The organism is Geodermatophilus sp. SYSU D00663, from assembly GCF_054050655.1.
Map to the genome: position 1 here is coordinate 57,672 of NZ_JBJGZT010000009.1, position 56,585 is coordinate 114,256.

Annotated in this window: 57 protein-coding genes (2 of these 57 cut by a window edge); 50 read left to right on the plus strand and 7 right to left on the minus strand. The window is 75.1% G+C overall.

From position 1 onward, the window contains the following. On the plus strand, positions 1-1,617 hold the 3' portion of the coding sequence (locus ACI79Z_RS08975; protein WP_456902398.1) for an ATP-binding protein. 1,422 nt of this gene lie to the left of the window's left edge; 1,617 of the gene's 3,039 nt are visible here — the last part of the coding sequence; its start codon lies beyond the left edge, outside the window; it ends in the stop codon at positions 1,615-1,617. Positions 1,618-2,126: 509 nt separating this feature from the next. Here ACI79Z_RS08975 and ACI79Z_RS08980 read toward each other — a convergent pair. Then, positions 2,127-3,836 carry an IlvD/Edd family dehydratase gene (locus ACI79Z_RS08980; RefSeq protein ID WP_456902399.1) on the minus strand — a complete coding sequence of 570 codons (1,710 nt, stop codon included), beginning with the start codon at positions 3,834-3,836 and terminating at the stop codon, positions 2,127-2,129. A gap of 231 nt (positions 3,837-4,067) precedes the next feature. Between ACI79Z_RS08980 and ACI79Z_RS08985 the strand changes: the two genes are divergently transcribed. The 3 genes from ACI79Z_RS08985 to ACI79Z_RS08995 are packed head-to-tail and all read left to right on the plus strand — an operon-like array spanning position 4,068 to position 6,689. After that, on the plus strand, positions 4,068-4,919 hold the full coding sequence (locus ACI79Z_RS08985; RefSeq protein ID WP_456902469.1) for a fumarylacetoacetate hydrolase family protein: 852 nt from the start codon (positions 4,068-4,070) through the stop codon (positions 4,917-4,919). Then, positions 4,916-5,947 carry a zinc-dependent alcohol dehydrogenase gene (locus ACI79Z_RS08990; RefSeq protein WP_456902400.1) on the plus strand — a complete coding sequence of 344 codons (1,032 nt, stop codon included), beginning with the start codon at positions 4,916-4,918 and terminating at the stop codon, positions 5,945-5,947. Before ACI79Z_RS08985 ends, ACI79Z_RS08990 begins: the two co-directional genes overlap by 4 nt. Before the next feature lies 1 nt (position 5,948). Continuing rightward, on the plus strand, positions 5,949-6,689 hold the full coding sequence (locus tag ACI79Z_RS08995) for an SDR family NAD(P)-dependent oxidoreductase (protein WP_456902401.1): 741 nt from the start codon (positions 5,949-5,951) through the stop codon (positions 6,687-6,689). A 447-nt stretch (positions 6,690-7,136) separates the two neighbouring features. Here ACI79Z_RS08995 and ACI79Z_RS09000 read toward each other — a convergent pair whose 3' ends face one another. Then, positions 7,137-7,865 carry an enoyl-CoA hydratase/isomerase family protein gene (locus tag ACI79Z_RS09000; RefSeq protein ID WP_456902402.1) on the minus strand — a complete coding sequence of 243 codons (729 nt, stop codon included), beginning with the start codon at positions 7,863-7,865 and terminating at the stop codon, positions 7,137-7,139. Positions 7,866-8,033: 168 nt separating this feature from the next. Here ACI79Z_RS09000 and ACI79Z_RS09005 point away from each other — a divergent pair, with 168 nt between their 5' ends. Then, positions 8,034-8,561: a hypothetical protein gene (locus ACI79Z_RS09005; RefSeq protein ID WP_456902403.1), complete on the plus strand. Its 528-nt coding sequence runs from the start codon at positions 8,034-8,036 to the stop codon at positions 8,559-8,561. Between the two features lie 32 nt (positions 8,562-8,593). After that, on the plus strand, positions 8,594-9,562 hold the full coding sequence (locus tag ACI79Z_RS09010) for an SDR family oxidoreductase (RefSeq protein WP_456902404.1): 969 nt from the start codon (positions 8,594-8,596) through the stop codon (positions 9,560-9,562). A gap of 20 nt (positions 9,563-9,582) precedes the next feature. Here the strand turns inward: ACI79Z_RS09010 and ACI79Z_RS09015 are convergent, their stop codons facing one another. Continuing rightward, positions 9,583-10,443, minus strand: a complete 861-nt coding sequence (locus ACI79Z_RS09015; protein ID WP_456902405.1) for a helix-turn-helix transcriptional regulator — start codon at positions 10,441-10,443, stop codon at positions 9,583-9,585. Positions 10,444-10,677: 234 nt separating this feature from the next. Between ACI79Z_RS09015 and ACI79Z_RS09020 the strand changes: the two genes are divergently transcribed. The 31 genes from ACI79Z_RS09020 (at position 10,678) to ACI79Z_RS09170 (ending at position 43,762) form a co-directional block, all read left to right on the plus strand. Continuing rightward, entirely contained in the window at positions 10,678-11,715 is a 1,038-nt protein-coding gene (locus ACI79Z_RS09020; protein ID WP_456902406.1) for a zinc-binding dehydrogenase, read from the plus strand. A 383-nt stretch (positions 11,716-12,098) separates the two neighbouring features. Then, entirely contained in the window at positions 12,099-13,940 is a 1,842-nt protein-coding gene (locus tag ACI79Z_RS09025; RefSeq protein ID WP_456902407.1) for a GMC family oxidoreductase, read from the plus strand. A gap of 114 nt (positions 13,941-14,054) precedes the next feature. Next, entirely contained in the window at positions 14,055-14,462 is a 408-nt protein-coding gene (locus ACI79Z_RS09030) for a YciI family protein (RefSeq protein ID WP_387988089.1), read from the plus strand. Continuing rightward, positions 14,459-15,616, plus strand: a complete 1,158-nt coding sequence (locus ACI79Z_RS09035) for an RNA polymerase sigma factor (RefSeq protein WP_456902408.1) — start codon at positions 14,459-14,461, stop codon at positions 15,614-15,616. Before ACI79Z_RS09030 ends, ACI79Z_RS09035 begins: the two co-directional genes overlap by 4 nt. 116 nt (positions 15,617-15,732) lie before the next feature. Continuing rightward, entirely contained in the window at positions 15,733-16,998 is a 1,266-nt protein-coding gene (locus ACI79Z_RS09040) for an ROK family transcriptional regulator (RefSeq protein ID WP_456902409.1), read from the plus strand. 109 nt (positions 16,999-17,107) lie between these two features. Continuing rightward, positions 17,108-18,376, plus strand: coding sequence for an ROK family transcriptional regulator (locus tag ACI79Z_RS09045; RefSeq protein WP_456902410.1), 1,269 nt, complete (start codon positions 17,108-17,110; stop codon positions 18,374-18,376). 266 nt (positions 18,377-18,642) lie between these two features. After that, the gene (locus ACI79Z_RS09050) at positions 18,643-19,884 is read left to right on the plus strand and encodes an ABC transporter substrate-binding protein (RefSeq protein ID WP_387988093.1); all 1,242 of its coding nucleotides are present in this window, start codon (positions 18,643-18,645) and stop codon (positions 19,882-19,884) included. 76 nt (positions 19,885-19,960) lie between these two features. Beyond that, positions 19,961-20,902: a carbohydrate ABC transporter permease gene (locus ACI79Z_RS09055; RefSeq protein WP_456902411.1), complete on the plus strand. Its 942-nt coding sequence runs from the start codon at positions 19,961-19,963 to the stop codon at positions 20,900-20,902. Between the two features lie 13 nt (positions 20,903-20,915). Further along, positions 20,916-21,749 carry a carbohydrate ABC transporter permease gene (locus ACI79Z_RS09060; RefSeq protein ID WP_387988095.1) on the plus strand — a complete coding sequence of 278 codons (834 nt, stop codon included), beginning with the start codon at positions 20,916-20,918 and terminating at the stop codon, positions 21,747-21,749. Positions 21,750-21,926: 177 nt separating this feature from the next. Next, positions 21,927-23,006: a Gfo/Idh/MocA family protein gene (locus ACI79Z_RS09065; RefSeq protein ID WP_456902412.1), complete on the plus strand. Its 1,080-nt coding sequence runs from the start codon at positions 21,927-21,929 to the stop codon at positions 23,004-23,006. Then, complete coding sequence (locus tag ACI79Z_RS09070) at positions 23,003-23,902, plus strand: thioredoxin family protein (RefSeq protein ID WP_456902413.1); 900 nt, start codon at positions 23,003-23,005, stop codon at positions 23,900-23,902. Before ACI79Z_RS09065 ends, ACI79Z_RS09070 begins: the two co-directional genes overlap by 4 nt. Before the next feature lie 28 nt (positions 23,903-23,930). Continuing rightward, the gene (locus ACI79Z_RS09075) at positions 23,931-25,157 is read left to right on the plus strand and encodes an ABC transporter ATP-binding protein (protein ID WP_387988098.1); all 1,227 of its coding nucleotides are present in this window, start codon (positions 23,931-23,933) and stop codon (positions 25,155-25,157) included. Between the two features lie 15 nt (positions 25,158-25,172). After that, positions 25,173-26,180, plus strand: coding sequence for a sugar phosphate isomerase/epimerase family protein (locus ACI79Z_RS09080; protein WP_456902414.1), 1,008 nt, complete (start codon positions 25,173-25,175; stop codon positions 26,178-26,180). Continuing rightward, the gene (locus tag ACI79Z_RS09085) at positions 26,180-26,566 is read left to right on the plus strand and encodes a C-glycoside deglycosidase beta subunit domain-containing protein (protein WP_387988100.1); all 387 of its coding nucleotides are present in this window, start codon (positions 26,180-26,182) and stop codon (positions 26,564-26,566) included. The genes ACI79Z_RS09080 and ACI79Z_RS09085 overlap by 1 nt, the downstream gene beginning before the upstream one ends. 11 nt (positions 26,567-26,577) lie before the next feature. Then, positions 26,578-26,988 carry a C-glycoside deglycosidase beta subunit domain-containing protein gene (locus ACI79Z_RS09090; protein WP_387988101.1) on the plus strand — a complete coding sequence of 137 codons (411 nt, stop codon included), beginning with the start codon at positions 26,578-26,580 and terminating at the stop codon, positions 26,986-26,988. Next, positions 26,985-28,016 (plus strand): sugar phosphate isomerase/epimerase family protein, encoded by a 1,032-nt coding sequence (locus ACI79Z_RS09095; RefSeq protein WP_387988102.1) that lies wholly within the window; start codon positions 26,985-26,987, stop codon positions 28,014-28,016. Before ACI79Z_RS09090 ends, ACI79Z_RS09095 begins: the two co-directional genes overlap by 4 nt. Then, positions 28,013-29,566 carry a GMC oxidoreductase gene (locus tag ACI79Z_RS09100; protein ID WP_456902415.1) on the plus strand — a complete coding sequence of 518 codons (1,554 nt, stop codon included), beginning with the start codon at positions 28,013-28,015 and terminating at the stop codon, positions 29,564-29,566. Before ACI79Z_RS09095 ends, ACI79Z_RS09100 begins: the two co-directional genes overlap by 4 nt. Beyond that, positions 29,563-31,089, plus strand: coding sequence for a GMC oxidoreductase (locus tag ACI79Z_RS09105; protein ID WP_456902416.1), 1,527 nt, complete (start codon positions 29,563-29,565; stop codon positions 31,087-31,089). The genes ACI79Z_RS09100 and ACI79Z_RS09105 overlap by 4 nt, the downstream gene beginning before the upstream one ends. Before the next feature lie 45 nt (positions 31,090-31,134). Next, the gene (locus ACI79Z_RS09110; RefSeq protein WP_387988105.1) at positions 31,135-31,917 is read left to right on the plus strand and encodes a nuclear transport factor 2 family protein; all 783 of its coding nucleotides are present in this window, start codon (positions 31,135-31,137) and stop codon (positions 31,915-31,917) included. Next, positions 31,917-33,386: an MFS transporter gene (locus ACI79Z_RS09115; RefSeq protein WP_456902417.1), complete on the plus strand. Its 1,470-nt coding sequence runs from the start codon at positions 31,917-31,919 to the stop codon at positions 33,384-33,386. The genes ACI79Z_RS09110 and ACI79Z_RS09115 overlap by 1 nt, the downstream gene beginning before the upstream one ends. A 108-nt stretch (positions 33,387-33,494) precedes the next feature. Next, positions 33,495-34,463 (plus strand): sugar phosphate isomerase/epimerase family protein, encoded by a 969-nt coding sequence (locus tag ACI79Z_RS09120; RefSeq protein ID WP_387988107.1) that lies wholly within the window; start codon positions 33,495-33,497, stop codon positions 34,461-34,463. Then, on the plus strand, positions 34,460-35,434 hold the full coding sequence (locus tag ACI79Z_RS09125; protein ID WP_456902418.1) for a sugar phosphate isomerase/epimerase family protein: 975 nt from the start codon (positions 34,460-34,462) through the stop codon (positions 35,432-35,434). Before ACI79Z_RS09120 ends, ACI79Z_RS09125 begins: the two co-directional genes overlap by 4 nt. Next, positions 35,431-36,396, plus strand: a complete 966-nt coding sequence (locus tag ACI79Z_RS09130; protein WP_387988109.1) for a sugar phosphate isomerase/epimerase family protein — start codon at positions 35,431-35,433, stop codon at positions 36,394-36,396. Before ACI79Z_RS09125 ends, ACI79Z_RS09130 begins: the two co-directional genes overlap by 4 nt. Beyond that, entirely contained in the window at positions 36,393-37,385 is a 993-nt protein-coding gene (locus ACI79Z_RS09135) for a sugar phosphate isomerase/epimerase family protein (protein ID WP_456902419.1), read from the plus strand. The genes ACI79Z_RS09130 and ACI79Z_RS09135 overlap by 4 nt, the downstream gene beginning before the upstream one ends. Then, positions 37,385-37,795, plus strand: coding sequence for a C-glycoside deglycosidase beta subunit domain-containing protein (locus ACI79Z_RS09140; protein ID WP_456902420.1), 411 nt, complete (start codon positions 37,385-37,387; stop codon positions 37,793-37,795). Before ACI79Z_RS09135 ends, ACI79Z_RS09140 begins: the two co-directional genes overlap by 1 nt. After that, on the plus strand, positions 37,792-38,850 hold the full coding sequence (locus ACI79Z_RS09145; protein ID WP_456902421.1) for a sugar phosphate isomerase/epimerase family protein: 1,059 nt from the start codon (positions 37,792-37,794) through the stop codon (positions 38,848-38,850). The genes ACI79Z_RS09140 and ACI79Z_RS09145 overlap by 4 nt, the downstream gene beginning before the upstream one ends. A 1-nt stretch (position 38,851) precedes the next feature. Continuing rightward, the gene (locus ACI79Z_RS09150) at positions 38,852-39,628 is read left to right on the plus strand and encodes a TIM barrel protein (RefSeq protein WP_387988113.1); all 777 of its coding nucleotides are present in this window, start codon (positions 38,852-38,854) and stop codon (positions 39,626-39,628) included. Then, a complete protein-coding gene (locus tag ACI79Z_RS09155) occupies positions 39,625-40,542 on the plus strand; it encodes a ThuA domain-containing protein (RefSeq protein WP_387988114.1) in 918 nt (305 codons plus the stop codon). Before ACI79Z_RS09150 ends, ACI79Z_RS09155 begins: the two co-directional genes overlap by 4 nt. Before the next feature lie 26 nt (positions 40,543-40,568). Further along, positions 40,569-41,834, plus strand: coding sequence for an ROK family protein (locus ACI79Z_RS09160; protein WP_456902422.1), 1,266 nt, complete (start codon positions 40,569-40,571; stop codon positions 41,832-41,834). Beyond that, on the plus strand, positions 41,831-42,940 hold the full coding sequence (locus ACI79Z_RS09165) for an FAD-dependent monooxygenase (protein ID WP_387988116.1): 1,110 nt from the start codon (positions 41,831-41,833) through the stop codon (positions 42,938-42,940). Before ACI79Z_RS09160 ends, ACI79Z_RS09165 begins: the two co-directional genes overlap by 4 nt. Before the next feature lie 444 nt (positions 42,941-43,384). Next, positions 43,385-43,762, plus strand: a complete 378-nt coding sequence (locus tag ACI79Z_RS09170) for an amphi-Trp domain-containing protein (RefSeq protein ID WP_456902423.1) — start codon at positions 43,385-43,387, stop codon at positions 43,760-43,762. Positions 43,763-43,796: 34 nt separating this feature from the next. Here the strand turns inward: ACI79Z_RS09170 and ACI79Z_RS09175 are convergent, their stop codons facing one another. Then, positions 43,797-44,105 (minus strand): hypothetical protein, encoded by a 309-nt coding sequence (locus tag ACI79Z_RS09175; protein ID WP_456902424.1) that lies wholly within the window; start codon positions 44,103-44,105, stop codon positions 43,797-43,799. Positions 44,106-44,302: 197 nt separating this feature from the next. On the opposite strand from ACI79Z_RS09175, the gene ACI79Z_RS09180 reads away from it, so the two are divergent. Beyond that, positions 44,303-44,788: a universal stress protein gene (locus ACI79Z_RS09180; RefSeq protein ID WP_387988119.1), complete on the plus strand. Its 486-nt coding sequence runs from the start codon at positions 44,303-44,305 to the stop codon at positions 44,786-44,788. A gap of 25 nt (positions 44,789-44,813) precedes the next feature. Here ACI79Z_RS09180 and ACI79Z_RS09185 read toward each other — a convergent pair whose 3' ends face one another. After that, a complete protein-coding gene (locus ACI79Z_RS09185) occupies positions 44,814-45,311 on the minus strand; it encodes an Lrp/AsnC family transcriptional regulator (RefSeq protein WP_387988120.1) in 498 nt (165 codons plus the stop codon). A 155-nt stretch (positions 45,312-45,466) separates the two neighbouring features. On the opposite strand from ACI79Z_RS09185, the gene hppD reads away from it, so the two are divergent. Then, positions 45,467-46,672, plus strand: a complete 1,206-nt coding sequence (hppD, locus tag ACI79Z_RS09190) for a 4-hydroxyphenylpyruvate dioxygenase (protein WP_387988121.1) — start codon at positions 45,467-45,469, stop codon at positions 46,670-46,672. Positions 46,673-46,759: 87 nt separating this feature from the next. Next, complete coding sequence (locus ACI79Z_RS09195) at positions 46,760-47,965, plus strand: cupin domain-containing protein (protein WP_456902425.1); 1,206 nt, start codon at positions 46,760-46,762, stop codon at positions 47,963-47,965. Here ACI79Z_RS09195 and ACI79Z_RS09200 read toward each other — a convergent pair. Both ACI79Z_RS09200 and ACI79Z_RS09205 read right to left on the minus strand, forming a co-directional pair. After that, complete coding sequence (locus tag ACI79Z_RS09200) at positions 47,926-48,546, minus strand: hypothetical protein (protein WP_456902426.1); 621 nt, start codon at positions 48,544-48,546, stop codon at positions 47,926-47,928. The genes ACI79Z_RS09195 and ACI79Z_RS09200 overlap by 40 nt on opposite strands. 171 nt (positions 48,547-48,717) lie before the next feature. Continuing rightward, positions 48,718-49,290, minus strand: a complete 573-nt coding sequence (locus ACI79Z_RS09205; protein WP_456902427.1) for an N-acetyltransferase family protein — start codon at positions 49,288-49,290, stop codon at positions 48,718-48,720. A 93-nt stretch (positions 49,291-49,383) separates the two neighbouring features. Here ACI79Z_RS09205 and ACI79Z_RS09210 point away from each other — a divergent pair, with 93 nt between their 5' ends. The 10 genes from ACI79Z_RS09210 to ACI79Z_RS09255 form a co-directional block, all read left to right on the plus strand. Then, complete coding sequence (locus tag ACI79Z_RS09210; RefSeq protein WP_387988125.1) at positions 49,384-49,635, plus strand: hypothetical protein; 252 nt, start codon at positions 49,384-49,386, stop codon at positions 49,633-49,635. A 92-nt stretch (positions 49,636-49,727) separates the two neighbouring features. Next, positions 49,728-50,231 carry a copper chaperone PCu(A)C gene (locus ACI79Z_RS09215; RefSeq protein WP_387988126.1) on the plus strand — a complete coding sequence of 168 codons (504 nt, stop codon included), beginning with the start codon at positions 49,728-49,730 and terminating at the stop codon, positions 50,229-50,231. Between the two features lie 90 nt (positions 50,232-50,321). After that, a complete protein-coding gene (locus ACI79Z_RS09220; RefSeq protein ID WP_456902428.1) occupies positions 50,322-51,290 on the plus strand; it encodes an NADPH:quinone oxidoreductase family protein in 969 nt (322 codons plus the stop codon). Between the two features lie 108 nt (positions 51,291-51,398). Beyond that, positions 51,399-51,854: an RDD family protein gene (locus ACI79Z_RS09225; protein WP_387988128.1), complete on the plus strand. Its 456-nt coding sequence runs from the start codon at positions 51,399-51,401 to the stop codon at positions 51,852-51,854. 194 nt (positions 51,855-52,048) lie between these two features. Next, a complete protein-coding gene (locus tag ACI79Z_RS09230; protein WP_456902429.1) occupies positions 52,049-52,300 on the plus strand; it encodes a hypothetical protein in 252 nt (83 codons plus the stop codon). Positions 52,301-52,307: 7 nt separating this feature from the next. Then, on the plus strand, positions 52,308-52,733 hold the full coding sequence (locus ACI79Z_RS09235) for an ester cyclase (RefSeq protein ID WP_387988130.1): 426 nt from the start codon (positions 52,308-52,310) through the stop codon (positions 52,731-52,733). A gap of 79 nt (positions 52,734-52,812) precedes the next feature. Then, positions 52,813-53,679, plus strand: coding sequence for an MEDS domain-containing protein (locus tag ACI79Z_RS09240; protein ID WP_456902430.1), 867 nt, complete (start codon positions 52,813-52,815; stop codon positions 53,677-53,679). Further along, positions 53,676-54,611 (plus strand): anti-sigma factor RsbA family regulatory protein, encoded by a 936-nt coding sequence (locus tag ACI79Z_RS09245; RefSeq protein WP_456902431.1) that lies wholly within the window; start codon positions 53,676-53,678, stop codon positions 54,609-54,611. The genes ACI79Z_RS09240 and ACI79Z_RS09245 overlap by 4 nt, the downstream gene beginning before the upstream one ends. A 94-nt stretch (positions 54,612-54,705) precedes the next feature. Further along, complete coding sequence (locus ACI79Z_RS09250; protein WP_456902432.1) at positions 54,706-55,923, plus strand: Gfo/Idh/MocA family protein; 1,218 nt, start codon at positions 54,706-54,708, stop codon at positions 55,921-55,923. Positions 55,924-56,056: 133 nt separating this feature from the next. Then, on the plus strand, positions 56,057-56,585 hold the 5' portion of the coding sequence (locus ACI79Z_RS09255; RefSeq protein ID WP_456902433.1) for a substrate-binding domain-containing protein. 446 nt of this gene lie beyond the right edge of the window; only the first 529 of its 975 coding nucleotides appear in the window; its start codon is at positions 56,057-56,059; the stop codon falls past the right edge of the window.

The following is a 56,585-nucleotide window of genomic DNA, read 5'->3' on the forward strand; positions in this document are numbered from 1 at the left end:
GTCATCGGGCGTGTGCCGAGCCTCGGCGGGCTCGACGTCGTCGAGAGCCTGGGCTCGCTGGTGGACAAGAACCTCGTGCGCAGCACCCAGGCAGGCGATGGTCGGCCCCGTCTGTCCATGCTCAACACCATCCGCAACTACGCGGCCGAGCAGCTCGCGTCCTGGCCGGACGTCGCGGCGGCCGCACGTCGCGCTCACGCTGAGCACTACACGGAGCAGGCGCGCGCGTGGGGGAGCCCGTCCGGTCACGCCGATCGAGCCGAGGTGCTGGCCGCGCTGTCCCTGGAGCTCGGCAACTTCCGGGCGGCCTGGTCCTACTGGGTCCGCGAGGGCGCCGTCGCGCGGCTCAACGACCTGCTGGAACCGCTGTGGGGTTACTACGACGCGCGTGGCAACTACCGAGGGGCGGTGGAGCTGGGGAGCGACCTCCTCGCTGTGCTGTCCGTCCAGCCGGAGACGCCGGAGCGGATCCGGGATGAGATCGCCGTGGAGACGAGCCTGGCTCGGTCGATGATCGCCGTCAGCGGCTACACGGCCGAGGTCGAGCGGCGCATCCGAGCCGCCCTCGATCGGTCGGATGCTGCGGGTGGTGTGCCTCAACGCTTCTCGGTGCTCCGGACCGTGGCGACGCTGCACCTGCTCCGGGCCGACTTCGAGCGCGGTGCTGCCGTGGGGCGTGAGCTGTTGGCTCTGGCCGAGCAGAACCGGGAGCCCGCCCTGCTGGCCGATGCGCACCTCGTCGTCGGTGCCGTCGCGACGGAGGACCTCACCGGGAGCCTGCGACACCTCGACGAATCCATCGAGCACTTCCTCGAGCAGCGGACGTCCCGGGTGCAGTTCCGCGTCGGTCCGAACCCCGGGGTGGTCGCCTACGTCATCTCCGGGTTGCTGCTCTGGGAAGCGGGCTTCCCGGACCGTGCCGAGGTGCGCATCGAGCGGGGGATCGAGCTCGCGGGGCAGATCGGACATCCCTACTCGCTGGCCTACGCCTACTTCCACGCGTCGTTCGCGGCGCTCGGCCAGCAGGACCTCGCGCGCGTGGCCGAGTACGCCGGGGAGCTGCTGCGGATCGCCGAGGCGCAGGACTACCCGATCTGGCGGGCACTGGCCTTCGTCATGCGCGGAACCGCACGAATAGGGTTCGGAGAGCGGGACGAAGGACTCGCCGACGTCGAGCGCGGCTTCGGCCTCTACGAGGGACTGTCGACCCCGCCGGTCTTCTGGAGCAGCCTGCTCATGGTCCGAGCGGCTGGGTGCCTGATGGCCGGTCAGCCGGAGCGTGGCGCGGCCTTCGTGGAGGAGGCGGTGTCCACGGTGTGGAGCCAGGGCCTCCAGGACCCGCAGCTCGACATCCTGTGGGGAGACCTGCTCCTCGCGTCCCCGGTCGCCGACGTCTCCGCCGCCGAAGAGCTGTTCGAGCGCGCCGCGGCATCCGCGGAAGCGTACGGCGCGCGGATGATCCATCTCGTCGCGGCGACGCGACTCGCGACCCTACGACGTTCGACCCCTCGTCGCGACGAGGCACTCGCCGACCTTCGCGCCGCGTACGACGGTTTCACGGAGGGTTTCGACACCCCACAACTCGTCGCCGCACGCGCCCTCCTCGACGGAGCTTGACGGCCCTGGCGCACGCGCTCTCGGACGACGAGCGGCCCCTTCGTCGTGGCGCGGGCGTCCATCGGGAGGCGCACACCCCAGCGACAGGGACGCGGGACCTGCGGGTGACGGAGACCGCGCGAGGCGGCTCCCACCCCGTCGACCCCGCGTGCTCATCCCCGCAGCCCCGGCCGCGCCGCGTCAGCGGGTCGCCGGCCACCGTCGTCACGGCTCCCGCACCGACCTCAGCCGAGCTGTCGGCGGTCGCTGAGTCCTCGATCTCCGCTCCCGCCCGGATCCGCACGGCGACACGCGCGACCGCCGGGCGACCCGTCGCAACGGGTGCAGCAACAGCCTCGGACGAGGGCGGATGAGCGGGAGGTGGGACGTACGTGCCCCGTCGACGATCCACGCGGACGACTCGAGGCGAACGAGCGTGGACCCCACGCAGGTGGCCGGGGGCGAGGGGTCGCAGGTTCGCATCCTGTCGGCCCACAGTGCGGAGCAGGGCCGTTCGAGAGGTGCGGCGGTCAGTGCGACTCGCGGCTGACCCGAGAGCCGCTGGAGCCGACGAGGAAGTCCAGGTCGGCACCGGTGTCGGCCTGCAGCACGTGGTCGACGTAGAGCCGCTCCCAGCCGCGCCGGGGGTTCGCGAAGCCGTCCACGGTGGCCTGGTCCGGCGTGCGGGCCGCCAGCTCGTCGTCGGGGACCTCGACGTCGATGCGCCGGGCCCCGACGTCGAGGCTGATGACGTCGCCGGTGCGGACCAGCGCCAGCGGCCCGCCGGCGGCGGCCTCCGGGGCGACGTGCAGGACGACGGTGCCGTAGGCGGTGCCCGACATCCGGCCGTCGCAGACGCGGACCATGTCGCGCACGCCCTGCTCCAGCAGCTTCCTCGGGATGGGCGTGTTGGCCACCTCCGGCATGCCGGGGTAGCCCCTGGGCCCGCAGCCGCGCAGCACGAGGACGGAGTCGGCGTCGACATCGAGGTCGGGGTCGTCGAGCCGGGCGTGCAGGTCCTCGATCGAGTCGAACACCACCGCCCGGCCGCGGTGCCTGAGCAGGTGGGGGGAGGCGGCCGCCGGCTTGATCACCGCACCGGAGGGTGCGAGGTTGCCCCGCAGCACGGCGATGCCGCCGTGCTCGACCAGCGGCTCGCGGCGCGGCCGGATGACCTCCGGGTCCCAGATCGGTGCGTCGTCGAGGTGCTCGACCAGCGGCTTGCCGGTGACGGTGAGCGCGGTCGGGTCCAGCAGGTCGCGGACCTCGCCGAGGACGGCGAGCAGCCCGCCGGCGCGGTGGAGGTCCTCCATCAGGAACCGGCCGGCCGGCAGCAGGTCGACCAGCACCGGGACGCCGGAGCCGATCCGGTCGAAGTCCTCCAGCGTCAGGTCGACGCCGAGCCGCCCGGCGATCGCGAGCAGGTGGACGACGGCGTTGGTGGACCCGCCGATCGCGGCCAGCGCCACGATCGCGTTCGCGAACGACGCCTTCGTCAGGAACGTGGACGGACGGCGGTCGGCGGCGACCATCTCCACCGCCAGCCGGCCGGTGCCGTGCGCGGCCTCCAGCAGCCGGCTGTCGGCGGCCGGGGTGCCGGCGAGGCCGGGGACGACGGTGCCCAGCGCCTCGGCGACCAGCGCCATCGTCGAGGCGGTGCCCATCGTGTTGCAGTGACCGCGGCTGCGGATCATCGACGACTCCGAGCGCGTGAACGCCTCCTGGGACAGCGTCCCGGCCCGGACCTCCTCCGACAGCCGCCACACGTCGGTGCCGCAGCCCAGCGGCACGCCGCGGAAGGTGCCGGTCAGCATCGGCCCGCCGGGGACGACGACGGCGGGCAGGTCGACCGAGGCGGCGGCCATGAGCAGCGACGGGATGGTCTTGTCGCAGCCGCCGAGCAGCACGACGCCGTCGATCGGGTTGGCCCGGAGAATCTCCTCCGTGGCCATCGCGGCCATGTTCCGCCACAGCATCGCCGTCGGCCGCACCTGCGTCTCACCCAGCGACACCACCGGGAGCTCCAGCGGGATGCCCCCGGCCTCGTGGACGCCGTTCCGCACCGACGCGGCGACCTCGGTCAGGTGCGCGTTGCACGGCGTCAGGTCCGAGGCGGTGTTCGCGATGGCGATCTGCGGCCGGTCGAACGCGTCGCCCGGTACACCGCGGCGCATCCACGCGCGGTGGATGTAGGCGTTGCGGTCGTCCCCCGCGTACCACTGGGCGCTCCGGAGCTCCACGGCCGTCCGCCTTCCGACTGTCGACCCGACGGTCTAGCTTCTGGAACCCGATGGACGGTAACCACCCCGCCGCGGGAACGACAGCACCCGGCACGGGCAGCGGGGCCCGGCTCGGCGAGAGCCGGCTCGTCGGTTCCGACCGGGTGCCCGGTGTCCGCCCGGCGACCCGGACACGCCCCTGACCTCCGCGGTCACCTCCGACGACCCCTGGAGTCCCCGCCCGTGCACCTCATGCGCATCGGCGCGCCCGGCGCCGAGAAGCCCGTCGCCCGCATCGACGACGCCACCTACGTGGACCTCTCCGACGCCGTCCGCGACGTCGACGAGGCGTTCCTCGGCAGTGGCGGCCTCGACCGGATCCGCCCCGTCGTCGCCGAGCGGGCGGCCGCCGGCCGGGTGTCCCGGTTCGCCGGCGAGCGGATCGGCGCGCCGATCGCCCGGCCGCACCAGATCCTGTGCATCGGGCTGAACTACCGCGACCACGCTGCCGAGACCGGCCAGGCGGTGCCCGCCGAGCCGATCCTGTTCACCAAGTCCCCGAACACGCTCATCGGCCCGGACGACGACGTGCGCATCCCGCGCGGTTCCACCAAGACCGACTGGGAGGTGGAGCTCGGCGTCGTCATCGGCCGGCGCACCAGCTACCTGGACGCGGTCGAGGACGCCCGCGACGCCATCGCCGGCTACTGCGTCGTCAACGACGTCAGCGAGCGCGCCTTCCAGATGGAGCGCGGCGGGCAGTGGACCAAGGGCAAGTCCGCCGAGACGTTCAACCCCGCCGGCCCCTGGCTGGTCACCCCGGACGAGATCGACGACGTCCTGGACCTCGACATGTGGCTGGACGTGAACGGCGTCCGCCGGCAGACCGGCAGCACGAGGACGATGGTCTTCGACCCGTGGTTCGTCGTGCACCACCTGAGCCAGTTCATGGTGCTGGAGCCCGGGGACCTGATCAACACCGGCACCCCGCCCGGCGTCGGCATGGGGCTGTCCCCGCAGGTCTGGCTGCAGCCGGGGGACGTGGTGGAGCTCGGCATCACGGGACTGGGCCGCCAGCGGCAGCGCGTGCTCGCCCCCCGGTGAGCGCATCGACCGTGCGGGCCCTCGTCGTCACCGGCCCGGGACGGGCCGAGGTGCAGGAGGTCCCGGCGCCGGTGGCGGTGCCCGGGGAGGTGGTCGTCGACGTCGAACGGGTCGGCGTCTGCGGCACCGACGTGGAGTTCTTCACCGGCGAGATGGCCTACCTGCACCAGGGGCACGCCGCCTATCCGATGCGGCTGGGCCACGAGTGGGCCGGCACCGTCTCCGCCGTCGGCGGCGGCGTCGACCCGTCCTGGGTCGGCCGGCGGGTCACGGGCGACACCATGCTCGGCGACCGGACCTGCCGCCGCTGCCGCAGGGGACACCAGCACGTCTGCGCGCAGCGGCAGGAGGTGGGCATCCGCGGCGGGCGTCCCGGGGCGCTGGCCGAGCAGCTCGCCGTCCCCGCCCGGTCGCTGCACCCCCTGCCCGGCGCGGTGGACGCGGTGCTCGGCGCGCTGGTCGAGCCGGGCGGCAACGCGCTGCGCGCCGCGCAGGCGGCAGCGGTCGGCCCGGGGGACAGGGCGCTGGTGCTCGGGCCGGGGGCGATCGGGCTGCTGACGGCGATGTTCCTGCGCGCCGGTGGTGCCGACGTGCACCTGATGGGCCGCACCGGGGAGTCGCTCGCCTTCGCCCGCGACCTCGGCTTCGCGCACACCTGCACCGAGGACACCCTGCCGGACCTGCCGTTCGACGCCGTCGTCGACGCGTCCAACGCCGCGCACCTCCCGGCCCTGGCGCTGGATCTGGTCGAGCCGGCCGGCCGGGTGGTCTACATCGGCCTGGCCGGCAGCCCCAGCCGCATCGACACCCGCACGCTGGTGCTGGAGGACGTCACCGCGGTCGGCGTCCTGTCCGCCTCCCCGGGACTGGCCGACACCATCGCCGCCTACGCGAGCGGCGCGGTCGACCCCCGCCCGCTCGTGGCCGCCACCGTGGGCCTCGACCAGGTCGGCGCCGTGCTGGCGGGGGAGCGCATCGAGGGCGCCGGCCCGGGACCCAAGATCCACGTCGACCCCAGGAGGACCTGACATGGCCGAGTTCGACGGGCTCGTCGCCGTCGTCACCGGCGGCGGCAGTGGCATCGGGGCGGCCACCGCCCGGCTGCTGCAGGAGCGCGGCGCCCGGGTCGCGGTCCTCGACCGCGCGACCGACGCGGCCCCGGGGGGCGTGCTCGCCGTGCCGTGCGACGTCACCGATCCCGCCGCCGTCGACGCCGCGGTCGCGACGGTGGCCGAGCAGCTCGGCGGCCTGGACGTGCTGGTCAACAACGCCGGCATCGGCGCGACCGGGCACGTGGGCGAGAACGACGACGCCGAGTGGGCACGCGTGCTCGACGTCAACGTCACCGGCATCGCCCGGGTCACCCGTGCCGCCCTGCCGCACCTGCGGCGGTCGCAGCACGCGGCCGTGGTCAACACGTGCTCGGCCGTTGCGTTCCTCGGCGTCCGGCAGCGGGCGCTCTACAGCGCCAGCAAGGGAGCGGTCCTCGCGCTCACGCTGGCCATGGCCGCCGACCACGTGCAGGAGGGGATCCGGGTCAACGCCGTCGCGCCCGGCACGGCCGACACCCCGTGGGTCGGCCGGCTGCTCGACGCCGCCGAGGACCCGGCCGCCGCCGCCGAGGCGCTCCGGGCACGCCAGCCCCTCGGCCGCCTGGTGACCGCCGAGGAGGTCGCGCACGCGATCGCGTCGCTCGCCTCCCCGCTCGCCGCCTCTACCACCGGCACCGTCCTCCGCGTCGACGGTGGCATGACCAGCCTGCGCGTCTGACGGGAGAGCGTTCGCGGCCCGTCCGTCCGGGCCGGGACGTCGGGGAGTCCTCTCCTGGGCCGACGCCGTCGGACGAGGCGGGCCGGCCGTGATGTGGTTCGAGGTGCCGTGCCGGGCCTCGGCCGTCGCCGCCCTGGTGAACGGAACGGGAGGACCAGGCCTGTTCCGGTCGTCCGGCACACCGAGGGGACGCCGGGCCCTCGCTCGCACGTCGACCCGACGCCAGTCCCTGGCCGTGTCCGCTCCGGCGTGGACCAGCGGTGGCGATCCGGCGGGCCGGGGTGTCGGCAGCCGCCCGGGGTGTCCGCCGTGCTGGTCGCAGGTGCGGGCGTGTCCGTGGCAGGGCGCCGGCGTCCGCTCACGTCCGTCATCGCCGGCGACGAGGAACGAGCGACCGCGGATCCCACGGAACTGGAGCACCACGGCCCAGCAGCGATGGGCCGGCGGTCAGCGCCGTGCCAGTGCCGCGAGCGCGGCCTCGATCCGCCGCCGGGTGTCGTCGGCGGTCCAGCCGGCGAGGACGGCCGCGTCACCGCCGGCGGTCGCCTCGATCGCCGCGGTCACCGGGCGGTGGAGCGCGTCCTTGGCCAGCCGGTAGGACTCCGGCGACCGGGCGGCCAGCTCCCCGGCCAGCGCGACCGCCCGCGGCAGCAGGTCGCCGGGCTCGGGGAGCTCGTCGACCATCCCCAGGGTGAGCGCCCGCTCGCGGTCCACGGCCTGCGCGCCGAGCAGCACCCGGCCGGCGCGGGAGCCGAGCGCGTGCCGGGTGATCTCCAGGGCGGCGGTCGGGAAGGGGACACCGACCGCCAGCTCGGTCAACCCGATCCGCCCGGCCGACATCAGCCGCAGGTCGCACGCCAGGGCGAGCACGCAGCCGCCGGCGATCGCGTGCCCGTTGACCGCCGCGACCGTCGGCCGCGGGTGGTCGAACACGGCGCGGAAGGTCCGGGACAGCGCCGTCAGGAGCTGCTCGGTGTAGGACGGGCCGCTGTCGAGGATCCGGCGCAGGTCCACCCCGGCGGAGAACGACGAGCCGGTGCCGGTGACGACCAGCGCCCGGTCGGACGCGGTGACGGCCTCGGTCAGGGCGTCCAGCAGCTCCACGTCCAGGGCGCCGACCCGGCCGTGCTCGATGCGCAGGACGGCGACGCCGTCCCGGTCCTCGGTGACCAGCATCGAGCCATCCTCCACGCACCCGGGCCGGCGGGGCCCCCGGAGCCGACGGCACGTCGCTGGCGGTGCGACCCCGATCGCCGGCGGCAGGAGCCGGCACCTGGGCCGGCTCGTCCGCATGCGACACGATGACCTCCCGCGGCACACCGCCACCGCGGCCGGGAAGACCCCATGACGGAGCAGGGGCACCGGGTCACCGGACACCGCCTGGTGGTCACCGCGACGGACCACGGGGCCGCGGTCCGCTTCCTCCGCGACGTGCGGGGGCTGCCCGAGCAGGAGGCCCGCGAAGCCGACGGCGGCCCCGTCGTCCTCGACGCCGGCCGGGCGACGCCGGAGATCAACGACCCGCGCCACGCCGAGTACCGCCACGCCGAGTACACCGACGAGGTCGAGGTGGGCCACCGCGTCCCGGCCCGGATCCGCGTCGCGTTCGAGGTCCCCGATCCCGGGGCCACGACCGCGGACCTGGTCGGGGCCGGCGCGGCCCTGGTCGGGACGGCTGCTCCTGACCGTCTTCGGTCCCGTGGAGGAGCAGCCCTGGCGTCCCGGGCGCAGCGGCGGCGGCTTGCGTCCTGGCACCGGACGGGAGCCGCGCCGGCCCGCCGGGGCGTGGTGCGTCCCGGCCGGCGTCGCCGCGGCCGGGGACCGGCGATCCGCGGATCGGCCGTCCCTGAACACGGGCGCCTCGCGCGGTGAGGCTGGGGTCCCCACGACCCGAGGAGCACCCGATGCCGCGTTCCCGCCCCGACGTCCCCGTCCCCGACCTCACCGGCCGCCGCGCCGTCGTCACGGGAGGCAGCGACGGCGTCGGCCTCGTGCTGGCCCGCCGGCTCGCTGCGGCCGGCGCCGAGGTGGTCCTGCCGGTCCGCAACCCGCGCAAGGGCGAGGCCGCGGTCGCCCGGATCCGCGCGCAGGTCCCGGACGCCGACGTCTCCCTGCGCGACCTCGACCTGTCCTCCCTCGCCTCCGTCGCGGCGCTCGGCGAGACGCTCCGGGCCGAGGGGCGGCCGGTGCACCTGCTCGTCGCCAACGCCGGCGTCATGCGGCCGCCGGACCGGCGGACCACGGCCGACGGCTTCGAGCTGCAGTTCGGCACCAACCACCTGGGGCACGTCGCGCTCGCCGCCGCGCTGCTGCCGCTGCTGCGGGCCGGCCGGGCGCGGGTGACCTCGCAGACCAGCGTGGCGGCGCGCCGCGGAGCGGTGAACTGGGACGACCCGAACTGGGAGCGGACCTACGACGGGCAGCGGGCCTACGCCCAGTCGAAGGTCGCCGTCGGCCTGTTCGCCCTGGAGCTGCAACGGCGCAGCGCCGCCGGCGGCTGGGGGATCACCAGCGACCTGTCCCACCCCGGGATCGCGCCGACCAGTCTGCTCGCGGCCCGGCCGGAGGTCGGCCGCGCCCGGGACACCACCGGCGTGCGGCTCATCCGCGTGCTGTCGCGGCTGGGCCTCGCCGGCACCGTGGAGAGCGCGGCGCTACCGGCCCTGCTCGCCGCGACCGCGCCGGACGGCGGCGGCCGGTTCTACGGCCCGGACGGTCCCGGCTCCACCGCCGGCGCTCCCGCGGAGCAGGAGCCCTACCGCGCGATGCGCGGTGCCGGGGACGCCGAGCGGATGTGGCGCCTGTCCGAGCGGCTGACGGGGGTGTCCTTCCCCGCGGCCGCGCCCGACGGGGTGCGCCCCCTCCCGCGCTGACCGTCCCGGGCCGTCCCCGCTCAGCCGGGGACGGCCCGGTCCGCGGGCGCCGCGGCGGTGCCGAGGACGGCCAGCAGCTGCAGCCGCTCGGCGCTCTCGCTGCCCGGGACGGCGGTGTACACGAGCAGCCGGTGCGACTGGTCGGGGTCGACCAGCGACTGGCAGGCCAGCTCCAGCGGGCCGACGACGGGGTGGACGAACCGCTTGACCTCGCGCGGGCGGATGCCGACCTCGTGCGCGTCCCACAGCCGCCGCAGCTCCTCGCTGCGGGCGAGCGCCAGCTCGGCGAGGCGCGCGGCCCGCGAGCCGGGGCCGCGCAGGGTGACCAGCTCGCGCAGACCCGAGGCGTAGAGCCGGGACAGGAACGCGTGCTCCTCCGGGGCGTGCAGCGCCCGCGCGGCGGGATCGGTGAACCACCGGTAGCCGAGGCTGCGCGCCGGCCCGGTGCGCAGGGTCGCGTCGCCGGTGAGCGCGACGGCGAGCGGGGTCTGCCGCAGCGTCTCGCCCAGCTCCGTGACGATCTCCGCCGGGGTGTCGCCGAGCCGGTCGAGGATCCGCAGCAGGCCGGGGCCGACGTGCTCGCCGTCGGCCCCGCGGGCGGGCGGGCGGTGGCCGGCCAGCCGGAACAGGTGGTCACGCTCGTCGAGCGTGAGGTGCAGGCCCTGCGCGATCGCGGCCACCATCTGCTCCGACGGCTGCGGCCCGCGCTCCTGCTCCAGCCGGGCGTAGTAGTCGGTGGACATGTGGCAGAGGACGGCGAGCTCCTCGCGCCGCAGCCCGCTCGTCCGGCGCCGCGGCCCGCGGGGGAGGCCGACGTCCTCCGGCTGCAGCGCCTCCCGACGGCGGCGGAGGAACTCCGCCAGCCCGGCCCGGTCGATCACGTCGCCTCCCTCGTCGGTGCTGCGTCGTTCCTACCGTCGCCGCGAGCGGTCATCCACGGTCCGCCGGTCCCTCCCTCGGCCGGGACGAGGACCACCGCCGGCCCGGCGACCTCCGGCGCGAACGCGATGGACCTGTCGCTGCGTCCGCCCGCCGCCCGGGCGGCCCCCGACCGGGGCAGGGCGCTCACCGGGCGGCTCACCGGGTTCTGGCGCGACGCCTGACAGCATGTGCCGGTGCGCGCCGTCGTGGTCGACTCGGTCCGGGCCCGCCCCCGGGTGCGGGAGGTGCCCGAGCCTCCGGCCCCGCCCGGCGGCGTGGTGCTGCGGGTGATGGCCACCGGGATGTGCCGCAGCGACTGGCACGCCTGGGCCGGGCACGACGAGATCGCGTTCCCCCACGTGCCCGGGCACGAGCTCGCCGGGGTGGTGGTCGAGGTCGGGGCCGAGGTCACCCGCTGGCGGGCCGGTGACCGGGTGACCGTCCCGTTCGTCTGCGGCTGCGGCCGCTGCGCGTGGTGCCGGGCCGGGGAGGCGCAGGTCTGTCCGGACCAGCAGCAGCCGGGCTTCACCCACTGGGGGTCCTTCGCCGAGTACGTCGCCCTGCACGCGGCGGACACCAACCTGGTGCGCATCCCCGACCGGGTGGACTTCGCGAGCGCGGCGAGCCTGGGGTGCCGGTTCGCCACGGCCTACCGCGCCCTGGCCGCCCGCGCGCGGGTCGGCGAGGGGGAGTGGGTCACCGTGGTGGGTGCGGGTGGCGTCGGCCTGAGCGCGGTGGCGATCGCCCGCGCGCTGGGGGCCCGGGTGGTCGCGGTGGACCGCAACCCCGAGGCCCTCGCCGTGGCCGCCGCTCTCGGCGCGGAGCACACGGTGCGGGCCGACGGCCGCGACGTCCCGGCCGCCGTCGCGGAGCTGACCTCGGGCGGCAGCCACGTCGCCGTCGACGCCGTGGGGAGCGAGCAGACCTGCGCCGACTCGGTCCTGAGCCTCCGCCGCAGGGGGCGCCACGTGCAGGTCGGGCTGCTGCCGCCGGTCGACGGTCATCCTCGGGTCCCGATGGCCCGGGTGATCGGCTGGGAGCTGGACCTGCTGGGCAGCCACGGCATGGCCGCGTCGGACTACCCGGCCATGATGGCGCTCGTCGAGCAGGGCTCGCTGCAGCCGCAGCGGCTGGTCGAGCGGACCATCGGCCTCGACGAGGCGGCGGCCCTGCTGCCGGGGTTCGACCGGGCGACCGTCGCCGGGATGACGGTGGTCGACCCCGCCCGCTGACCCCCGCCCCGGGCGCCCGTCCGACGGCGGCTCCCCGGCCCTGCCCTCCGCGGACGGGCCCGGGGGTGCGTCCCCGCCGCCGGCCTCCTCGACCCCAGCCGCACGGAGCGACGGCCAGGACCGCGGCGGCGCACGGGGTGACGACGTCGTCAGGGCCGCACACGCCGCGGCTGCGGTGCAGGACGTCCCGGCCCGGCGCGGGCGGGCTTCGCCCGGTCGTGCAGGGCGAGGGCGAGGACCACGGCGCCGGCGTCCAGGAGGGTGACGGCGTGGTCCGGGCTCAGGACCGGCGCCGCGCCGCAGCGCGTCCTGCCCGGTCGCGGGTGCGGGTCCCGTGGCCGAACGCACTGTCGACGTCCGGGTGCCGGTACTACCGTCGCGCGATGGCGGGCAGCGTGGACTTCGTCGTCGTGGGCGGTGGCTCTGCCGGAGCGGTGATCGCATCCCGGCTGTCGGAGGACCCGGACGTCCGGGTGGCGCTGATCGAGGCCGGGGACCGGCCGCCGGCGGTCGAGCTGGTGCCGGCCGCCTGCCCGGTCCTGCAGGCGGACCCCGAGACCGACTGGATGCTCACCGCCGACGCGGGCGCCTGCGGCAAGGGGCTGCGGGGCGGCCGGATGATGGTGCCCCGCGGCCGCATGCTCGGCGGCTCGTCGGGCATCAACTACATGGCCTACGTGCGCGGCCACCCGGGTGACTTCGACGCCTGGGCCGCCGGCGGCGCCGACGGCTGGAGCTTCGCGGAGGTCCTGCCCTACTTCCGGAAGAGCGAGGGGCTGGTGCCGAGCGAGGCCCTCCCACTCGACCTGCCCGCCCACGGCACGGAGGGGCCGCTCGGCGTGTCGGTGCGCAGCCCGGTGCTGCCGGGGGCGCAGGCGTTCGTCGAGGCCGCGGTCGCCGCCGGCATCCCGCTCGGTGACTACAACGGCCGCGACCGGGGTGGCCCGGCCGGCGTCGTCTCGCTGTTCCAGACGACCACGAAGCAGGGCAGGCGCTCGAGCACCTACCACGCGTTCCTCGAGGGCGAGGCCGAGCAGCGGCCGAACCTGACGGTGATCACGCACGCGCAGGCCACCCGGGTGCTCCTCTCGGGCGAGCCGGGTGCCCTGCGGGCGACCGGTGTCGAGTACGTCACGGCCGCCGGCACCACCGAGGTGGTCGACGCTGCGCGCGAGGTGGTCCTCAGCGCCGGCGCGGTCGGGTCCCCGCAGCTGCTCATGCTCTCGGGCGTCGGGCCGCGCGGGCAGCTGGAGTCGCTCGGCATCCGGTGCCTGGTCGACGCACCCGAGGTGGGCCGCCACCTCAAGGACCACCTGCAGGTGGGCCTGATGCACCCGGCGCCGGGGCTGGGCGTCTCGATGGCCAGTGTGGGCGTGGCCCTGGGGCCGGACGCACTGCGGGCGCCGGCCGGTCCACTGCCGGCCGACCCGGCCGACGACGCGTCCCTGCCGCCGGAGCTGCAGGAGCTGAAGGCGGAGGCGGAGCGCCAGCTCACCGAGTGGTTCACGACCGGCAGCGGGCTGGTGTCCTCGTCGCTCTACGACGCGGGTGCCTGGTTCTCGACCGGCCTCGGGGACGAGCACACCCACGACGCGCAGATCGCCGTGTTCGTGTGTGGCTACTCCGTCGACATCTGGGACTCCTGCCTGCACGTCGACGCGGCGGAGTACTTCGACGACCCGGCCGTCGACCTGTCGCCGACCGCCGAGAACCTCTTCGTGCTCGCGAACCCGGTGCAGCCGCACAGCGAGGGCGAGATCCGCCTGGCGAGCGCCGATCCGCTGGCCGCGCCCGACATCCGGATGAACTACCTCACCGACCCGCACGACGTGGCCGTGATGACGGCGGTGGTGCGCCGGGCGCTCGACGTCGTGGACCGGATGAGGCGCGAGCACGAGATCGGCGACCTCCTGCTGCCGCGGCGGCTGGCCGAGACGCACGGTCACACCCGCGGCGACGTCCCGAGCGACGAGCTGATCGCCGACCTGGCGCGCCACTACTCGTTCACCGTCTACCACCTGACGAGCACCTGCCGGATCGGGTCGGTCGTCGATCCGCGGTTGCGCGTGCTCGGCGTCGGCGGGCTGCGCGTCGCGGACGCGAGCGTCATGCCGAACGTGGTCAGCGGCAACACGAACGCCGCCACGATCATGATCGGCGAGAAGGCGGCCGAGCTGCTCGCGCGGGAGCACGGCGTCGGGCTCCGGGAGTTCGTCGGGGCGTGACCCGCCGCCCGGCGCCAGGAGATCCGGACGGCGGTGTCGAGAACGCGGGACCGGCTCCGTCCCCGGGGTGCGAGCGGCCAGGATGGGCCGCACCGGCACCGAGGAGAGACCACGATGGCCAAGTACCTGCTGCTCAAGCACTACCGCGGAGCCCCGGCGGCGGTGAACGACGTCCCCATGGAGAAGTGGACGCCGGAGGAGATCTCCGCCCACGTGCAGTACATGGAGGACTTCGCGGCCAGGCTGGAGGGGACCGGCGAGTTCGTCGACGGCCAGGCGCTCTCCCCGGAGGGGCTGTGGGTCCGGTACGACGGCGAGGGCCGCCCGCCGGTCACCGACGGCCCGTTCCCCGAGACCAAGGACCTCATCGCCGGCTGGATGGTGATCGACGTCGACAGCCAGGAGCGCGCCGTCGAGCTGGCCGGGGAGCTGTCGGCCGCCCCCGGGGCGGGCGGGCAGCCGATCCACGAGTGGCTCGAGGTCCGTCCCTTCCTGGGCGCACCGCCCACCATCACGGAGTGACCGCCCCGCTGGACGAGGTCCTGCTCCGCAGCCTCACCCCCGGCGTGCTGGGCGTCCTCGTCCGCCGCGGAGCCGAGTTCGCGGCGGCCGAGGACGCCGTGCAGGACGCGCTGGTCGAGGCGGTCCGCACCTGGCCGGCCGACCCGCCGCGGGACCCGAAGGGCTGGCTGGTGACGGTGGCCTGGCGCCGGTTCCTCGACGCGACCCGCGCCGACGCCGCCCGCCGCCGGCGCGAGGACGTCGTCGAGGAGGAGCCCGCGCCCGGGCCCGTGCCGACCGCGGACGACACGCTGCACCTCTACTTCCTGTGCGCCCACCCGTCGCTGACGCCGTCGTCGGCGGTCGCGCTCACGCTGCGGGCGGTCGGCGGGCTGACCACCCGCCAGATCGCCCAGGCCCACCTGGTGCCCGAGGCGACCATGGCGCAGCGCATCAGCCGGGCCAAGCGCACCGTCTCCGGCGTGCGGTTGGACCGGCCGGGCGACGTCGCCACCGTGCTGCGCGTCCTGTACCTGGTCTTCAACGAGGGCTACTCCGGCGACGTCGACCTCGCCGCCGAGGCCGTCCGGCTCACCCGGCAGCTCGCGGCCGTGGTCGACCACCCCGAGGTGCAGGGGCTGCTCGCCCTCATGCTGCTCCACTCCGCCCGGCGCGCCGCCCGGACCGCGCCCGACGGGAGCCTGGTGCCGCTCGCCGAGCAGGACCGGAGCCGGTGGGACACCGGGCTGATCGCCGAGGGGATCGGGATCCTGCAGGCGGCCCTCGCCCGGGACCGGCTGGGGGAGTACCAGGCCCAGGCCGCCGTCGCGGCGCTGCACGCGGACGCGCCCACCGCGGCGGAGACCGACTGGGTGCAGATCGTCGAGTGGTACGACGAACTCGTCCGCCTGACCGGCAGCCCGGTGGTCCGGCTCAACCGGGCGGTGGCCGTCGGCGAGGCCGACGGACCCCGCGCGGGCCTCGCGGAGCTGGCGGCGCTGGACGACTCGCTGCCCCGCCACACCGCGGTCGCGGCCTACCTGCACGAGCGCGACGGCGACCTCGCGACGGCGGCGCGGCTGTACGCCGAGGCGGCCGGGAGGGCGACCGACCTCGCCGAGCGCGACCACCTGCTGCGCCAGGCCGCCCGGCTCAACGCGGGCCGGTCCCGCTGACGGGGTCCCGACCGCTCGCCGGTGACCCCTCGGGACGATCTCGTGCCGGTGGGCCGTCACCGTGCTGCACTTGCGCCGGATGATGGGAGCGACCGGACAGGGGAGGAGACGCAGTCGTGCCGAGTGACCGCTACGCCGGCCTCGCCGCCGTGCTCGGCGCCATCCGCAGCTCGTCGGACATCACGCAGCCGATGCTCGTGGAACAGGTGGGCCTCGGCCGGAGCGTCGTCGCGCAGCGGGTCGCGGAGCTGGAGGCGGCCGGCCTCGTCGTCTCCGACGGGTTCGGGCCCTCCACGGGTGGCCGGGCGCCGCGCCGCCTGCGTCTCCACAGCGAGGCCGGCTACGTGCTCGGCGCGGACATCGCCACGAACGAGCTCGTGGTCGGGGTGGCCGACCTCTCGGGCGCGCTGCTGGAGACGCGCCACCGGGAGATCGACGTCGTCGACGGACCCGAGATCGTCATCGGCGCCGTCGAACAGCTGGCCGCCGAGCTGGTCGACGAGGTGGGCGCCCACCGCAGCCTGTGGTCCTTCGGTGTCGGCATGCCCGGGCCGGTGGCCTACGACAGCGGCGAACCGGCCACCATGCCGACGCTCCCGGACTGGAGCCGCCACCCCATCAGGGAGCGGCTGGCCGAACGCTTCGGGGTCCCGGTCTGGGTGGACAACCGGACCAACCTCTCGGCTCTCGGTGAGCGCAGGGTCAACCCGGTCGCGGCGCGCTCGCGGCACATGATCTACCTGGGCGGTGGTTACGGCCTCGGCGCCGCGGTGGTGCTCGACGGCAGGATCCACCGGGGCGCCCACGGGCTCGCCGGTGGCATCGACCACGTCCCGGTACCGGGCGCGGACGACGTGGCCTGTCACTGCGGCAGGACGGGGTGCCTGGAAGCGGTCGCCGGGCGTGCGGCCCTGGTCCGCGACGGCCGGCTGCTGGCCGAGACGGCGCAGAGCCCCGCCCTCGCCCAGGTCCTGGCCCGCACCGGCCGGATCCGCCCGGTCGACGTCACCGAGGCCGCGGGCCGGGGGGACGCCGCGGCCCGTGCGCTCCTGCACCGCAGCGCCACCATGATCGGGCGCAGTCTCGCGATCCTCGTCAACGTGTTCGACCCCGACCTGGTCGTGGTCGGCGGAGGCGTCGCCCGGGCGCGCGCCCACGTCCTGGCCGCGATCCGCGAGGAGATCTACCGGTTGGCCCTGCCCTCGGCGACCCGGGACCTGCGGATCGAGCCGTCGGCCTTCGACCAGGAGATCGCCGGGATCACCGGCGCCGTCGAGTTCGCGCTGGGAGAGCTGTTCAGTCCCGACCACCTCCCGGCGGTGCTCGACGCCCGCAGCGGCGGGGCCACGATCACGGCACTCGACGGGCACGTCCCCGCCTGAACCGGGACGGGTTCCGTCGGGTAGCCCCGAACTTCTGCCGCAGAGAGGTAGAAGCTCCGTTACGCTGCGTCCGTGAACGTGGACACCGGCCGCCCGGGCGGTGTCGCCGGTGTCCGGTGACCGGTCGGACGGACTCGTCGCCGTCCTCGACGCCATCCGGACCTCCCCGGGGATCACCCAGCCCCGGCTCGTCCAGCGGGTCGGACTCGGCCGGACCGTCGTGGCCCAGCGTGTCGCCCACCTGGAGGCGGCCGGTCTCGTCGCGCAGGACGGGCTGGCTCCGTCGAACGGCGGCCGTGCCCCGCGGAGGCTCCGGCTGCGGCGGGCGGCGGGCCTGGTCGCCGGTGCCGACATCGGCGCCACCGGGATGGCCGTGGGCCTCGCCGACCTCTCCGGTCACGTCCTCGTGGAGACCCACGAGCCCGTGGACGTCGCCGACGGACCCGACGCGGTGCTCGGTCGGGTCGAGGAGCTGGTCGAGGGGCTGCTCGCCCGGCTGACGGACCCGCCGCCACTGTGGGGCGTCGGGGTGGGCGTCCCCGGCCCCGTCGAGTTCGCCACCTCGCGGCCCGTCGCCCCGCCGATCATGCCGGGGTGGGACGGCTACCCCGTCCGCGAGCGGCTGGCCGGCCGCTTCGCCGCCCCGGTCTGGGTGGACAACGACGTCAACGTCCTCGCGCTGGGCGAGTTGCGCACCAACCCCGCCGCCGCCGCGACGGGCGACCTGCTCTACGTCAAGATCGGCACGGGCATCGGCGCCGGCCTGGTGTCCGGCGGGCGGCTGCACCGCGGGGTCAACGGGTGTGCCGGCGACATCGGTCACGTGGCCGTCGCCGAGGCCGACACGGTCATCTGCCGCTGCGGCAACGTGGGTTGCCTGGAGGCGGTGGCCGGTGGGGCGGCCCTGGCCCGCGACGGGCGCCAGCTGGCGGAGCGCGGAGGCAGTCCGGTGCTGGCCGAGGCCCTCGCGGCCCGGGGCGACCTGACGGCCGCGGACGTGACCGCCGCCGCGGAGCGCGGCGACCCGGCGGCTCGCGCCCTGCTCGCGCGGGCCGGCCGGCTGGTCGGCGGCACGCTGGCGACCCTGGTCAGCTTCTACAACCCCGGCCTGGTGGTCCTCGGCGGGGGAGTGGTGCACGCCGGCGACCACGTCCTGGCGGTCATCCGGGAGTCGGTCTACCGGCGGTCGCTGCCGCTGGCGACGCGCACGCTGCGGATCGAGCCGTCCGCGCTCGGGGCGGCCGCCGGGCTGGCCGGCGCCGTCCACCTCGTCCTGGACAACCTCTTCACGCCGGACCGGCTGGCGCTGTGGCTGCCCTGGGGCTCCCCGTCCGGTCATCCGGAGATCGTGGACACGCCGGACCGCCCGTCCGCGTGACGGCGGACCGCTGTGGTCCACGTCATCACCGCGGCTGATGCCCGGCATCACCAGCGTTACGTCCATGTTGCATTGACTTCCTCCGCTCGATGGCAGAAGTATGTGGTTGCCATCACGCGGACGGCGCTCCAGCGGCCGGACGCGGTGCTCGACATCCAGCGTCGCAGTCGTCGTCCGGTCCCCGGACACGTGGAGAGAGGCAACACATGACCCAGCACCGTCACCGGGGGCTCCGCCGCATCGGGGTCCTCGTCGCCGTTCCGGCCGTGAGCGCGCTGACGCTCGCCGCCTGCGGGGGCGGGGACGAGGAGAGCGGCTCCGGCGGCTCCGGCGGGGCCGCGAACAGCTTCAGCTTCGCCTTCGAGAACGCCTCGGGCGGGCAGGAGAACCCCTGGCAGCTGCTCGCCGACCAGTACTCCGAGGAGACCGGCGTCCAGATCGAGACGCAGGGTCTGCCGCCGGACAGCTACGGCCTGTCCATGCGCACCCAGCTGCAGGGCGGCAGTGCCCCGGACGTCCTGATGTTCTCGCCCGGCGCCGGCAACGCCAACGCGGTGCTGCCCATGGCCGAGGCCGGCTACATCGAGGAGCTCGGCGAGGAGTCGGCGGCCCTCATCCCCGAGGGCAACGAGTCGCTGTTCGAGATCGACGGCAAGGTCTACGCGCAGCCGACCAGCATCATCCCCGTCGGCATGGTCTGGAACTCCAGCGCGGCCTCCGAGGCCGGCGTCGAGGTCCCCGCGGACGAGTCCGCGATGATCGACGCCTGCGGCACCCTGGCCGGGGACGGCAAGTCGTTCCTCGCCGCCGCGGGATCCGCCCCGCCGAACATGGGCCTGATGGCCATGGCCATCTCCGCCACCCGGGTCTACGCCGAGACCCCGGACTGGAACGAGCAGCGCTCGGCCGGTGACGTCAGCTTCGCCGACAGCGAGGGCTGGCAGGCCACCCTGCAGACGATCGTCGACATGAACGAGGCCGGCTGCTTCCAGCAGGGCGCGGCCGGTGGTGGCTTCGACGCCATCACGCAGGGCCTGACGCAGGGCACCTCGCTGGGCGCCTTCGTCCCCGGGGCCGCCGCCACCGAGCTGGCCAACGCCAGCCCGGGGCTCAACCTGCAGGTGCAGCCGTTCCCGCCGGCCGACGGCGGGGAGCCGTTCCTGCTCGCCAGCCCGAACTACGCGCTGTCGATCAACGCCTCGGCCGACGAGGGCGCCAAGGAGGCCGCGCGCGAGTTCCTGGCCTGGATGGCCGAGCCGGAGAACGCCGCCCGGTTCACCGAGCTGCAGGGCGGGGTCGCCATCACCGGCCCGGACGAGAACCTGTCCCCGGTGTACGAGCCGGTCGCCGACCTGCTGGAGAACGGGGACTACGCGCCGCTGCCGAACCTGGCCTGGCCGAACCCGGGCGTGTACGACGCGCTGTCGACCGGCGTCCAGGGCCTGCTCGCCGGCCAGGGCGACGTCCAGTCCGTGCTCGAGTCGATCGACCAGGCCTGGGACCAGTGACCCGGGCCGGCTGATCCCGGCACCACCTCCCGACCGCACCTCCGGACGCACCGAGGGACTGACGATGACCGCAACCATGGGCACCCCGCAGGACACCGGTGCAGTCGTCCGGGGCACGGTCCCGGCCGCCGGGGGCGGGCGTTCCGCCCGCTCCCGGCGGAGCCGGCCGCTCATCACCTACGGCCGCTGGTGGTGGGCGCTGCCCGCCGTCCTGGCGGTGCTGCTGATCCACTACGTCGCCACCGCCGGCGGGGCCTTCTACGCCTTCACCAACTGGACCGGGATCGGCGACTTCGACTTCGTCGGCCTGGACAACTTCCGCCGCATCTTCGAGGACCCCACCCTCATCGGGTCGCTGAAGAACACGCTGTTCCTGGCCTTCGGCTTCCTGATCGCCACCAACGTCGTCGGGCTGCTGCTGGCACTGGCGCTCAACCGCACGCTGAAGACGCGCTACCTGCTCCGGGTCCTGTTCTTCATGCCGGTCGTGCTGAGCCCGCTGGCGGTCTCCTACATCTGGAAGTTCATCTTCGACTTCAAGGGCCCGCTCAACGGCGTCCTGGGCTGGTTCGGCATGGCGCCGAAGACGTGGCTCGCCGACCCGACGCTGGCCCTGTGGGCGGTGCTGGTCGTCATGGCCTGGCAGACGACCGGCATGGTGATGGTCATCTACCTCGCCGGACTGGCCACCGTGCCGGCCGAGATCGAGGAGGCGGCGGCGCTGGACGGGGCCAGCACCTGGCGCCGCTTCCGGTACATCACGCTGCCGTCGATCCGCCCCTCGGTGGCGATCGCGTCGACGCTCATGCTCATCCAGGGCCTGCGCGTCTTCGACCAGGTCATGGCGCTCACCGGCGGGGGACCCGCGGGGGCGACGGAGACGCTGGCCACGCAGGTCTACAAGGAGACGTTCGCGCTGAGCAACTTCGGCTTCGGCGCCGCACTCGCGCTCCTGCTGACCCTCATCATGCTCGTCTTCTCGGTGCTGCAGCAGGCTGCCACCAAGGACCGGTCGTAAGGGATCCGAGCCGATGTTCCGCTACACGAAGGCGACGGCACTGCGCGAGGTGCTCGTCTGGGCCGTCGCCCTGCTGACCCTGCTGCCGTTCTACTTCCTCGTCATCAACGCGCTCAAGCCGGACGAGGAGCTGCTCACCACCGGGTCCTCGACCCCGCCGAGCCGGCCGACCCTCGAGAACTTCACCGAGGTGCTGACCGCCGGCGGTGACTCCAACATCCTGCTCGGCCTGTTCCACAGCGTGGTGATCACCGTGGGCAGCATCCTCGGCCTGGTCGCCTTCGGCTCACTGGCGGCCTACGTCCTGGCCCGCACGACGGCGAGGTGGGGGAGCGTCGCCTTCTACCTCTTCCTCGTCGCCATCGTGCTGCCGACCCAGCTCGGCCTCATCCCGCTCTACATCGGCGCCCGGCAGGTCGGCCTGGTCGGCTCGGTGTGGGGGATGATCGTCCTCTACGTCGGCACGCTCATGCCGCTGGCGGTCTTCCTCTACGCCGGGTTCTTCCGCAACCTCCCCCGGGACTACGAGGAGGCGGCCGCGCTCGACGGCGCCGGCCCGGCACGCGTGTTCCTCCGGGTCGTCCTGCCGCTGATGGCGCCGGCGACCGGGACGGTGGCGATCCTGACCGGCCTCATCGTCTGGAACGACTTCTTCACCGCGCTGATCTTCCTGGGCGGCTCGGACAGCCAGACGCTGACGGTGTCGATGTACTACTACGTCGGCTCGCTGGTCTCGGCCTGGAACAAGATCTTCGCCATCGTGATCATCTCGATGATCCCGATCCTGGCCTTCTACCTCTTCGCCCAGAAGCGCTTCATCCAGGGCTTCGCCGGCGGCATCAAGTAGGGCCCCAGGCTCCTCCCGCCGCCCGCCCGGCGGGAGGAGCGCCCCGCGCGGGCATCGACGGCGCCGATGCGCTCCATCACCAGGAACAGCACTCTCGTCATTGACTTCCTCCGACAATCGGAAGAAGTATGAGTCCCAGGTCACGCAGGTGGCCGCCGCACCACCGAAGGAGACCCCGTGGGCGATCGGATCCGGGCCGGCATCGTCGGTGTCGGCTTCATGGGCACGGTGCACGCCCGCGCCGTCCGGCGCGGCGGCGGTGTGGTCACCCGCGTCGCCGGGTCGACGCCGGAGTCCTCGCGGGCCGGTCGCGAGCGGATCGGGGCGGAGTCGGCGTGCGACACCGTCGAGGAGCTGCTGGCCGCCGACGACGTCGACGTGGTGCACGTGTGCACGCCCAACGCCTCGCACGCCCCGCTGGTGCGGGCGGCCGTCGCGGCCGGCAAGCACGTCGTGTGCGAGAAGCCGCTGGCCGTCGACGCCGCCGAGGCCGAGGAGCTGCGGGCGCTGGCCGCCGACGCCGGGGTGACCGCCACCGTGCCCTTCGTCTACCGCTTCTACCCGACCGTGCGCGAGGCCCGGGCCCGCGTGGCCGACGGGACGGCCGGCCCGGTGCGGCTGCTGCACGGCTCCTACCTGCAGGACTGGCTGGCCGACGGCGCCGACGACGACTGGCGGGTCGACGCCGCCACCGGCGGCGCCTCGCGGGCCTTCGCCGACATCGGCGTGCACTGGTGCGACCTGGTCGAGTTCGTCTCCGGCCACCGGATCACCCGGCTGGCCGCGCGCACGCTGACCGTGCACCCGGAGCGCGGTGGGCGCCCGGTGTCCACCGAGGACGCCGCCGTCGTGCTGTTCGAGACCGACCGCGGCGCGGTCGGCAACCTGACCGTCAGCCAGGTGACCCCCGGCCGGAAGAACCGGCTGTGGTTCTCCGTCGACGGCGCGGCCGAGAGCCTGTGCTTCGACCAGGAGAACCCCGACTCGCTGTGGATCGGCGGCCGCGAGGTCAACCGGCAGCTGCTGCGCGGCTCCTCCGAGCACCCGGCCGCCGCGCGCTACTCCGTCGTCCCCGCCGGCCACCCGCAGGGCTACCAGGACTGCTTCGACGCCTTCGTCGCCGACACGTACTCCGCCGTCGGCGGCGAGGCGCCCGACGGGCTGCCCACCTTCACCGACGGCGCGCGCGCCGCCCGGGTCACGCGGGCGGTGCTGCGGTCCGCGGCGACGCAGGCCTGGGTGGAGGTCGCGGCGTGACCGGCACCCGGCTCACCGTCGGCGACCCCGCGCCGTCGTTCGTCCTCCCGGACACCGAGGGGGCGGCGGTCCGGCTCGACCCCGGCGCGCACACGGCGACCGTCGTCGTCTTCACCGCCAACGGCTGCCCGTTCGCCCGCGCCTGGCACGACCGCGTCCAGGACGTCGCCCGCTCCTACGCCGACCGGGACGTCGTCGTGCTGCAGGTCGTGAGCAACGACGAGACCGACCACCCCGAGGACTCCCTCGAGGGCATGCGGCGCCGCGTCGCCGCCGGCGAGCTCGCCGGTCCCTTCCTCCGCGACGCCGAGCAGTCGGCCGCCCGTGCCTACGGCGCCACCGCGACCCCCGAGGTCTTCGTCGTCGACCGGGCCGGGCTGGTCCGCTACCACGGCGCCCCCGACGGCGACCACGACGACCCGGCCCAGGACGCCGGCTGGCTGCGCGCCGCGCTCGACGACGTGCTGGCCGGGCGCGAGGTGACCCGGCCGCTGACCTCGCCGGCCGGCTGCTCGATCAAGTGGCGGGTGGAGCTGCTCTGGTGGGCCGGCTGCCCCACGCACGACCGGGCCGCCGCCCTGCTCCGGGACACCCTCGCCGAGCTCGGCCGGGCGGACGTGCACGTCGTCGAGCGCGAGGTCCGCACCCGCGAGGAGGCGGCGCAGCTCGGCTTCCCCGGGTCGCCCACCTTCACCGTCGGCCGCCGCGACCTCTTCCCCGTGGACACCCCGCCCGCCCTCACCTGCCGCGTCTACGCCCGCGACGACGGCCGCAGCTCGCCGCTGCCGGACGCCGCCGACCTCGCCGCCCGCCTCCGGGACGCCCTCGCCCGCCCCTGGGACCTCCCGCACTGGGTGGACCCCCGCACGCCCGCCCGCGCCGACAGCCCGTCCTGACCGACCCCCACCCGCAGCAGGAGCAGTCATGGCATCGATCACCTACGACCGGATCACCAAGCGGTACCCGGACGGGACGCAGGCCGTCTCCGAGCTCGACCTGTCCATCCGCGACGGCGAGTTCCTCGTCCTCGTCGGTCCCTCCGGGTGCGGCAAGACGACCGCGCTGCGCATGGCCGCGGGCCTGGAGGAGATCTCCGACGGCCGGCTGCTCATCGGCGACCGCGTCGTGAACGAGGTGCACCCCTCGCAGCGCGACATCGCGATGGTCTTCCAGAACTACGCGCTCTACCCGCACATGTCCGTGCGGGACAACATCGGCTTCCCGCTGCTGTGCGCCGGTGTCGGCAAGGCCGAGGTCAGGCAGCGGGTGGACAGGGCGGCCGAGTCCCTGGGCCTCACCGAGCTGCTGCACCGCAAGCCGAAGGCGCTGTCCGGCGGGCAGCGGCAGCGGGTGGCCATGGGCCGGGCGATCGTGCGCCAGCCGCAGGCCTTCCTCATGGACGAGCCGCTGTCCAACCTCGACGCCAAGCTGCGTGGCCAGATGCGCGCCGAGATCCGCAACCTCCAGCGCGAGTACCGGACCACCACGCTCTACGTCACCCACGACCAGGTCGAGGCCATGACGATGGGCGACCGCATCGCGGTCCTGCGCAAGGGCGTGCTGCAGCAGCTGGGCACCCCGGACGAGCTCTACGAGTCCCCGGCCAACCTGTTCGTCGCCGAGTTCATCGGCTCCCCGCCGATGAACGTCCTGAGCGCCACCGTGACCCGGACGCCCACCGGCGCCGAGATCGTGCTCGGCTCCCAGCGGCTGGTGCTGCCGGCCGGCGCGCTCGACGCCCACCCGGCGCTCGCCGGCGCGGACGCCACCCCGGTCGCCCTCGGCCTGCGTCCCGAGGCGCTGCGCGAGGCGGCCGGCGCCGATCCCGCGTGGCCGCGGCTGGTCGCCGACGTCGAGCTGGTGGAGAACCTCCCCCCGGAGAAGCTGCTCCACCTCCGCGTCGACGCCGACCCCGTCGTCACCGAGGCGACGCTGGAGATCGCCGCCGACATCGACCAGGCCGCCGCCGAGGACCTGCGGGCGCTGGGCTCCGGCTCGGTCCTCCACGCCCGGCTGCCCGGGACCGCGGCCGTCCGCGAGGGCACCCGCGCGCAGTTCGCCGTGCCGCCGTCGGCCCTGCACTTCTTCGACCTGTCCACCGGGCAGGCCATCGCCCCCCGGTCGCCGCGCCTGGCCGCGGCGACCGCCTGACCGGGAGGGATCCCCGTGAGCGCACCGGCACACCAGATCAAGCGGGGCGTGAGCCTCTACTCGTTCCAGGAGGAGTACTTCCTCCGGACGCTGTCCGTGGAGGACTGCATCCGCGTCGCCGGGGAGATCGGCGCCCGGGGCATCGAGATCATCCCCGAGCAGATGATCCCGGGGTTCCCGCACGTCAGCGACGAGTTCGTCGGGAACTGGTTCTCCTGGATGGAGCGGTACGGCACCACGCCGGTCGCCACCGACCTCTTCCTGGACACCAAGCTGCACCGCGACCGGTGGCTGACCCGCGAGGAGCAGGTCGCCTCGATCTGCCGCGACGTCGACATCGCCGTCCGGCTCGGCGCGACCGTCGTCCGGGCGATCATCAACACGCCGCCGGAGGTCATGGAGGAGGCGGCGCCCTACGCCGAGGAGCAGGGCGTCCGGCTGCTGCTCGAGGTGCACGCGCCCTTCCACTACGAGCACCCGTGGATCCTCGAGCACCTCGAGGTCATGTACCGCACGGGGTCGCCCGCGCTGGGGCTGATGCCGGACATGGGCGTCTACGTCGAGCGGTTCCCGCGCGTGGTCAGCGAGCGGGCGCTGCGGGACGGCGCCAAGCCCGAGCTGGTCGACCTGATCGTCGAGACCTACGACGACCACGGCGACACCCACGCCCTGATGGACATCGTCAACTACCGCGGCGGCGGCCCGGTCGACTTCGGCCTGGCCCGTCAGGCGACGCACTACATCTGGAGCGAGCCCAAGGCGATGCTCGAGCACATGCCCCTCATCGGGCACATCCAGGCGAAGTTCTACGAGATGACCGAGGACGGGGTCGAGTACTCGATCCCCTACGACCGGATCGTCCCGGTGCTGGTCGAGGGCGGCTTCGACGGCCACCTGTCCAGCGAGTACGAGGGCAACCGCCACATCCAGGACGTGCACCCCGTGGACAGCGTCGAGCAGGTCCGCCGCCAGCACGCCATGTTCGCCCGCCTGCTCGGCGAGACCACCGGAGAGGACGCCTGATGTTCGACAGGTACATCGTCTGCGAGGAGGGCTTCCGCGCCCTCGACGACGGCCGCACCGGCGGCGTCGTGGAGGTGCGGATGCCGTACTACCGCGGCCTGGCGCTGTCGATGGTCGAGGCCGTCGACCTCGTCCTCGACGGCCGCCCCGTGCCGCCGGCGCGCACCACCTTCACCGTGCACGGCAACACCTACACCTTCGACCAGCTGCCGCGGACCACCGACGACCGCTGGGAGATGGGGGAGCGGGCCCGGCTCACCTTCGAGACCGACGAGCCGCTGACGCCCGGCGAGCACGAGGTCGCCGTCGCGGTGCGCCTGCGCATCTCGTACATGCCGGTGCCCGGCGGCGGCCGCGACAGCAAGCGCCTGACGCTGGCCGCCTGAGAGGAACGGACATGGGACCCCTCGACGACCAGGTGGTGCGCGCCGACTCGCTCACCGCCACCCCCGACGGCCTGGACATCGCCGTCTACTCGCACTGGTACCGCGCTCTGCCGCTGCCCTCGCTGGCCCGCGTCGACCTCACCGTCGACGGCCGCCGGATCGACCCCGCCGAGCTGTCGGTCACCGTCAACGGCACCCGCCACCCGCTGACCGAGGTGGCCGGGGCCGGCGACGAGTACTGGTTCACCACCGACCCGCTGGTGCTGCACACGCCGGTCGAGACGGCGCCCGGCCGCGAGCACCGGGTCCAGCTGCTGCTGGGCCTGTCGATCCCCTACATCCTCACCGGTCCGGACCGGGTGCCCCTGGTGGCGCCCAGCGCCACCGACAAGACCCTGACCGCGGCGGGAGCACGCTCGTGACGGACACCGCGCCGGGGCTGCCCCGCCTCGGCACCACCCTGTTCAGCCTCACCCTCGAGCAGCGCCGTCCCGGCGGGGACTTCGCCTCGCTCGTCCGCGAGGTCGCCGCCCGCGACCTCGGCCCCGGGCTGGAGATGGTCGCCTTCCAGAGCCTGCGCGGCTGGCCCCGGCTGTCCGGGGACCAGGAGCGGGAGGTCCGCGGGGTCCTCGAGTCCTCGGGGCTCACGCCGTCGTGCCTGGCGATCAACAACGACCTGGGCCTGTACCCGGGCCGGCTGCTCTCGGACGACGAGTCCCACGAGTACGTCGCCGTGCAGCTGCGCGGGGCGGCCGCGCTCGGTTTCCCCGTCGCGCGCGTCGGCATCGAGACCGGCCCGGCGATCCTCGAGCGGCTGCTGCCGCTGGCCGAGGAGCTCGGCGTCAAGGTCGGCGTGGAGATCCACGCCCCGCTGACGCTCGACGCCCCGCCGGTCGCCGCGCTCAAGGAGCTGTTCACCCGGCTGGACACCCCGTGGCTGGGCTTCATCCCGGACATGAGCGCGAGCATGCGGGCGGTCCCGGACGCCGTCGACGACGCCCACCGGGCCGCCGGCATCGCCCCGGAGCTCACCGCGCTCACCAAGGAGCTGTGGGCCGAGCCCGGCCCGACCATGGCGAAGTTCCCGGAGCTGGAGCGGCGGGCGGCCGAGGCCGGCGCCACGCCGCCCCAGATCGGCAACCTCAAGATGCTGTTCACCATGCACGGGCGCATGGCGCCCGAGCGGTGGGCCGACTTCTTCCCCCACGTCGTCCACGTGCACGGCAAGTTCTACGGGATCGTCGAGGGCCCCGACGGCCTCACCGACCCGTCGATCGACTGGCCGGCCGTCGCGCGCGTCCTGCGCGAGCAGGGCTACGACGGCTTCGTCTCCAGCGAGTACGAGGCCCACGCCTACAGCGACCGGTACAGCGCCTTCGACCAGGTCCGCGCGCAGCACGACATGCTCAAGCGGCTGCTCGAGGCCGAACCCGCGGTGGCCGCCCGATGAGCACGTCCCACGACGTCGACGTCGATGTCGACGTCGTCGTCGTCGGTTCCGGGCCGGTCGGCACCGCGGTGGCGCGGGAGCTGGCCGACACCGGATCCGGCCTGCGCGTCCTGGTGCTCGAGGCCGGGCAGGCGCTCGGTGACCCGGCCGGCGGCCACGTGAAGAACATCGCCGACGTCGAGGCCCGCGACGCCGCCCTCGCGGCGCTGGCGACGGGGCCCGGCCCGCTGCCGGGCGGCACGCCGGCCCGGCCGGGCACCGCCCTGGTCGGCGCTCCGGACATGCCCAACGCGGCGATCTCGACCAACGTCGGCGGGATGGGCGCGCACTGGACCGCGGCCTGCCCGCGGCCGGTCGACGACGAGGTGCCCGACTGCGTGGACCCCGACGTGCTGGACGAGGCGCTGACCCGCGCCGAGGCGCTGCTGGCGGTGACGACGCACGCCTTCGACCGGGCGCCGCTGACCGGCGCGGTGCAGCGGGTCCTGGGCGAGCTGTTCGACCGGCCGCACCGCCGGCCGGTCGGCGCGATGCCGGTGGCGGTCACGGTCGGCGAGGACGGCTCGCTGCACTGGACCGGCCCGGCGATCATCGCGGGGGACCTGTGGGAGCGGCCGGGCGTGGAGCTGCGCACCGGCACCCTGGCCCGGCGCGTCCTGCTGGACGGCGACCGGGTGACCGGCGTGGAGGCGGTCGACCTGGCGTCGGGGGAGCGGTACACGATCCCCGCCTGCGCCGTCGTCGTCGCCGCCGACGCCTTCCGCACGCCGCAGCTGCTGTGGGCCTCGGGCATCCGGCCGCAGGCGCTCGGCCGGTACCTCACCGAGCACCCGCAGGTGATGGCCGCCTCCCTGCTCGACGAGCGGTACGTCCCGGCGGACGCGCCCGTCGACGCGGACCTCCCGGTCACCGCCGCCGCCGCGCCGGGCGGCGGGGCGATCGTCCCGGTCTCCGGTGTCTCCTGGGTGCCCTACGCCGCCGACCGGCCGTTCCACGGCCAGGTCATGCAGATGGACGCCTCGCCGGTGCCGCTGGACCCCGGCCTCACCGTCCGGCGCGGCCAGGTGGTGGGCCTGGGCTGGTTCTGCCGCAAGGAGCTCTCGCCGGACAACCGCGTCCGGTTCGACGAGGGCGACCTCGACCCGCACGGGCTGCCGGCCATCCGCATCGACTACGCCCTCAGCGACGCCGACCGCGCCTCCGTCGCCGCGGCCGTCGAGGAGGTCGCCTCGGCGGCACGGGCCCTGGGCCGCCCGCTCGGGGAGCCGTTCGTCATGCCCCCGGGCAGCTCGCTGCACTACCTCGGCACGACCCGGATGGGCCGCACCGACGACGGCACCAGCGTCTGCGACCCGACCGGCCGCGTCTGGGGCACCGCCAACCTCTACGTCGGCGGCAACAACGTCATCCCCACGGCGACCGCCTGCAACCCCACCCTCACCGCCGTCGCGTTCGGCGTGCTCACCGCCCGGGCCGTGGCCGCGCAGCTGGCCGCTCAGCCGGCCGCTCAGCCGGCCACGACCCCCGTCGCCGAGGAGGCGCACGCATGACCGCCCGCATCCTGATCGTCGGCAGTGGGCCGACCGGGGCCACCCACGCCCGGGTGCTGCTCGAGCAGCTGACCGACGTCTCGGTGCTCATGGTCGAGGCCGGGCCGCTCGTCAGCCGCCCGGCCGGCATGAACGTCAAGAACATCCCCGACCCGGAGGAGCAGGCGGCGGCGCGGCTGGCCTCCCAGGGGCGGTCCAGCGAGAGCGGCGTGTCGGGCATCCCCGGCGGCGTCGTCGTCGAGGGGACGATCACCGCCCGGCAGGGCACCCACCTCATCGGCCGCGCCGCCGACGGCTCACCGGGCATGCCCGCGGCGGCCGGCGCCACCTGCGTCGGCGGCCAGGGCGTCCACTGGACCTGCGCCACGCCGCGACCGGTGGGCAGCGAGCGGATCCCGTTCCTCGACGCGGCCGAGTGGGAGGAACTGGTCACCGAGGCCGAGGAGCTGCTGCACGTCCACCGTCCGGACTTCGCGGGCTCGCCGCAGGCGACCGCGATCCTCGAGACGGTCCGCGCCGAGTTCGCCCCCGACGGCATCACCGTCCGTCCGCTGCCGGTGGCCGCCGACCCGCGGCCGGACGGCTCCCTGCGCTGGAGCGGCACCGACGTCGTCCTCGACGGCGTCCCCGCCGACGACCGCTTCACCCTGCGCGCGGAGACCCTCTGCGTCCGGCTGGTCCGCGAGGGGGACCGGGTGGTGGGCGCGGTGCTGCGCGACCTGCGCACCGGCACCGAGGAGGAGGTGCGCGCCGACGCGGTCGTCGTCGCCGCCGACGCCCTGCGCACGCCGCAGTTGCTGTGGGCCTCCGGCATCCGGCCCGCCGCGCTCGGCCGGTACCTGACCGAGCACCCGCTGCTGTTCGGCGTGGTGGCCGTGCGGCCGGACCTGCTGCCCGAGCGGGAGGACCCGACGGCCCCGGTCGACCCGATCCGGGCGATCGTGTCCGTCGGCTTCGACGAGGAGCGGCACTCGTACCACGCCCAGCTGATGTGGAACCCGGTGTCGCCGGCGCCGCTGCCCGAGGGCAGCCGGTTCCGGGACAACCCCGCCGGCTACGTGGGCATGGGCTGGGGCATCCGCAAGTGGCCCCGCCCCGAGGACCGGCTGACCTTCGAGGACGACCGGCCCGACGAGCACGGCCTGCCGGGCATCCGGATCGCCTACGAGCTCACCGAGCGCGAGGAGGCCGAGTTCGCCCGCGCCCGCGTGCACCAGGCCCGCGCGGCCGCCGCGCTCGGGGAGTTCGTCGACGGGATGCCGAAGGTCATGCCCGCCGGCAGCTCCCTGCACTACATGGGCACCGTCCGCACGGGACCGGCCGACGACGGCACCAGCGTCTGCGACCCCTTCTCCCGCGTGTGGGGCGTGCCCGGCCTGGTGCTCGCCGGCAACGGGCTCATCCCGACCGCCAACTCGTGCAACCCGACGCTCACCAGCGTGGCCCTCGCCATCCGGGCCGCCCGGGCGCTCGCGGCCGACCTCGCCGGCGAGCCGGCGGTGGCGGGCGCGGCGAGCGAGTAGCGGCACCCCCAGGACCCCGACGACCCCCCCAGGACAGGAGCCGGCATGACGACCACGGAGACCTCCGTCGAGGCACTCGCCCGACGCGTCGACGAGCTGCAGGAGCAGCTGGAGCAGACACGGCGGGAGGCCACCCGCGCCGCCGACCGCGGCGCGGTGGACAACGTCTTCAACCGCTACATGCACTACCACAACGCCTACGAGGACGAGCGGATCATCGCCGAGCTCTGGGCGAAGCCGGGCACCCCCGGCATGTGGTCCCGCTACAACAACGTCGGCCGCTACACGACCTACGAGTCGGTGACCGCCTACCACCGCGGCCGCCCGCGCCCGGTCGGCAAGCTGCTGTTCCACTACGCGACCACCCCGGTCATCGAGGTCGGCGCCGACGGGCAGACCGCCAAGGGCATCTGGATCATGGCCGGCCTGGAGTCCGGGCTCATGGACCCCGAGGTCGCCGAGAGCGTCCCGCCGTGGGTCTTCTCCGGCGGGGAGGTCGACGGCAAGCCGGTGTGGGCGCACTGGGTGTGGTGCAAGTACGGCGTCGACTTCGTCAAGCAGGACGGCGAGTGGCGGATCTGGCACTTCCGCTGCTACGAGGTCGCCCGGGCGCCGTTCAACCGGGACTGGATCTCCTTCGCCAAGGACAACCAGGAGAGCCACGACTCGCAGCTCGCCTGGTTCGGCGACGACGGCGTCCCCGTCTTCCTGCCGCCGGTCGACGAGCCGGTGGAGACCGTCTACCACCCGTACGCCAACGACCGGGCGCAGACGCTCGACCCGGTGCCGCCGACGCCGTACACCGAGTTCGAGGACACGTTCAAGTAGTGGGCGCCGCGACCCCGGAGCAGGTGGACGCCCCCGCGGCGTCCCCTGCTCCCGGCGTCGCGCGCGCCGGCGAGGTCCGGCGACCCGGGCTGGTCCTCGCGGTGGCGTGCGCGGCGCAGTTCATCTGCGTGCTCGACACCTCGATCGTCAACGTCGCGCTCCCGCCGATGCAGGAGAGCCTCGGCCTCTCGGCCACCGGCCTGCAGTGGGTGGTGAGCAGCTACACGCTCACCTTCGCCGGCTTCCTCCTGCTCGGCGGCCGGGTCGGCGACCTCTGGGGCCGTCGGCGGGCCTTCCTCGCCGGGCTGGCGATCTTCTCCGTGGCCAGCCTGGCCGGTGGTCTGGCCCAGGAGGGCTGGCAGCTGGTGGCGGCGCGCTTCGTGCAGGGCGTGGGTGGCGCGGTCCTGGTGCCGACGACGCTGAGCCTGGTGACCACCGGGTTCCCCGACCCGCGGGCCAAGGCGCGGGCGCTCGGACTGCTCACCGCGGCGGCCGCCGCCGGTGGCGGTCTGGGAGGCGTCATCGGCGGCGTGCTCACCGGCCTGCTGAGCTGGCGGTGGGTGCTGTTCGTCAACGTCCCCCTGGGGGCGCTGCTCGTCGTCGCGGCGGCCGGCGCGCTGGCCGGCCGGCCGCCCGGGCACACCCGGGGGCGCCTGGACCTGCCGGGGTCGGTGTCGGTGACGGCCGGGACCGCCCTCCTCGTCGCCGCGGTGATCCTCGGGGAGGAGCGGGGCTGGCTGTCGGGACCGGCCCTGGCCTGCCTCGGCGGTGCGGTCGCCGCGCTGGCGGCCTTCGTGGTGGTGGAACGCCGGGTGCCGCAGCCGGTGGTCCCGCTGTCGGTCCTGCGCGTCCGGCCGGTGTCGGTGGCCAACGGCCTGGCGGCGCTGACCGGCGGCGTCCTCCCGGCGATGATGTTCTTCCTCGTCCTGTACCTGCAGCAGGTCCGGGACCTGGACCCGCTGACGGCCGGGCTCGCGCTGGCACCGAGTGCGGTGGGCATCGCGCTCGGCGCGCAGCTGGCCCCCCGCCTGCTGGACCCGCTGGGCCCGCGGGGCGTGTTCCTCCTGGGGACGCTGCTGAGCGCGGCCGCGCTCGTCTGGCTGTCGGCCATCGACGTCGAGGGCTCCTATCCCCGGGACGTCCTCGTGCCGCTGGTGCTGGCGATGACCGGCTTCGGCGTCGCCGGGCTGCCGCTCACCGTGACGGCCACCTCCGGCCTGGGGAGCGACCGGGCGGGCCTGGCCTCGGGCCTGCTCACGACGGCCAAGCAGGTGGGCAGCGCCGTGGGGCTCGCCGCCCTGGTGGCGCTGGCGACCGCGCGGACGGCGTCGGCCGGTGACCCCGGGGAGGCCGCCCTGACCGGCGGGTTCGCCGCCGGCCTGCTCGGCGGCACCGCCCTGCTGCTGGCCGCCTGCCTCCTCGGCCTGGCGCTGCCGGGCCGGCGCAGGGGGCGGCATCAGCCCGGCTGATGCCGGGCATCGACCGGATGAGCTTGTGCCGCAGGTCACCGGTCGCCACGATTTCTGTACGGAACATGCATAAATGACCCGCCGGGCTCCGGCAGAGGGGAACCGACCGTGGCATGGACCAAGTGGTCCTACATGGACCACTGGGTGACGGAGACGCCGCAGGGGCCGCAGCCCCCGTCGTTCAACCGCGCCTACATGGACCGGTACGTCAAGCAGCTGTCCGCCCTGGGCTTCACGGGCTTCGACACCTTCTTCTTCTACCTGCACGCGCTCGCCGGGATGTACGGCTCGGTGCCGGGCTTCGAGCGGTTCCTGCAGGACAACGGGTTCGAGAAGATCACCGGGATCTTCTCCGCCTACCCGTCGGCCACGAGGTACACCGCGCCCCACGTCCGGGAGACGCACGACCGGATCGTCGCCGACTGCACGAACACCCTGCGCACCTGCGAGGGCCTGACCGGCGTCGAGAACTTCATCGTCATGCCGACGTCCACCCACTGGCAGACCGAACCGGTCACCGACGACACGATCAAGGTCGTCGCGGACCTGTGGAACCGGGTCGGCAGGCTGACCCTCGAGCACGGGATGAAGACCACCTGCCACTTCGAGTTCTGGGGCGCCATCCGCACCCGCCCGCAGCTCGAGCTGTTCTTCGAGTACACCGACCCGGAGTACGTCTTCTTCTTCTGCGACACCGCCCAGCACACGATCGCCGGCGTCGACCCGATCCAGCTGTTCCGCGACTACCGGGACCGCTGCACCGGGTTCCACTTCAAGGACACCAGGAACGTCGACGAGCACGAGGCCTACCGCACGCCGCCGGACCCGGAGCTGATGGCGCCGCACGTGACCCGGTGGTTCTACGAGATGGGCGAGGGCGGCCTGGTCGACTTCCCGACGCTCATGAAGGAGATCGTCACCTCCGGCTACGACGGCTGGCTGACCGTCGAGCACGACAAGGCCGAGCTCGGCGGCGGCAGCTACGCCGAGGCCACCGCCGTGGCCAAGTGGTACATCGACAACGTGCTCGCCGAGGCCGAGGCCGAGGCGCGCCGCGGACTGGAGAGCGCGCGATGAAGGACACCCTGCGCTGGGCCTACGCCCTCAACCAGTGGAACGTCCGGCTGGACGTCTTCGTCCGGCACGAGGACCAGCAGCGCGCGCTGAAGACCGTCTCCGCCTGCGGGTTCGACCACGTCGAGCTGGCGTCGGGCACCGGCCGCTGGGACAACATCAGCCGCCCCGAGGTCATCCTGCTCAACCACGGCAGCCACGCCGGCTTCCTCGACTTCCTGCGCCGGGCGGAGGTGCGGGGCGTCTCCAGCCTGTTCTGGGACCCGCAGGCGCCCGCGGAGGAGGAGGAGGGGTACGCCTTCCGCTCGACGGCGAACCCGGACGACCACGACGCGATCGTCGAGTGGGCGAAGCCGTTCGTGGACTTCCTCGCCGGCGTCGGCGCGGAGCAGCTCGTCGTCCGCCCGGTCGGCTCGGCCTGGATGAGCCCGCCGCTCGGCGCCGACGGGATCAAGGTCGTCGGCGACGTCTGGAACCGGATCGGCGAGCTGACGTCCGCGGCCGGCCTGGGCCTGGCGCTGCACTACGACTGCCTGGGCGCCGTGCACACCGCCGACGAGCTGACGGCGCTGCTCGACGCGACCGACCCGGCCGCCGTCGGCCTCGCCCTGGACACCGCCGAGTTCACGATCGGCGGCATCGACCCGGTCGCCTTCTACCGCGAGCACGCCGACCGGGTGACCCACGTGCACCTCAAGGACACCCGCTACGCCGACACCGGCGAGGAGTACCTCATGCCCGGGGCCGAGAGCACGATGCTCAAGGGCGGCGCCGGACGGCGGATCGAGCGCTGGTTCTTCGAGCTGGGCACCGAGGGCGGGCTGGTCGACGTCCCCGGCTTCGTCGCGGCCCTGCGCGAGCGGGACTTCCCCGGCTGGGTCGTCGTCGAGAGCGACCACGGCGGCAACCCGGCCGAGCTGGCGATGCTCAACAGCTGGTACCTGCAGCACGAGCTGGGGGTGGCCAAGCGATGAGCGCACCCGGGACGGACGCCGGCGAGCGGCGCGTCAAGTGGAGCTACATGGACCACTGGCGCAGCAACGGGCCCTCGGGGCCGGTCGACCAGTGGCACTCGCACAGGACGATGTCGGCGTTCCTCAAGCAGGTGAAGGCGACCGGCTTCGACGCCATCGACACCTTCGACTTCCGCATCTGGCAGATCCTCGGCGACTACGGCGGTCCCGCGAAGTACCAGGAGATGGTCCAGGACCACGGCCTGGAGCGGATCGTCAACACCTTCCACGCCGCCGACTACGACCTGCGGAACTACGCGCCCCACCTGCCGGAGACCCACGAGAACATCCTCGAGGACTTCCGGGTGACCATGGGCCGCTGGTCGGAGATCCGGCTCGACAACATCATCGTGATGCCGGCGACGCTGTACTACGACATGGAGCCGGTCACCGCGGACAAGATCAAGACCACCGCGGAGCTGTGGAACAAGGTCGGCGAGATCACCGCGAGCCACGGCGTCCGGCTCACCTGCCACCACGAGTTCTTCTGCGGCATCCAGAGCGAGCCGGACATCGAGCTGTTCTACGAGCACACCGACCCGCGGTACGTGTCGCTGTTCGTCGACACCGCGCAGCACTGCATCGCCGGCGTCGACCCGGTGGCCCTGTACCGGCGGCACGCGCACCGGGTCAGCGGCTTCCACTTCAAGGACACCCGCAACGTCGCGACCGGGGACGACCACCGGCACCGGCCGGACTCCGAGATCATGGCGCCGACCACCGGGAAGTGGTTCTACGAGATGGGCACCCCGCACGGGCTCGTCGACTTCGAGGCGATGATGACCGCGGTCCGGGACAACGGGTACCGCGGCTGGATCTCCGTCGAGCACGACAAGGCCAACAAGGAGGGCGGCGACTACTCCGAGAGCACCGCGATCTCCCGCTGGTACGCGAAGAACGTCCTCGAGGAGATCTACCGGTGAGCGGCGTCCGGTGGTCCTACGCGATCAACCAGTGGAAGCCCCAGTTCGACGACTTCGTCCGCCGCGAGCAGCACGAGCGGGCGCTGAAGACCCTCTCGATCGCCGGGTTCGAGGGCGTCGAGCTCACCTCGGGCAGCGGCCGCTGGGAGCCGCTGGGCAACCCGCAGCAGCTGGAGGCGAACTTCGGTTCCCTCGCCGGCTTCCGCGCCTTCCTCGCCGACTGCGCCGTCGACTGCGTCTCCAGCTGGGCGTGGGACCCGATGCAGCGCTCGACGGAGCACCTGACCGGCCCGCTGTCGCCGCTGTCGGCGGACGACGCCCCCGCGCTGGCCGAGCGGGCGGGGGAGTTCGCCGCGGCCCTCGCCGAGCTCGGCGGATCGGTCCTGCTCGTCCGGCCGGCACCGTCGGCCGGGGCGGCGGAGCCCCTCGACGACGACGCGATCGGCCGGCTGGCCGCCTGCTGGGAGCGGGTCGCCCGGACCACCCGGCAGCACGGCGTCGAGACGGCGCTGCACGTGGACTTCCTGTCCGCGCTGCGCCGCGGCGACGCCCTCGAGCGGCTGCTGGCGCGCACCGACCCCGACCTGGTCGGCCTCGCCGTGGACACCGGCGAGGACGCCGTCGCCGGGGTGGACTCGGTCCGGGTGATCGAGCAGCACGGCGACCGGATCCGGCACGTCCAGTTCAAGGACGCCCTCGCCGTCGACGCCGAGGAGGAGTACCTGCAGCCGGCCGCCGAGTACACGGTCCGGGCCCGCGGCGGCGTCCGCGAGGTGCCCCGCTGGTTCGGGGAGCCGGGCGTGGACGGCGGACTCGTCGACTTCGCCGCGGTCACCCGCGCGCTCCTGGCGGCGCGGTACTCCGGCTGGATCGTCGTGGAGAGCGACCAGAGCCCGCACCCGGCCGCGAGCGCCCTGCTCGCCGGCTACCTCGTGCAGCGCGAGCTGCGGCCGCTCGTGGAGGGCGCCGCACCGGAGGGCGTCTCCTGATGGCCACCGGCGACACCGTCCTCACCGCCGACAGCCTGGTCCGGCGGCCGGAGGGCCTCGGCATCGCGCTCACCCTGCCCTGGTACCGCAGCCTCTGGCTGTCCAGCGTCAGCGACATCGCGGTCTCCGTCGAGGGCCGCGCGGTCCCCGAGGACGACCTGCGGGTCGAGCTGGGGGAGCGGGTCTTCGGGGTCGGCGAGCTCCGGGAGCAGTGGGACGTCCTCTGGTTCGTCCAGGACCGGCTCGTGGTCGTCGTCCCGCTCGACGAGCCGCCGGCCGAGGGGCAGGAGGTCGACGTCGAGGTGACCGTCGACCTGCGGCTGCCCTACATGCAGATCGCGCCGACGACGTACGTCACCAACCACGCCCGCGACCGCCGTTCCCTGATCGCGCACGGAGCCGCCCGATGACCGCCACCGCTCCCGCGCGTGCCGCGGAGCCCGCCGTGCCGGGCAGCGGCATCACGCTCGGGCTCACGCTCTACTCGCTGACCAGCGAGTGGGCCGCCGGCCGCTACGACCTGGCCGGCCTGCTCGACGTCGTCGACGCCGCGGGCATCGGCCCCGGGATCGAGATCGTCGCCTCCCAGACGATCCGCACCTACCCGGAGGTGACGCCGGAGTTCGTCCGGGACTGGCGGGACGCGTTCGACCGGCACGGCTTCGTGCCCAGCTCGTTCGGCTGCAACCTCGACACGGGTCGCCGCCGCGACCGGGACATGACGCCGGACGAGGAGTTCGAGTTCACCGTCGCCCAGTTCCGCAGCGCGCACGCGCTCGGCTTCCCGCTGGTGCGCATCCAGAGCGCGAAGCCGGAGCTGATCCGCCGGCTGCTGCCGGTGGCCGAGGAACTCGACCTCACCATGGGCTGGGAGCTGCACGCCCCGCTCGGGCCGAACTCGCCGAAGGTCCTGGAGATCCGCGAGACGTACGCGGAGATCGGCTCGGAGCGGCTGGGCTTCGTCGCCGACTTCAGCTCCACCATGCGCGCCATGTCGCCGACGATCCTGCGCAAGCTCGGGAGGATGGGCCTGTCGCAGCAGGACCTCGACGAGCTGCAGCGGATCTGGGCCACCGACGCGGACATCAACGCCCGCCACGGGGAGTTCGTCGAGTACCTGCACTCCCGCGGCACCGCCCCGGAGTCGCTCGGCTCCTTCGCCCGGCTGGCGTTCAACATGCACGGCCACGTCGACCCCGCCGAGTGGGCCGACATCATGCCGCAGATCACGCACGTGCACGCCAAGTTCTACGACATCGACGAGCACGGCGACGAGCCGGCCATCGACTACCCGGCGATCGTGCGCGAGTTCGTCCGCGGCGGGTACTCGGGCTTCTTCTCCAGCGAGTGGGAGGGCCACGCCTTCGCCGACCTCGACGAGGCCGACCCGGTCGACCTCGTCCGCAAGCAGCACGACCTCATCCGCCGGTCGATCACGGCCGCCCTCTCCGAGAAGGACTCCTGACGTGTACCAGCTCTCCGCCAACATCGAACTGCTCTTCACCGAGGCCGGTGCCGACGCCGGCGACCGGGTCCGCGCCGCCGCGGCCGCCGGCTTCGACGCCGTCGAGATGTGGTTCTCCACCGACAAGGACCTCGACTCGCTGAGCAAGGCGCTGGCCGACACCGGCGTGCAGCTGACCTCGCTGCTCGCCGGCCCGCGGATGGGCTTCACCTTCCCGGGCACCGACCTCGCGCCGGCCCACGAGGGACTGGACGTCGCCGTCGAGCACGCGAAGCTCCTCGGCTGCCCGCGCGTGGTGCTCGCCTCGGGCGTGGGTTTCCCGGGCATGAACCGGCAGCGGAACCACCAGGTGATCATCGACATGTACGGGGAGGCGGTGGAGCGGCACAGCGACTCGGGTGTCGACTTCGTCCTCGAGCCGGTCAACTCCCGGGTGGACCACCCGGGCGCGCTCACCGACCGCACCGAGGACGCCGTGTACGTCGCTCGCGCCATCGGCAGCGACCGGTTCGGGATCCTCTACGACCTCTACCACTCGATCGCCCAGGGCGAGGACCCGGCGACCGAGCTGGCGAACGCCGCGGGCCACGTCAAGTACGTGCAGCTCGCCGACGCGCCGGGCCGGGGCGAGCCCGGCAGCGGCGCCGTCGACTGGCCCGCCCAGCTGGCCGTCCTGCGCGCCTCCGGTTACGACGGCCCGATCGGTCTCGAGTACTTCCCGACCGTCGAGACCACGAGGTCGGTCGAGTACATCCGGTCGGTCGCGGCGCAGGCGTGAGCGGGGACAAGCTCGACGTCCTCATCGCGACCGGCCGGGTCACCGTCGAGCACGACAACGAGCACCGCAGCTTCCGGCACCACACCGGCATGCTGACGGCGCTGCTGGAGTCGACCGGCCGGTTCCGCGTCCGGGTGCTCGAGGAGTTCCGCGGCGTCGGCGACGAACTGCTCGACCGCTTCGACGTCGTCCTGGTCATGTACGAGGGCCGGGACGACTACCACTCGCCGGCCGAGCGGCTCGGGGACACCACCGAGCAGGCGCTGATCCGCTTCGTCCGCGACGAGGGCCGCGGGGTGCTGTGGTTCCACGGCTCCTCCGTGCAGGAGCCGGAGTGGGGCTGGCCCGAGGAGTTCGACCGGATGCGGGGGGCCACGCTCAGCAGGACCACGGGCCTGCGCCCCCGCCCCCAGGCGGAGGTGACCGTCCGGTTCCCGGAGCCGCGCCACGCCATCACCGAGGGCCTGCCCGCGGAGTGGTCCGTGGTCAACGACGACGTGCTGACCGGCGCGCGGATGGACCCGTCGGCGACGGTCCTGCTCACCGTGTTCGACGACGTGGCGACCTACCGGCGGGCCGGCTGGCCGAACGCGCACACCCCGGTGGACATCCCGCCCGGCGGGATCGAGGACCTGCCCGGCATGGACACCGACCAGCCGCTGGCGTGGGCCAACGAGTGGGGTGCGGGGCGGAGCGTGAGCATCGTCCTCGGGCACGACTGGGACACCTTCCGCAAGGTCCCCTTCATGACGCTGCTCGTGCGCGGCGTCGAGTGGGCGGCCACCGGGCAGGTCACACTCGGACCGCCCGAGCGGACCGGCGCGGCGCGGTGGCGGGTGTGGCCCTACTACGCCGGTGACCCGTCGCGGTTCGACCGGGCCACCCCCGCGGCCGCGGCCGCCGCCCGGCACTGACCCGTCGTCCCCCTCCAGGAGGGCCCGTGACCCGGCCGCCGTCGGCGCGCGACGTCCTCGTCCTCGCGCAGATCGTCGACCTCGTCCGCACCGGCGTCGCGGTCACCCGGCCGGAGCTCGAGGCGGTGACCGGGCTGGGCCGGACCGTCGTCAACGACCGGCTGCGCGAGGGGGTCGACCTCGGCGTGCTCGCGGAGGTCGACCCCCTCGCCACCGGCAGCCGGGGCCGCCCGTCACGGGCGGTGCGGCTGCGCACCGAGGCCGGCCTGGTGCTCTCGGCGTCCCTGGGGGCGGTGTCCCTGCACGCGGCGGTCAGCGACCTCGCCGGCACCGGACTCGCCCACCGGTTCGAGCGGATCGACGTCCGCGACAGGCCCGAGCGCGTCCTGTCCCGGGTCGAGGCGCTGTTCGGGGACCTGCTGGCCGCGGTGCCGCAGCGGCCGGTGTGGGGGGTGGCCGTCGGCCTCCCCGGGCCGGTCGACGTCGCGACCGGCCGGGTCATCGCCCCGCCGATGATGCCGGGCTGGGACGGCGCCGACGTCCGGAACCGGTTCGGCGTCCGGTACGACGCGCCGGTCTGGGTCGACAACGAGGTCAACCTCATGGCGCTGGGGGAGTGGGAACGCGGCACACCCCGCGAGCGCCGCGACCTGCTGTTCGTCAAGGTGGCCACCGGCATCGGCAGTGCCCTGGTCACGGGTGGGCGGCTGCACCGGGGGGACAGCGGTGCCGCCGGCGACATCGGCCACGTGCGGGTGACCGACGACCCGTCCGCGGTCTGCCGGTGCGGGAAGACCGGGTGCCTGGAGGCGGTCGCCGGCGGCTGGGCGCTGGTCCGGCGGCTGACCGGGGAGGCGCGGGCCGGCCGCAGCCCGGTGCTGGCCGAGTGCCTGGCGCGCACCGGTCGGATCACCGGGGAGGACATCGGTGCCGCCACCGCCGCCGGCGACGAGGCCGCCCGGGCCGCGGTGGCCCGGGCGGGGCGCGTCACCGGCACCGCGGTGGCCGGCATCGTGAACTTCGCCAACCCGGGCACCCTCGTCCTCGGCGGTGGCGTGCTGCGGTCCGGTCCGCAGTTCTTCGCGGAGTTCGAGCGCGCGGTGTACGACGGCGCCATCGAGCTGGCCGCCCGCGCCCTGACCGTCCGCACCTCCTCCCTCGACCCGCGCGAGGGGACGACCGGCGGCGCGCTGCTCGTCGTCGACGCGCTGTTCCGGCCGTCGGTGATGCCGCTGTGGCTGGGCGCCGGATCGCCCCGGACCGCGGCGCCGCGACTGCAGGCGGCGACGTGAGGGCCCTGGTCGTCGGCGCCGGACCGGCCGGGTGCACGGCCGCGGTCGCCCTGGCCGGCCGGGGAGCCGACGTGGTGCTGGTGGAGGCGCACCCGGTGATCCGCCCGTCGGGTCCGGGGCTGGTCCTGCAGAGCGCGCCGCTGCGGGCGCTGGACTCCCTCGGGCTGCTCGAGGCCTGCCTCGAGCGGGGCCGCGCGCACGAGGAGATCGACCTGTGCGACGCGAGCGGCACGGTGCGGACGGTGCTGAGGCCGCCGTCCCTGCTCGAGGGGAGGCCGGCCTCGGTGGCCATCTCGCGGGCGGCGCTCGGCGAGGTCCTGGTCGCCGCGGTGACCGCCTCGGGCACGGACCTGCGGCCGGCCACGACGGTGACCGCGCTGGCCGACAGGGGGGACCGGGTCGAGGTCCGGCTCTCCGACGGTACGACCGAGGTCGTCGACGTGGTCGTCGGCGCGGACGGGCTGCACTCGCGCACCCGGGCCCTGGTCCTGCCGGCCGCGCCCGAGCCCCGGCCGAACGGGCAGCTGATCTGGCGCGCGCCGGCCCCGCGGCCACCCGAGGTGACGCGGTACTCGATGCTCGACGGAGGTCCGGAGCGGGGGAAGGTCGGCGTCGTCCCGGTGTCGGACTCCTCGCTCTACGTCTGGCTGCTGGAGCCCGACCGCGGCGTGGAGCGCCCGCACCCCGACCGGCTGGCCGCCGCCTTCCGCGAGCGCCTGCGCCCCTTCGGCGGCGCGGTGCCGCTGGTCGCGGACCGCGTGGACGACGTCGACGTGCGGTCGCTGCAGTCGCTGCTCGTCCCGCTGCCGTGGTCCCGCGGCCGGACGGTGCTGGTCGGGGACGCCGTCCACACCACCACGCCGCAGATGGCCTACGGCGTCGGCCTGGCGATCGAGGACTCCGTCGTCCTCGCCGACGTGCTGGCCGAGGACGACGACGTGCCGGCCGTCCTGCTCGGGTTCGGGGAGCGGCGGTTCGACCGCTGCCGGCTGGTCGTCGAGACCTCCGTGCGGCTGGGGGAGTGGGAGCAGCGCCCACCCGCCGACCCGGCGCTCCCGGGACGCCTGACCGGACGGGTCCTGGCCGAGCTCGCCCGGCCCCTCTGACCGGCACCCGCAGCTCGCGCACGCGCGTCGGCGTCCCGCCCTGCGGTCCCCGACCGGCGACATCCCGTCCGTCGGGACGACCCCGGCCGGCGGACCACCCCGGCGCCGCCGGTGCCCACCGCCTCAGCCGTGCGGTGCCCGCACGGCGGCCACCGCGGCCCCGAGCACGGCTCCGGTGCCGATGCAGCCGGCGAGGAAGCGCGCCGCGTCCCGGTGCCACCCCGTGATCCTGGAGTCGCTCCTGCGAGGGGTCGTACGCACTGCTGCGTCCATGCCCGACACGGTCCCGCTGCGGTCGTCACGCCGGACTCATCCCGGAGGGATGGGGGACCGGATCGTCCGGATGCCGGGTCCCGGGACCGTCGACGCCGCCGGCCCGGCGTGCCACCGTGGTCGGCAGGTGCGGTGCACCGTGCGGCGCGCCCGGGGAGGACGGAGAGGGCCGTGGCGGACGTGAAGATCGAGCAGGAACTGACGCTCAGCCGCCCGGAGGTCGCCCGCCTCCTCCGGTCGCTGGCGGAGGGGCTGGAGTCCGACGACGGCGAGGTCGCCGTCCGGCTGGGGACCAGCACCGTCGAGCTGTCGGTCGGCGACCGGCTCCGCTGCGAGCTGGAGGTGGAGGTCGACGGCGACGAGATCGAGCTGGAGCTGGAGCTGACGTGGCCGACCTCCTGCGGCGCGGCCTCCGCCGCGCAGCAGGACCGCGCGGACGAGGAGGTGCCGACCGCCGCGGAGAGCTGGGCGGAGCCGGCTCCTCCCGCGCCGCGGAGTGCACCGGAGACCCGGACGAAGCCGGAGAAACGCCGCTCGTCGCCGGCCTGACCGCGCGGGCGGTGCGGTCGGCGCGGGCGGCGGGTCAGGGCCGGCGGGCGGCCCGCCGGCCCTGCGCCGCGTGGTGCCGGATGACCCGGGCGACCGTGCGGTAGGTGGCGGCGCGGTCGGCCCGGCCGCGCTCCACCGCCTCGGCGGTCAGCCGGTCGAAGGTCGCGGCGATCCGGGTGTCGGTGTCGGCGAGGAGCCGGCCGAGGTCGCGGGCCTGCTGGGCGGCCCGCTGCACGCGCTCGGCCGGCGGCAGCAGCGGGGGCGGCGGGGAGCCGAGCCACGCCCGGACGGTCTTCCGGTCGCCGGCGGCCTCCCAGCCGTGCGCGGCCGACAGCCGGGCCACCGCCCCCCACGACGCGACGGGGCCGCGGGACGTCCGTGGCCCCCGTCCGTGGAACTCCGCGGGCCGGCGGGCAGTTGCCCGTGTGACGGCGCCGTGCCCCTGCCCCCCGCGGTGCCGCTGCCGCCCGCGACCGGCGGGCGGGTGCGGGGCACCGATCGCGAGGAGGGACCGGGCCGGTGGCCGAGGTGTGCGAGTCCGTGACCATCGACGGAGGGGTGCTGGTCGGGCACGACGGCTCCGCCGGCGCCCAGGAGGCGCTGGTGTGGGCGGCCGGCCTGGTCGGGCGGACCGGACTCCCGCTGCACGTGCTCCGGGCGTGGAGCCTGACCACCGCGCCGCGGCCGTCCACCTGGGAACCGGGCTACGTCCCGCCCCTGGAGGACTCCGAGCAGGCCGTGCGCGACGACCTGGAGCGCTGCGTCGCCGCGGCCGGCCTCGACCCGGCGGTGCGAGTGCGCACGCACGCGGTCCACGGCCCGGTGGCCCGGGTCCTGGTGCAGGCGGCCGGGGGCGCGGACCTGCTCGTCGTCGGCGCCCGGGGCGGCGGTGGCTTCGCCGGGCTGCTGCTCGGGTCGACCAGCGACCAGCTGGTCCACCACGCGCCGTGCCCGGTGACGGTGGTCCGCACCGGCACCGGACGCCCGCTCTCCTGGACCGCGGCGCCCGGGGAGGCCACCGCCTGACGTCGCCGCGCGTCCGGGCCCCCGTTCAGGCGCGGGGCATCCGCGAGCGGCCGGCGTCCGGGGCGGCCCCGGTCCGCAGCAGCGGCAGGGTCCGCCGCGGCACCAGCTCCGACAGCGCGACGACGCTGGTCGACCGGACCACCGACGGCGACCGGTTGAGCTCGACCAGCACCTGCTGCAGCGCCTCGTGCGACGCCGCGCCCACCCGGCACAGGACGTCGCCGCTGCCCGTCGTCGCGTGCGCCTCCAGCACACCGGGGATGGCCTCGAGGTCGGCGCGGACCGCCTCGATCGCGCCCTGCGCGATCTCCAGCGTCACGAACGCCTGGACACCGAACCCGGCCGCGGCGACGTCGACGTCCGGGCCGTAGCCGGTGACGACGCCGGACCGCTCGAGGCGCGCGACGCGGGCGGTGACCGTCGCCCGGGCCACGCCGAGCAGGCGGGACAGCTCCAGCGCGCCGGCACGGGGGTGCTCCCGCAGCGCCTCCAGCACCGCGACGTCCAGCGCGTCGAGCGTCATGCGTCCTCCCGGGGCGCGAGCTGTGCAGTCTGCCCAGTCGACAGGCCGGTCCGCTGGGCCAGCGGTGCAGCCGGACCAGCACCTGCGGTCAGGGTTGCACAGCACGGCCTCCCGCAGTGGGCTCTCCCCACGTCCCCGCGCAGAGGAGGCCTCCGGTGTCGATCGAGCAGACCCTCAACGACGAGGAACGCCTGGCCGGACTCGACCTGCGGCAGCTGGAGCAGCTGGTCGGCCTGGTGCAGTACGACGAGTCGGCCGACCCGTTCCCGGTCTCGGGCTGGGACGCGCTGGTGTGGGTCGTCGGCAACGCCGTGCAGACGGCGCACTTCCTCCAGTCGGCCTTCGGCATGGAGCTGATCGCCTACTCCGGCCCCGAGACCGGCAACCGCGACCACCGCGCCTACGTGCTGCGCTCCGGCGCCGCCCGCTTCGTCGTCACCGGCGCCTACGACCCCGCCAGCCCCCGCGCCGACCACCACCGCGCGCACGGCGACGGCATCGTCGACATCGCCCTCGCCGTGCCCGACGTCGACCGGTGCGTCGCCCACGCCCGCGCCCAGGGCGCCACCGTCGTCGCCGAGCCGCACGACCTCACCGACGAGCACGGCACCGTCCGGCTGGCCACCATCGGGGCGTACGGCGACACCGTGCACACCCTCGTCGACCGCTCCCGCTACACCGGCCCCTACCTGCCCGGCTACGTCGCCCGGACGTCGTCCCACCGGCCGCGGCCCGGCCGCCCGCGCCGGCTGTTCCAGGCCGTCGACCACGTCGTCGGCAACGTCGAGCTCGGCGCCATGGACCGCTGGGTCGACTTCTACAACCGGGTCATGGGCTTCACCAACATGGCGGAGTTCATCGGCGACGACATCGCCACCGACTACTCCGCGCTGATGAGCAAGGTCGTCGCCAACGGCAACCACCGGGTCAAGTTCCCGCTCAACGAGCCGGCGGTGGGGAGGAGGAAGTCGCAGATCGACGAGTTCCTCGAGTTCTACCGCGGTCCCGGCGCCCAGCACGTGGCGCTGGCCACCGACGACATCGTCGCCACCGTCGACGCGATGCGCGCCGAGGGCGTCGAGTTCCTCGCGACGCCGGACTCCTACTACGAGGACCCGGGGCTGCGGGCCCGCATCGGCGAGGTGCGCGTGCCGATCGAGGAGCTGCAGGCCCGCGGGATCCTCGTCGACCGCGACGAGGACGGCTACCTGCTGCAGATCTTCACCACGCCCACCGGCGACCGGCCGACGGTGTTCTTCGAGCTCATCGAGCGGCACGGCTCGCTCGGTTTCGGCAAGGGCAACTTCAAGGCACTCTTCGAGGCCATCGAGCGCGAGCAGGAGAAGCGCGGCAACTTCTAGGAGGGCCACCCTTCCCCCCAGGCCTCGCTCCGCTCGGCGCGGGCCCCTGAAGGGTGGCGGTTCGAGTCCCTCACCAGGAAGGCCACCATGGCGTTCTACCGGAGGGTGGGCGAGGTCCCGCCCAAGCGGCACACGCAGTTCCGGCGTCCCGACGGCGGCCTGTACGCCGAGGAGCTGATGGGGGAGGAGGGCTTCTCCAGCGACTCCTCGCTGCTCTACCACCGCGGCCTGCCCTCGGCGCTGGTCGACGCCCGCCCGTGGGAGCTGCCCGACCAGACCCTGACGCCGAACGCACCGCTCGTGCCGCGCCACCTCAGGCTGCACGACCTGTTCCCGGGGGAGGAGCCCAAGGGGGTCGACCCGGTCACCGGCCGACGGCTGGTGCTGGGCAACGCCGACGTCCGCATCTCCTACGCCGTCTCGTCGCTGCCCAGCCCGTACTACCGCAACGCGGTCGGCGACGAGTGCGTGTTCGTCGAGCGCGGCACCGCCACCGTGGAGACCGTGTTCGGCGCGCTGGAGGCCGGCGCGGGCGACTACGTGGTGGTCCCGCGGGCCACCACCCACCGCTGGGTCCCCACCGGCGACGAGCCGCTGCGCACCTACGCGATCGAGGCCAACTCCCACATCGCGCCGCCCAGGCGCTACCTGTCCCGCTACGGGCAGTTCCTCGAGCACGCGCCCTACTGCGAGCGCGACCTCCGCGGCCCGGACGCCCCGCTGCTGGCCGAGGGCACCGACGTCGAGGTGTACGTCAAGCACCGCGGCCCCGGGCCCGGCGGGCTGGCCGGCACCGTCCACGTGACGCCGGAGCACCCCTTCGACGTCGTCGGCTGGGACGGCTGCCTCTACCCCTACGCGTTCGCCGTGGCGGACTTCGAGCCGATCACCGGGCGGGTGCACCAGCCGCCGCCGGTGCACCAGGTGTTCGAGGGCACGAACTTCGTCATCTGCAACTTCGTGCCGCGGAAGGTCGACTACCACCCGCTGGCCGTGCCGGTGCCCTACTACCACTCCAACGTCGACAGCGACGAGGTCATGTTCTACGTCGACGGCGACTACGAGGCGCGCCGGGGCTCGGGGATCGGCAGGGGGTCGGTCTCGCTGCACCCCGGCGGGCACAGCCACGGCCCGCAGCCCGGCGCGGTGGAGCGGTCGCTCGGCGCGGAGCGGTTCGACGAGCTGGCGGTCATGGTCGACACCTTCCGCCCGCTCGAGCTCGGCGAGGCCGGCACCGCCTCCGACGACGGCCGCTACGCCTGGAGCTGGTCGGGCCGGGGACCCGGCACGTGAGCTGACGGGACCGGCCCGCCGGTCACCGGCGCGCGGGCGGCGGCGACGGCCGCGGCCAGCGTGGCCCGCAGGGCGGCGTCCCGCCGCGGTCCGGGCAGGTCCCACAGCGCGGCGACCGCCGCCTCCAGGCGGTGGCGCCCCGGCCCCTGCCGGTACAGCGGGTCCAGCCACCGGGCGAGGCCCGCCCGCGGCCCGGTGCCGGCGACGCGGACGCACCGCCGCCCGGCGCGGGCGAGGTGCCGGCGCAGCAGGGCCGGGTGCTCCGCCGCGGCGGCGGCGGCCCGCACCGCGGCGTGGACGACGGCGGCCGTGCGGCGGGCGTCCCGGAAGCGGGCGGTGCCGGCCAGGGCGGGGGCGAAGGCGGCCAGCAGCGGCCGCCCGTCGTCGGTGGAGGCGTCGTTCACCAGCCGGGCCAGCGCGGCCAGGGTGGGGTCGGTGCAGCGGGGGTGGTCGTCGAAGGAGGTCCCGGCGAGCACCGAGACGTACTCCATGAGACAGGCGCCCTGCTCCGGCGACGCGTGCCACCCGGCCCGGAGCCGGGGGAGCCCGTCGGGGACGACGGGCCGGTCGGTCCTCTCCATGGTCCACCACCGGTTCGGTCGACGGACGGCGACGGCGCGGCCAGTGTCGCGCGCAGCGCCGCCGCTGTGGGCGGGCCGGCGCGCGCGGGCTCGTCGGGGTGCCCGCCCGCGCGTCGCCCGGACCGGACTGGTCGCGGCGCGCGCCGAGCGGCGCCTGCTGCGCGCCCGGGGTCAGGGGACCGGGGGCAGGTCGGTCACCTCGACGGTGAGCTCGCCCCCGCCCTCGTGCCGCGCGGTCAGCCGGCCGGCCCGGCGCAGCATCCCCAGCGAGGCGCGGTTGTGCGCGGCCACGGTCGTGCGCAGCCGGACGACGTCGCGGGGCCGGCGGGCCAGCACGGCGTCCAGCAGCGCCCGGCCCACACCGCGGCCCTGCCAGGAGTCGAGCACGGTGACCGCGACGTCGGCCGTCTCCGGCTCGCCGGGCCAGCGCACCAGCCGGGCCACGCCGACCGGGCGGGCGCCGCCGTCGACCGGGAAGGCGGTGAGGACGACGGCGACGTGGTCGACGCCGTCCACGCCGTCGACCAGGAGCCGGAGGAGGGAGTCGGACAGCTCGGGCAGGTCGGTGAGGAAGCGGGAACGCCGCGACTCGGGCGAGAGCTCGGCGTAGCCGGCCCGCAGCGCCTCGCCGTCGGTGTCCAGCAGCGGCCAGACCAGGGCCGGGGTGCCGTCGGCGAGGACGGCCTCCGTCAGCGGGCCGGCCGCGTCGGGGGCCCGCTCGGTGGTCGTGCTCGGGGTGCTCACGACGGGTACAACGCCCGCGCGGGTCGCATCCGTCCGGGATGTGCGCGGGAGCACGTCGTTGCCACGGGGCGCCGCGGCCCGCACCCTCGCTGCATGACGCGCAGGGGGACGTCCACCGGCACCGTGGTCCGCTGGGACGAGCAGGCGCGCGGCGCCGTCGTGGAGGTGCCCGGCCTGCCCGGCGACTGCTGGGCCGACGCCGCCGCCGTCGACCCGGCCGGCGGCACGCTGCGCGCCGGGCAGGTGGTCACCGTGGACTGGGTCGAGGAGCCGGCGCACGGGCGGCCGTTCCGCGCGGTGCGCGTCCGGCGGCGGGAGGACCTGCAGGCCACACCCGGCGCCTGAGCCCGGACCCGCGCGCGACCCGCTGGGCGCGAGCGGTCACGCGGAGCACGATGACCGGTACGCCACAGTCCGTGCCGGCGTCAGGAGGGCCCGTGGAGCAGCGGACCGGAGCACGCGCACCCCTCGGGACGGCGACGGGCGCCGCGGTCCTCGTCCTCCTCGCCGCCGCGTGCGGCACGGGGCAGGACGCGGAGACCGCCCGGGAGACGCCGGACACCCCGGGCGTCGACGGCTCGGTCGGGCAGGTGGCCCTCAGCGACGTGTACCTCGACGCCGACGCGACGATCGCCGCCGGCGACTCGGTCGCCCTCCGCGGCGCGCTGACCAACGACGGGGACACCGACGACCGGCTGGTCTCGGTGAGCACGCCCGCGGCCGGGTCGGTCACGCTGCTCGACGAGCAGGGCGACAGCAGCCCCGACGGCATCGACCTGCCCGCCGACGGCTCGGTCGACGCGACCCGGGGCCAGGTCCGGATGCAGCTCGACGACGTCACCGCCGACATCACCACCACGGACACCGTCCAGGTCACGTTCGCCTTCCAGGAGGCCGGGCAGGTGCAGCTGGACGTGCCCGTCGGGACGGCGGGGTCGTAGGGCCGGCGGGGACCCGGCTCGGGCCGGCGGCGCCGCGGGCGTGCTCTGACACACTCGCCGCACCGTCTCCCGAGCCCTCCAGGAGGACCCGTGCGCGCCGCGCAGATCACCAGCCTCGACGGCCCCTCGGCCATCTCCGTCGCCGACGTCCCCGAGCCCGCCGGCGACGGCAAGGTCGTGATCGACGTGCACGTCGCCGGCGTGACCTTCCCCGAGGTGCTGCTCAGCCGCGGCGAGTACCAGCTCAAGCCGTCGGTGCCGTTCGTGCCCGGCAGCGAGGTGGCCGGCGTCGTGCGCAGTGCCCCGGAGGGCAGCGGGCTCGCCGCCGGGCAGCGGGTGGCGGCCTTCCCCGGCTTCGGCGGCTTCGCCGAGGTGGCCGCGGCCGACCCGGGCTTCGTCTTCCCGCTGCCCGACGGCGTCTCCTTCGAGCAGGGCGCCGCGCTGCCGATGAACTACCTGACCATGCACTTCGCGCTGCGCCGGCGGGGGCAGCTGCGCGAGGGCGAGACGGTGCTCGTGCACGGCGCCGCGGGCGGGCTGGGGACGGCGGGCGTCCAGCTCGCCAAGGCCTACGGCGCGCGGGTGCTCGCGGTGGTGTCCAGCGAGGCCAAGGGCGAGGTGGCCCGCGCCGCCGGCGCCGACGAGGTCGTGCTCGCCGACGGGTTCCGCGAGCGGGTGAAGGAGCTCACCGGCGGCCGCGGCGTCGACGTCGTCGCCGACCCGGTCGGCGGGGACCGGTTCACCGACTCGCTGCGCAGCCTCGGCCGCGAGGGCCGGCTGCTGGTGCTCGGCTTCACCGGCGGCGAGATCCCGACCGTCAAGGTCAACCGGCTGCTGCTCAACAACGTGTCGGTGGTCGGCGTCGGCTGGGGCGCGTTCTGGACGGGCGACCCCGGCTTCGTGCGCGAGCAGTGGGCCGACCTGCTGCCGCTGCTCGAGCAGGGCCGCCTCCGGCCGGTGCTCGGCACGGTGCACGACCTCGCCGACGCCGCGGCCGCGGTCACCGAGCTCGACGAGCGCCGCGCCACCGGCAAGGTCCTGCTGCGCGTGCGCGACTGACCCGGGGCCGAAGGGCCCCGCGCGCCCGGGCCGTCCGGGCGTGGGGACGGGACGGGCCACCCCGCGAGGCTGGGGCGGTCCGTCCCGCACCCGACGCAGGAGGCAGCCATGACGGCGCTCTCCGCCCCGTACGCCGCGACCACCGACGTCCACGTCACCGGCCGGCGCGTCCTCGCCACGCTCATCGACAGCGTGGTCGTCGGCGCCGCCTTCACCCTGCTGGCCGCGGGCACCGACTCCATCGAGCAGGTGGGCCCGTGGGAGTGGGTGTCCGACGCCCCGCCCTGGGCCAGCGTGCTCTACGCCGTGGCGGCCCTCGCCTACTTCGTCCTCATGGAGGGGGCGCTCGGGCAGACGCTGGGCAAGATGGCGACCGGGATCCGGGTCGTCGACGAGCGGACGGGCGCCACGCCGCCGGGCTACGCCGCCGCGGCGATCCGCACCGTGCTGCGGGTGGTCGACGGTCTCCTCGGCTACCTGGTGGCCTTCGTCGTCGTGCTGTCCAACCCCCGCCGGCAGCGGCTCGGGGACATGGCCGCGCACACCCTGGTCGTCCGGACCTGACCGGCGCCGGTCACAGCGGCTTCGGCGAGCGGGCGGCGCGTGCCCGGACCCGGGCCCGGGTGCGGAGGGTCGGGACGGGCCGCGGTCCCCGACGGCCCGCCTCGTCCGCCCGGGGTGAGGCGGGGCCCGCCGCCGCGACGGGACGGTGGCGCGTCCGGCCTCGACCGTGCCACTCCCGACCGGCGGAGGACCCCATGGCCACGACGACACCCGCCAGGACCCCACCCGCCGCCCCGTCGTCCCGCCCGGCGCGGCGCCGGGTCCGGCCGGGACAGGTCCTCGCGCCGGTCCTCGCCGTCGTGACGGTCGCGTTCACCCTGCAGAACCGCGACCGGGTCACCGTCGACCTGTTCACCGTCGACGTCTCGTCGCCGCTGTGGCCGATCCTGACGATCGTGCTGCTGGTCGGCGTGCTCCTGGGGACGATCCTGCGCACCCGGCGGTGACGGGCCGATGACCTTCGACGTCGACCGGCTGCTGCGGCTGTGGACCGACCCGCTGCCCGGCGGACCCGCCGCGGAGGAGGCCTTCCGCGCGGTCTACACCGACCCCGTCACGGTCAACGGCCGGCCGCTGACCGCCGCCGACCTGGTCGCCCGCGCCCGGGCGGTGCAGGGCACCTTCGAGCGGGTGGAGCGGCAGGTCGTCGCCGTGGTCGAGGACGGCGACCGGGTCGTGGTCGCCTTCCGGATGGGCGGCCGGCAGGTGGGGCCGCTGCAGACCGCGGCCGGCCCGCTCCCGCCCACCGGCCGGGACGTGCGGCTGCGGGTGGTCGACGTCCTCACCCTCGACGGCGGCCGGATCGCCGACGTCTGGATGGTCGCCGACGAGCTCGGGGCGCTGGCCGCCGTCGACGCCGTCCGCCTCGTGCGCGCCTGACCAGGGCCTCCGCGAGCGCCCCCGGAACGGATCCGTCCGGGTCCTGACACCGGCGACGCGGGTGGGTAGCGTCACCGGGGTGACCACCCCGCAGGGTCTGGGCACCCCGACCGGACTCCGGCCGGGGGACCACGCCTGCTGGTCCTTCGGCGACGGCGCCGACCTGGCCGCGGCGGTCGTGCCCTTCCTCGAGGAGGGGCACCGGCGCGACGAGCAGCTGGTCGTGGTCGGCCCCTCGCGGTCCGCCCTGCTGGCCGCGGTGTCGGGGCTGCCGCACCGGGACGAGCTGTTCGCCGCCGGCCGGCTCGACCTGCAGACGACCGGCGACAGCTACACGGCCGCGGGCGGCCTCACCCCGGCCGAGCAGGTGGAGCACTACCGCGCCGCGACGCGGGCGGCGCTCGCCGGCGGGCGCACCGGCCTGCGGGTGGCCGCGGACGTCACCGAGCTGGTCCGCGGCGGGCGGGCCGGCCGCCGCCTGCTGCACGCCTACGAGCAGCTCGCCGACGAGCTCATGGCCGCGGTCCCCATGACCGCGCTGTGCCTCTACGACGCGTCGGTGGGCCCGGAGGTCCTCGGGCCGGTCGCCGTCCTCCACCCGCTGCAGCACCTCGGCGACCGGCTGCCGCTGGCGCACCTGTCCGGCCGCGGACCCCGGCTGTCGCTGCACGGCGAGGTGGACCTCACCGAGGCCGCGCACGTGGCGACCGCGCTGGTCGACGTCGCCGGCGACACCCCCGGCGAGCTGGTGCTCGACCTCGCGGACCTCGACTTCCTCGACGTCGCGGGCGCCCGGGCGCTGGCCGGCGCGGCGCGGGAGCTGGCCGCCCGCGGGATCGACCTGCGGCCGGTCGCGGCGCGCCGGAACGTGCTGCGCTGCCTGGAGCTGTTCGGCCTGGAACCGTTCGGCCGGGAGCCGTCCGGCACGGCCCCGGGGCAGCCGTGACCTGGCTGCACCCGACCGGCGACTGGGACGGCACCGGCCTCGCCCACGAGGGGTTCGTCTTCTCCTCCGACGCCGAACTGGTCGAGCGGGTGGTGCCCTTCGTCCTCGAGGGCTTCCGCCGGGACGAGCCGGTGCTCGTCGTCGCCGGGGAGCGGGTGCGCAGCCTGCTGGCCGGGCAGCTGGGGACCGACCTCGGCCGGCTGGCGGTCTTCGCCGCCGCGGAGACCTGGTGGCGCGGCGGCCACGGCACGCTGCAGGCCTACGACCGCGACCTGCGCGCCCTCCGCGCCGAGGCGCCGAGCTGGCGGCTGGCCGCCGAGCCCGTGTGGCTGGCCCGGGAGGACGGGCGGGAGTGGAGCCGCTTCGAGGCGGTGGCCAACCGCTGCTACGACACGATGCCGTACTACAGCCTCTGCCTGCACGACGCCCAGCGGCTGCCCGCCGACGTCCTCGCGGCCGTCGCCCGCACCCACCCGCTCACCTGGGACGGCGCCGCCCCGGCACCCCAGCCGGCGTACGAGGACCCGGCCTGCTTCCTGCACCTGGCGCAGCCGGCCTGGACCCCGCGCCCCGAGGCCGCGCCAGTCCTGCCCGTGACGTCGCCGGGGCAGGGCCGCCGCGCACTGAGCGTGCTGCTGCCGGCCGGCCGGCGCGCGCGGCTGGGCGACGTCGTCCTGGCCGCCCACGAGCTGCTGGTCAACGCGCTGGGGGCCGCCCCCTTCGCCGAGCTGTCGACCTGGACCGACGGGGACGCCTTCGTCGTCGAGGTGGCCGACGCCGGGCCCGGCCTGGCCGACGCGACGCTCGGCTACGTGCCCCCGGACCCCGCCGACGGCGCGCGCGGCATGTGGCTGGCGTGGAGCCTGGCCGACGACGCCGCCGTCTGCACCGGGCCGGCCGGCACCACGGTCCGGCTGTTCTTCCGCGCCTGACCCGGCGGCTCCCGACCCCACGGCACGGAGCGGTCCCCGCGGGCCGGTCCGGGCCTACGCTCGCTCCCACTCACGGGGCCGAGGGGGGCGTGCCGTGGGCGGGAACGGGCCGGGGACCGGGCGTCCGGTCGGGGTCGCGGTCGTCGGGTTCGGCTGGATGGGCACCGTGCACGCCCGCGCGCACGCCCGGGTCGGCCACCACTTCCCCGGCCTGCCCGTCGTCCCGCGGCTGGTCGCCGTCGCCGACGACGTCCCCGGCCGCGCCGAGGCCGCCGCCGCCGGCTACGGCTTCGCCACGGCCACCACGGACTGGCGGGCGGTGCTCGCCGACCCGCGCGTGGAGCTCGTGTCGGTCACCGCGCCCAACTGGCTGCACCGGGAGATCGGCGTCGCCGTCGCGGGGTCCGGCCGGCACCTGTGGATCGAGAAGCCGGTCGGCCTGACCGCCGACGACGCCCGCGCGGTGGCCGGCGCGGCCGCCGCGGCCGGCGTCCAGGGCGTCGTCGGGCTGAGCTACCGCAACGTGCCCGCGGTCGCCCTGGCGCGGGAGATGGTCGCCGCCGGCGAGATCGGCCGGGTGACCCACGCCCGCGTCGCCTTCCTCAGCGACTACGCCGCCGCGCCGGAGGGGGCGCTGACCTGGCGGTACGAGCGGGCCCGCGGCGGCAGCGGGGTCCTCGCCGACCTCGGCTCGCACGCCGTCGACCTGGTCCGCCACCTGCTCGGCGACGAGGTCGAGTCCGTGCTCGCCGACACGGCGGTGTTCGTGCCGCAGCGGCCCCGACCGGCGGGCCCGACGTCGGGGCACGCGCTGGCGACCGGCGGCGTCCCGGGGCCGGTGGAGAACGACGACCACGTCGCCGCGCTGCTGCGGCTGTCCTCCGGCGCGCGGGTGGCGCTGGAGGCCAGCCGGGTGGCGGCAGGGGAGCAGAACGCCTACGGCTTCGAGGTGCACGGCAGCGCCGGGCGCCTGGCGTGGGACTTCCGCCGGATGGGCGAGCTGCAGGTCAGCCGCGGCCCGGTCGCACAGGACCAGCCCGTCGCCACCGTGCTGGTCGGTCCCGGGGCGGGGGAGTACGCGGCCTTCCAGCCCGGCCCCGGCAACCCGATGGGCTTCGACGACCTGAAGGTCGTCGAGGCGCGCGACGCACTGCTGGCGGCCGCGACCGGCGAGCCGCACGGCGCGACGCTGGCCGACGCGGTGCGGGCGGCGGTCGTCCTCGACGCGATCGCCGACTCCGCCGCCCGGGGGGAGCGGGTGGCGGTCCCCGCGGACCGGGCGGTCCCGGTCGGGGGCACGCCGGGCCCTTGACGCCTCTGGTGCCCCATGTCACATTCCACATGTCACTATGTCCAGACATAAGGACGTCGTTGTGACGGGGGGTCCGGGGTCTGGACCGGCCGACGGCCGCCAGGAGGGTGGCCATCCCGACGAGGAGACGCCCATGAGGAGGACCCGCAGGTCGCTGCAGCTGGCGGTGGCGGTGAGCGCGACGGTGGTGGTCGCGAGTGCGTGCAGCAGCGAGGGCGGTGCCCGGAACGAGGGCGGCGGTGCGGACCAGGGCGACTACACGATCGCGATGATCACGCACGAGGTCCCGGGGGACACCTTCTGGGACAAGATCCGCGCCGGCGCGGAGGCAGCCGCCGACGCCCACGGCCTCACGCTCAACTACTCGAACGACAACGACTCCGGCGAGCAGGCCACCCTCGTCCAGAACGCCGTGGACCAGGGCGTCGACGGCATCGCGGTCACCCTCGCCTTCCCCGACGCCGTCGGGCCGGCGGCGCAGTCGGCGATCGAGGCCGGCATCCCCGTCGTCGCCTTCAACTCCGGGATCAACGACTACCAGAACTACGGCGTACCGATGTACTTCGGGTCCAACGAGGACCTCGCCGGCCAGACCGTCGGCACCCGCATCGGCCAGGACGGCGGCGGCAAGGCCCTCTGCGTCATCCAGGAGCAGGGGCACA

Excerpts from the sequence above, each read along its gene's own strand:
- ACI79Z_RS09100 (WP_456902415.1), top strand. The coding sequence starts at position 28,013 with ATGAGCACGTCCCACGACGTCGACGTCGATGTCGACGTCGTCGTCGTC.
- ACI79Z_RS09110 (WP_387988105.1), top strand. The coding sequence starts at position 31,135 with ATGACGACCACGGAGACCTCCGTCGAGGCACTCGCCCGACGCGTCGAC.
- ACI79Z_RS09005 (WP_456902403.1), top strand. The coding sequence starts at position 8,034 with ATGACGGAGCAGGGGCACCGGGTCACCGGACACCGCCTGGTGGTCACC.
- ACI79Z_RS09085 (WP_387988100.1), top strand. The coding sequence starts at position 26,180 with ATGTTCGACAGGTACATCGTCTGCGAGGAGGGCTTCCGCGCCCTCGAC.
- ACI79Z_RS09130 (WP_387988109.1), top strand. The coding sequence starts at position 35,431 with ATGAGCGCACCCGGGACGGACGCCGGCGAGCGGCGCGTCAAGTGGAGC.
- ACI79Z_RS09185 (WP_387988120.1), bottom strand. The coding sequence starts at position 45,311 with ATGACGCTCGACGCGCTGGACGTCGCGGTGCTGGAGGCGCTGCGGGAG.
- ACI79Z_RS09025 (WP_456902407.1), top strand. The coding sequence starts at position 12,099 with ATGGCGGGCAGCGTGGACTTCGTCGTCGTGGGCGGTGGCTCTGCCGGA.
- ACI79Z_RS09075 (WP_387988098.1), top strand. The coding sequence starts at position 23,931 with ATGGCATCGATCACCTACGACCGGATCACCAAGCGGTACCCGGACGGG.
- ACI79Z_RS09000 (WP_456902402.1), bottom strand. The coding sequence starts at position 7,865 with ATGCTGGTCACCGAGGACCGGGACGGCGTCGCCGTCCTGCGCATCGAG.
- ACI79Z_RS09195 (WP_456902425.1), top strand. The coding sequence starts at position 46,760 with ATGGCGTTCTACCGGAGGGTGGGCGAGGTCCCGCCCAAGCGGCACACG.
- ACI79Z_RS08995 (WP_456902401.1), top strand. The coding sequence starts at position 5,949 with ATGGCCGAGTTCGACGGGCTCGTCGCCGTCGTCACCGGCGGCGGCAGT.
- ACI79Z_RS09060 (WP_387988095.1), top strand. The coding sequence starts at position 20,916 with ATGTTCCGCTACACGAAGGCGACGGCACTGCGCGAGGTGCTCGTCTGG.
- ACI79Z_RS09030 (WP_387988089.1), top strand. The coding sequence starts at position 14,055 with ATGGCCAAGTACCTGCTGCTCAAGCACTACCGCGGAGCCCCGGCGGCG.
- ACI79Z_RS09225 (WP_387988128.1), top strand. The coding sequence starts at position 51,399 with ATGACGGCGCTCTCCGCCCCGTACGCCGCGACCACCGACGTCCACGTC.
- ACI79Z_RS09055 (WP_456902411.1), top strand. The coding sequence starts at position 19,961 with ATGGGCACCCCGCAGGACACCGGTGCAGTCGTCCGGGGCACGGTCCCG.
- ACI79Z_RS09210 (WP_387988125.1), top strand. The coding sequence starts at position 49,384 with ATGACGCGCAGGGGGACGTCCACCGGCACCGTGGTCCGCTGGGACGAG.
- ACI79Z_RS09235 (WP_387988130.1), top strand. The coding sequence starts at position 52,308 with ATGACCTTCGACGTCGACCGGCTGCTGCGGCTGTGGACCGACCCGCTG.
- ACI79Z_RS09125 (WP_456902418.1), top strand. The coding sequence starts at position 34,460 with ATGAAGGACACCCTGCGCTGGGCCTACGCCCTCAACCAGTGGAACGTC.
- ACI79Z_RS09200 (WP_456902426.1), bottom strand. The coding sequence starts at position 48,546 with ATGGAGAGGACCGACCGGCCCGTCGTCCCCGACGGGCTCCCCCGGCTC.
- ACI79Z_RS09230 (WP_456902429.1), top strand. The coding sequence starts at position 52,049 with ATGGCCACGACGACACCCGCCAGGACCCCACCCGCCGCCCCGTCGTCC.
- ACI79Z_RS09010 (WP_456902404.1), top strand. The coding sequence starts at position 8,594 with ATGCCGCGTTCCCGCCCCGACGTCCCCGTCCCCGACCTCACCGGCCGC.
- ACI79Z_RS09090 (WP_387988101.1), top strand. The coding sequence starts at position 26,578 with ATGGGACCCCTCGACGACCAGGTGGTGCGCGCCGACTCGCTCACCGCC.
- ACI79Z_RS09105 (WP_456902416.1), top strand. The coding sequence starts at position 29,563 with ATGACCGCCCGCATCCTGATCGTCGGCAGTGGGCCGACCGGGGCCACC.
- ACI79Z_RS09140 (WP_456902420.1), top strand. The coding sequence starts at position 37,385 with ATGGCCACCGGCGACACCGTCCTCACCGCCGACAGCCTGGTCCGGCGG.
- ACI79Z_RS08985 (WP_456902469.1), top strand. The coding sequence starts at position 4,068 with ATGCGCATCGGCGCGCCCGGCGCCGAGAAGCCCGTCGCCCGCATCGAC.
- ACI79Z_RS09145 (WP_456902421.1), top strand. The coding sequence starts at position 37,792 with ATGACCGCCACCGCTCCCGCGCGTGCCGCGGAGCCCGCCGTGCCGGGC.